Origin of the sequence: Duganella vulcania (assembly GCF_009857655.1) — a bacterium.
In the GTDB taxonomy this organism is placed as follows: Bacteria; Pseudomonadota; Gammaproteobacteria; order Burkholderiales; family Burkholderiaceae_D; genus Rugamonas; species Rugamonas vulcania.
The window spans coordinates 1-43,203 of record NZ_WWCX01000052.1 but is presented as its reverse complement, the minus strand read 5'-3'; the positions used below and the strand labels follow the sequence as shown (position 1 = coordinate 43,203).

At 64.3% G+C, this 43,203-nt stretch carries 39 protein-coding genes, 1 tRNA gene and 1 pseudogene; 27 read left to right on the top strand and 14 right to left on the bottom strand.

The window, feature by feature from the left end; genetic code table 11:
* Positions 1-435 (bottom strand): annotated as a pseudogene (locus GTP90_RS23050) (hypothetical protein); the annotation flags it as partial.
* Positions 436-483: 48 nt separating this feature from the next.
* Between GTP90_RS23050 and ybaK the strand changes: the two are divergent.
* From ybaK to GTP90_RS23020, 6 genes are all read left to right on the top strand, one after another.
* Positions 484-975 (top strand): Cys-tRNA(Pro) deacylase, encoded by a 492-nt coding sequence (gene ybaK / locus GTP90_RS23045; RefSeq protein WP_175048189.1) that lies wholly within the window; start codon positions 484-486, stop codon positions 973-975.
* A 59-nt stretch (positions 976-1,034) separates the two neighbouring features.
* Complete coding sequence (gene plsY, locus GTP90_RS23040) at positions 1,035-1,664, top strand: glycerol-3-phosphate 1-O-acyltransferase PlsY (RefSeq protein ID WP_161085735.1); 630 nt, start codon at positions 1,035-1,037, stop codon at positions 1,662-1,664.
* A gap of 77 nt (positions 1,665-1,741) precedes the next feature.
* Positions 1,742-2,392 (top strand): DsbA family oxidoreductase, encoded by a 651-nt coding sequence (locus GTP90_RS23035; protein ID WP_161085734.1) that lies wholly within the window; start codon positions 1,742-1,744, stop codon positions 2,390-2,392.
* Between the two features lie 132 nt (positions 2,393-2,524).
* Positions 2,525-3,577 (top strand): GGDEF domain-containing protein, encoded by a 1,053-nt coding sequence (locus GTP90_RS23030; protein ID WP_161085733.1) that lies wholly within the window; start codon positions 2,525-2,527, stop codon positions 3,575-3,577.
* Between the two features lie 24 nt (positions 3,578-3,601).
* Positions 3,602-3,892 carry a DUF427 domain-containing protein gene (locus tag GTP90_RS23025; protein WP_161085732.1) on the top strand — a complete coding sequence of 97 codons (291 nt, stop codon included), beginning with the start codon at positions 3,602-3,604 and terminating at the stop codon, positions 3,890-3,892.
* Between the two features lie 7 nt (positions 3,893-3,899).
* Positions 3,900-5,150, top strand: a complete 1,251-nt coding sequence (locus tag GTP90_RS23020) for a metal-dependent hydrolase (protein ID WP_161085731.1) — start codon at positions 3,900-3,902, stop codon at positions 5,148-5,150.
* On the opposite strand, the gene GTP90_RS23015 is transcribed toward GTP90_RS23020, so the two are convergent.
* A complete protein-coding gene (locus GTP90_RS23015; protein WP_161085730.1) occupies positions 5,147-6,007 on the bottom strand; it encodes an oxidoreductase in 861 nt (286 codons plus the stop codon). The two genes, GTP90_RS23020 and GTP90_RS23015, sit on opposite strands and share 4 nt — an antisense overlap.
* A 107-nt stretch (positions 6,008-6,114) precedes the next feature.
* Between GTP90_RS23015 and GTP90_RS23010 the strand changes: the two genes are divergently transcribed.
* Positions 6,115-7,041 carry a LysR family transcriptional regulator gene (locus GTP90_RS23010; protein ID WP_161085729.1) on the top strand — a complete coding sequence of 309 codons (927 nt, stop codon included), beginning with the start codon at positions 6,115-6,117 and terminating at the stop codon, positions 7,039-7,041.
* Positions 7,042-7,190: 149 nt separating this feature from the next.
* The gene (locus tag GTP90_RS23005; RefSeq protein ID WP_117011958.1) at positions 7,191-7,370 is read left to right on the top strand and encodes a hypothetical protein; all 180 of its coding nucleotides are present in this window, start codon (positions 7,191-7,193) and stop codon (positions 7,368-7,370) included.
* Here GTP90_RS23005 and tsaD read toward each other — a convergent pair.
* Positions 7,367-8,407, bottom strand: a complete 1,041-nt coding sequence (tsaD, locus tag GTP90_RS23000; protein ID WP_161085728.1) for a tRNA (adenosine(37)-N6)-threonylcarbamoyltransferase complex transferase subunit TsaD — start codon at positions 8,405-8,407, stop codon at positions 7,367-7,369. The genes GTP90_RS23005 and tsaD overlap by 4 nt on opposite strands.
* 186 nt (positions 8,408-8,593) lie before the next feature.
* Between tsaD and GTP90_RS22995 the strand changes: the two genes are divergently transcribed.
* Complete coding sequence (locus GTP90_RS22995; protein ID WP_161085727.1) at positions 8,594-8,893, top strand: Rieske (2Fe-2S) protein; 300 nt, start codon at positions 8,594-8,596, stop codon at positions 8,891-8,893.
* A gap of 1 nt (position 8,894) precedes the next feature.
* Here GTP90_RS22995 and GTP90_RS22990 read toward each other — a convergent pair whose 3' ends face one another.
* Complete coding sequence (locus GTP90_RS22990; RefSeq protein ID WP_161085726.1) at positions 8,895-9,953, bottom strand: 3-deoxy-7-phosphoheptulonate synthase; 1,059 nt, start codon at positions 9,951-9,953, stop codon at positions 8,895-8,897.
* Between the two features lie 74 nt (positions 9,954-10,027).
* Between GTP90_RS22990 and ybiB the strand changes: the two genes are divergently transcribed.
* From ybiB to GTP90_RS22955, 7 genes are all read left to right on the top strand, one after another.
* On the top strand, positions 10,028-11,020 hold the full coding sequence (gene ybiB / locus GTP90_RS22985; RefSeq protein ID WP_161085725.1) for a DNA-binding protein YbiB: 993 nt from the start codon (positions 10,028-10,030) through the stop codon (positions 11,018-11,020).
* 61 nt (positions 11,021-11,081) lie between these two features.
* Positions 11,082-12,290 carry a BaiN/RdsA family NAD(P)/FAD-dependent oxidoreductase gene (locus tag GTP90_RS22980; protein ID WP_161085724.1) on the top strand — a complete coding sequence of 403 codons (1,209 nt, stop codon included), beginning with the start codon at positions 11,082-11,084 and terminating at the stop codon, positions 12,288-12,290.
* Between the two features lie 194 nt (positions 12,291-12,484).
* On the top strand, positions 12,485-12,697 hold the full coding sequence (gene rpsU / locus GTP90_RS22975) for a 30S ribosomal protein S21 (protein WP_008451879.1): 213 nt from the start codon (positions 12,485-12,487) through the stop codon (positions 12,695-12,697).
* A gap of 127 nt (positions 12,698-12,824) precedes the next feature.
* Complete coding sequence (locus GTP90_RS22970) at positions 12,825-13,274, top strand: GatB/YqeY domain-containing protein (RefSeq protein WP_161085723.1); 450 nt, start codon at positions 12,825-12,827, stop codon at positions 13,272-13,274.
* Between the two features lie 92 nt (positions 13,275-13,366).
* On the top strand, positions 13,367-15,163 hold the full coding sequence (gene dnaG, locus GTP90_RS22965) for a DNA primase (RefSeq protein WP_161085722.1): 1,797 nt from the start codon (positions 13,367-13,369) through the stop codon (positions 15,161-15,163).
* Positions 15,164-15,608: 445 nt separating this feature from the next.
* Entirely contained in the window at positions 15,609-17,852 is a 2,244-nt protein-coding gene (gene rpoD / locus GTP90_RS22960) for an RNA polymerase sigma factor RpoD (RefSeq protein ID WP_161085721.1), read from the top strand.
* Between the two features lie 104 nt (positions 17,853-17,956).
* Positions 17,957-18,035: transfer RNA gene (locus tag GTP90_RS22955), tRNA-Ile, on the top strand.
* Positions 18,036-18,062: 27 nt separating this feature from the next.
* Here the strand turns inward: GTP90_RS22955 and GTP90_RS22950 are convergent.
* The 4 genes from GTP90_RS22950 to GTP90_RS22935 form a co-directional block, all read right to left on the bottom strand.
* Entirely contained in the window at positions 18,063-19,103 is a 1,041-nt protein-coding gene (locus GTP90_RS22950; RefSeq protein WP_161085720.1) for an SRPBCC domain-containing protein, read from the bottom strand.
* Positions 19,100-20,059 carry an acyl-CoA desaturase gene (locus GTP90_RS22945; protein WP_175048188.1) on the bottom strand — a complete coding sequence of 320 codons (960 nt, stop codon included), beginning with the start codon at positions 20,057-20,059 and terminating at the stop codon, positions 19,100-19,102. Before GTP90_RS22945 ends, GTP90_RS22950 begins: the two co-directional genes overlap by 4 nt.
* Positions 20,060-20,086: 27 nt before the next feature.
* Positions 20,087-20,401, bottom strand: coding sequence for a metalloregulator ArsR/SmtB family transcription factor (locus GTP90_RS22940; protein WP_161085718.1), 315 nt, complete (start codon positions 20,399-20,401; stop codon positions 20,087-20,089).
* Positions 20,402-20,550: 149 nt separating this feature from the next.
* Positions 20,551-21,150 (bottom strand): response regulator, encoded by a 600-nt coding sequence (locus GTP90_RS22935; protein ID WP_161085717.1) that lies wholly within the window; start codon positions 21,148-21,150, stop codon positions 20,551-20,553.
* 85 nt (positions 21,151-21,235) lie between these two features.
* On the opposite strand from GTP90_RS22935, the gene GTP90_RS22930 reads away from it, so the two are divergent.
* The 3 genes from GTP90_RS22930 (at position 21,236) to GTP90_RS22920 (ending at position 24,490) form a co-directional block, all read left to right on the top strand.
* The gene (locus GTP90_RS22930) at positions 21,236-23,038 is read left to right on the top strand and encodes a sensor histidine kinase (protein ID WP_161085716.1); all 1,803 of its coding nucleotides are present in this window, start codon (positions 21,236-21,238) and stop codon (positions 23,036-23,038) included.
* Between the two features lie 105 nt (positions 23,039-23,143).
* Positions 23,144-23,761, top strand: coding sequence for a PEP-CTERM sorting domain-containing protein (locus tag GTP90_RS22925; RefSeq protein WP_161085715.1), 618 nt, complete (start codon positions 23,144-23,146; stop codon positions 23,759-23,761).
* Between the two features lie 63 nt (positions 23,762-23,824).
* Entirely contained in the window at positions 23,825-24,490 is a 666-nt protein-coding gene (locus tag GTP90_RS22920) for a PEP-CTERM sorting domain-containing protein (RefSeq protein ID WP_161085714.1), read from the top strand.
* 92 nt (positions 24,491-24,582) lie between these two features.
* On the opposite strand, the gene GTP90_RS22915 is transcribed toward GTP90_RS22920, so the two are convergent.
* Positions 24,583-25,212, bottom strand: coding sequence for a hypothetical protein (locus tag GTP90_RS22915; RefSeq protein ID WP_161085713.1), 630 nt, complete (start codon positions 25,210-25,212; stop codon positions 24,583-24,585).
* Between the two features lie 54 nt (positions 25,213-25,266).
* A complete protein-coding gene (locus tag GTP90_RS22910; RefSeq protein ID WP_254452005.1) occupies positions 25,267-26,148 on the bottom strand; it encodes a helix-turn-helix domain-containing GNAT family N-acetyltransferase in 882 nt (293 codons plus the stop codon).
* Between the two features lie 104 nt (positions 26,149-26,252).
* On the opposite strand from GTP90_RS22910, the gene GTP90_RS22905 reads away from it, so the two are divergent.
* Entirely contained in the window at positions 26,253-26,615 is a 363-nt protein-coding gene (locus GTP90_RS22905; protein ID WP_117011947.1) for a DUF5710 domain-containing protein, read from the top strand.
* Positions 26,616-26,625: 10 nt separating this feature from the next.
* On the top strand, positions 26,626-27,705 hold the full coding sequence (locus GTP90_RS22900; RefSeq protein ID WP_161085712.1) for a class I SAM-dependent methyltransferase: 1,080 nt from the start codon (positions 26,626-26,628) through the stop codon (positions 27,703-27,705).
* On the opposite strand, the gene GTP90_RS22895 is transcribed toward GTP90_RS22900, so the two are convergent.
* Positions 27,702-28,586 (bottom strand): LysR family transcriptional regulator ArgP, encoded by an 885-nt coding sequence (locus GTP90_RS22895; RefSeq protein ID WP_161085711.1) that lies wholly within the window; start codon positions 28,584-28,586, stop codon positions 27,702-27,704. The two genes, GTP90_RS22900 and GTP90_RS22895, sit on opposite strands and share 4 nt — an antisense overlap.
* A gap of 88 nt (positions 28,587-28,674) precedes the next feature.
* Between GTP90_RS22895 and GTP90_RS22890 the strand changes: the two genes are divergently transcribed.
* Together GTP90_RS22890 and GTP90_RS22885 are read left to right on the top strand one after the other, a co-directional pair.
* A complete protein-coding gene (locus GTP90_RS22890) occupies positions 28,675-29,280 on the top strand; it encodes a LysE/ArgO family amino acid transporter (protein WP_161085710.1) in 606 nt (201 codons plus the stop codon).
* Between the two features lie 642 nt (positions 29,281-29,922).
* On the top strand, positions 29,923-31,827 hold the full coding sequence (locus GTP90_RS22885) for a putative bifunctional diguanylate cyclase/phosphodiesterase (RefSeq protein ID WP_254452004.1): 1,905 nt from the start codon (positions 29,923-29,925) through the stop codon (positions 31,825-31,827).
* On the opposite strand, the gene GTP90_RS22880 is transcribed toward GTP90_RS22885, so the two are convergent.
* Positions 31,820-32,143, bottom strand: coding sequence for a hypothetical protein (locus GTP90_RS22880; RefSeq protein ID WP_161085708.1), 324 nt, complete (start codon positions 32,141-32,143; stop codon positions 31,820-31,822). The genes GTP90_RS22885 and GTP90_RS22880 overlap by 8 nt on opposite strands.
* 177 nt (positions 32,144-32,320) lie before the next feature.
* Here GTP90_RS22880 and GTP90_RS22875 point away from each other — a divergent pair, with 177 nt between their 5' ends.
* The 3 genes from GTP90_RS22875 (at position 32,321) to GTP90_RS22865 (ending at position 38,065) form a co-directional block, all read left to right on the top strand.
* Positions 32,321-34,567 (top strand): TonB-dependent receptor family protein, encoded by a 2,247-nt coding sequence (locus GTP90_RS22875; RefSeq protein WP_161085707.1) that lies wholly within the window; start codon positions 32,321-32,323, stop codon positions 34,565-34,567.
* Complete coding sequence (locus GTP90_RS22870; protein ID WP_161085706.1) at positions 34,568-36,280, top strand: alkaline phosphatase family protein; 1,713 nt, start codon at positions 34,568-34,570, stop codon at positions 36,278-36,280.
* A 96-nt stretch (positions 36,281-36,376) separates the two neighbouring features.
* Entirely contained in the window at positions 36,377-38,065 is a 1,689-nt protein-coding gene (locus GTP90_RS22865) for a methyl-accepting chemotaxis protein (RefSeq protein ID WP_161085705.1), read from the top strand.
* 38 nt (positions 38,066-38,103) lie between these two features.
* On the opposite strand, the gene GTP90_RS22860 is transcribed toward GTP90_RS22865, so the two are convergent.
* Complete coding sequence (locus tag GTP90_RS22860) at positions 38,104-38,289, bottom strand: oxidoreductase-like domain-containing protein (RefSeq protein WP_371875114.1); 186 nt, start codon at positions 38,287-38,289, stop codon at positions 38,104-38,106.
* Positions 38,286-41,402: a ligand-binding sensor domain-containing diguanylate cyclase gene (locus GTP90_RS22855; RefSeq protein ID WP_161085704.1), complete on the bottom strand. Its 3,117-nt coding sequence runs from the start codon at positions 41,400-41,402 to the stop codon at positions 38,286-38,288. The genes GTP90_RS22860 and GTP90_RS22855 overlap by 4 nt, the downstream gene beginning before the upstream one ends.
* 311 nt (positions 41,403-41,713) lie before the next feature.
* On the opposite strand from GTP90_RS22855, the gene GTP90_RS22850 reads away from it, so the two are divergent.
* Positions 41,714-43,203: DEAD/DEAH box helicase (locus GTP90_RS22850; protein WP_161085703.1), on the top strand; the 1,490-nt coding region annotated here is incomplete at its 3' end.

The window sequence follows — 43,203 nt, the reverse complement described above, 5'->3', positions numbered from 1 at the left end:
CCGGCCGACATCAAGCTGACCGTGCTGAACGATGAATCGCTGAAGGTGCAAAGCCAGCTCGACAACGTGAAGGAAACCATCATCGAAGGCGCGGTATTCGGCGGCCGGCGCCGCCAGCGGCAGGCGCGACACCAGCGCCACCTGCGGCACCACGCGCGCGGCGCCGGTCAGCGGATCGGGCGCGGCCTCGAAGCCGGCCAGCGTGGCCTCGCGGTAGCGAACGCTGTGGGCCAGCACGTCGCGCAGCGCCGCCAGCGAGAAGATCTCCTGCAGGCCGATCACGTCGGCGTCCAGTTGGTCAAGCTGCTGCGCGGTCCACAGGACTTTCGCTTGGTACTGGTCCGGCGTCAGCGGCTCCAGATTGTCGTACAATTTCGCCCCAGGCTGGGAAAGATTGCAAACATTGAAAGTGGCAAAGCGAATTTCCTGCTGCATAATAAGAAACTCCCGATCGAACATTACTTCACAAGCAGCGTATCACGCATGGCTAAAAAAGAGCACATCTCCGAAACTCCCGCGACCCAAATGCTGCGCAAGCACAAGGTGGCCTTCAGCGAGCACCCCTACACCTACGAGGAGCACGGCGGCACCACGGTGTCGGCGCGCGAACTGGGCGTGGACGAACACCACGTGGTCAAGACCCTGGTCATGCAGGACGAGGCCGCCAAACCCTTGATTGTGCTGATGCACGGCGATTGCAAGGTCTCGACCAAGAACCTGGCGCGCGGCATCGGCTGCAAGTCCGTCGAGCCGTGCAAGCCGGAGGTGGCCACCCGCCACAGCGGCTACCAGATCGGCGGCACCTCGCCGTTCGGCACCCGCAAGGTGCTGCCGGTGTATGTCGAGGATAGCATCCTTGCGCTGGAAACGATTTATATCAATGGCGGCCGCAGGGGTTATCTGGTTGGCATCGCGCCGCAGGTGCTGGTCGACTTGTTGCAGGCCAGGCCGGTGCACTGCGCGCTGGCCGATTAAGCCTCGGCAGTGTATATTCAGCGGCCCCCAACGGGCGTATGACAACTTTTGAGGAAATAATGAATACAGTTTGGATGACCGTCGCCGCCTATCTGATCGGCTCGATCTCGTTTGCCGTCGTCATGAGCAAGTTGTTCGGCATCGCCGATCCCCGCACCTACGGTTCGAAAAACCCCGGCGCCACCAACGTGTTGCGCAGCGGCAACAAGGGCGCGGCCATCATGACCCTGGTCGGCGACGGCGCCAAGGGCTGGCTGGCGGTGTGGCTGGCGATGCGCTACCAGAACCAGTTGCAGATCGGCGACGCCACCATCGCGCTGGTGGCGATCGCGGTGTTCCTGGGCCACCTGTGGCCGGTATTCTTCCGTTTCGTCGGCGGCAAGGGCGTGGCGACCGCGCTGGGCGTGCTGCTGGGCCTGAATCCGTGGCTGGGCCTGGCCACGCTGGTGACCTGGCTGGCGGTGGCGTTCGCGTTCCGCTACTCGTCGCTGGCCGCGCTGGTGGCGGCGCTGTTCGCGCCGTTCTACTACGGCCTGCTGTTCGGCGTCGAGCCGCAACTGTTTGCCGTGTTCGTCATGAGCGCGCTGTTGGCTTTCCGTCACAGCAAGAATATTTCCAATTTGCTCGCAGGCAAGGAAAGCCGCATCGGCAGCAAGAGCAAAGACGCCGTCAAAGCCAAGAAAAAGTAAGGCCATCCCCGTCCCGGCGCTTGATTTCGCGCCGGGCGTCGCCATATGCTGAAGATTCTGTTTAGCAAAGGCACATCATGAGCACTCCCCTGAAAATCGATTTCGTCTCCGACGTTTCCTGCCCTTGGTGCGCCATCGGCCTCAAGTCGCTGGACCAGGCGCTGGCCAATATCGGCGACGAGGCGGCGGTGAGCCTGCACTTCCAGCCGTTCGAACTGAATCCCAAGATGGCCCCCGAAGGCCAGGACATCGGCGAGCACCTGGCTGAAAAATACGGCTCGACCGCCGCCCAGCAGGAACAGGCGCGCGAGATGATACGCGCGCGCGGCGCCGAAGTCGGCTTCGATTTCGCGATGGGCAAGCGCAGCCGCATCTACAACACCTTCGACGCGCACCGCCTGCTGCACTGGGCCGAGCTGGAGGGCAAGCAGAAGGAGCTGAAGGAAGCGCTGTTCGGCGCCTACTTCACCCAGGGCGAGGATCCGAGCTCGCACGAGGTGCTGCTGCGCGTGGCCGGCGAGGTGGGGCTGGACACCGATGCCGCCGCCGAGGTGCTGCGCACCAACCGCTACGCCGACGAGGTGCGCGAGCGCGAGCAGTTCTTCCAGCGCCACGGCATCAACTCGGTGCCGGCCGTGATCATCAACGAGCGCCACCTGATTTCGGGCGGGCAGCCGGCCGCCGTGTTTGAAAAGGCGCTGCGCGAGATCTTGGCGCAGACGGCCTAAAAAAATCGGCCCGGCGGGGGCAAGTGCTCCCGCCGTCCTTGTTTTGCGATAAACTGGCCGGGTAGCACCATAGCTCGGTCCCGCGTCACGCCGGGTGCCCAAAAAAAGATCGACGTCGCTACAGGGAGGCCTATGCTGGCCGCAGAAAAAGTACACACACTGTCCATCGCCCGTCCGCAGGCCGACCAGTTCCGCCTGGCCGCACTGCACCGTTACCACATCCTCGACACTCCCGCCTGCGAAGACTTCAGCTTCCTCACCGAGCTGGCCGCCAAGGTGTGCGAGGTGCCGTACGCCTTCATCTCGCTGGTGGACGCCGAGCGCGTCTGGATCAAGTCCTGCGCCGGCATGCAGCTGGGCGAGCTGCCGCGCGGCGAGAGCTACTGCTCGCTGGCGGTGCTGGGCGAAGCCGCCACCGAAATCCCCGACCTGACGCAGGACTTCCGCACCGCCCACATGCCGCTGACGGTCAACGCACCGTTCATGCGCATGTACAGCAGCGTGGCGCTGACCTCGTCGGACGGCTTCGCCATCGGCACGCTGTGCGTGATGGACACCAAGCCGGGCGGCCTGAGCGCCGGGCAGCACGCCACGCTGGTCAAGCTGGCGCGCCAGGTGATGGCGCTGATCGAACTGCGCGCCAACCAGAAGACGCTGGAGTCCGCCGTGCGCGAGCTGGAGCAGCTGGCCACCACCGACGAGCTGACCGGCCTGCACAACCGCCGCTCGCTGCTGCACCGCCTGAAGTTCGAGGCCGCGCGCGCCAAGCGCTTCCGCTCGCCGCTGTCGGCGGTGATGATAGACCTCGACCACTTCAAGCGCATCAACGACGAATACGGCCACGCGGTCGGCGACCAGGTGCTGGCCAGCGTCGGCCGCCTGCTGCGCGAGAGCGTGCGCGTGATCGACGTACCGGGCCGCTACGGCGGCGAGGAACTGTGCGTGATCCTGCCGAACACGCCGGTCGAAGGCGCCTGCAAACTCGCCGAAACCCTGCGCGCCAAGATCGAGGCGCAACTGCACTACGCCGGCCCGCGCCTGCTGCCGGTGACGGCCAGCCTGGGCGTGGGCTCGTTCGACCACATGGGCATCGCCGACGCGGAAAGCCTGCTGCGCCAGGCCGACGACTCGCTGTACCGCGCCAAGCACGCCGGCCGCAACCGCGTCGAATGCGGCCCCACCTGACAATCACACCGAAAGGAAGTCTCCATGCCCACCGCCACCTGGAACGGCGTCGTCATCGCGCAGGCGAAGGACGACGAGGTTGAAATCGTCGAGAACAACGTCTACTTCCCGCCGTCCAGCGTCAAGCGGGAATACCTGCAGCCCAGCGCGCACACCACGCGCTGCCCGTGGAAGGGCCTGGCCAGCTACTACAGCCTGAACGTCAACGGCAAGGTCAACGAGAACGCCGCCTGGTACTACCCCGAGCCGTCCGAGAAGGCCGCGCAGATCAAGGACCACGTGGCGTTCTGGCGCGGCGTGGACGTGCAGCGCTAAGAGGTACATGGACAATCTCACCCACAGCATCATCGGCTTCGGCGTTGGAGAACTGGTGCACCGCAGCCTGCCCGTCGAGGCGGATGCGCCGTCGCAGCGGGTGCGGCACCGGCTGTTGCTGGTGTCCTGCGCGCTGGCCAGTAATTTTCCCGATCTCGACCTGGTGCTGAACAAGCTGCTGCCCGATCCGCTGGGCTATCTGCTCAATCATCGCGGCCATACGCACACGGCTTTGCTGTTGTTGCCGCAGGCTTTGCTGCTGGCGGCGCTGCTGTGGTTATGCTGGCCGTCGGCGCGGGTCCTGTTGAAGGCCAGCCGGCCGGCGCGCCTCGGCCTGGCCTTGAGCGTGGGCCTCGGCTTCGCGCTGCACCTGGTGATGGACTTCACCAATTCGTATGGCATCCATCCTTGGTATCCGTTCACCGGCCGCTGGTTCTACGGCGACATGGTGTTCATCGTCGAGCCCTTGTTCTGGGTGGCGATCGGCGTGCCGATGGCGTTGATCATGCGCTGGCGTTCGCTGCGCATGCTCGGCCTGGCCTGTCTGTTCGCGGCGCTGGTGGTGTTCGCCGCCAAGGGCTATCTGGGCTGGACGTCGTTCGCGGCGCTGCTGGCGATTGCATGCGCCTGCGGCGCGGCGCAGTGGCGCGCCGGCGCGCAAGGCCGGGCGGGCCTGGTGCTGGCGCTGGCCGTCTGCGCCGGTTTCATCGCGGTGCAGGGCGTGGCTTCGCATTATGGGCGCGAGCAGATCAGCGCCGCGCTGCTGAAGGCCGATCCCGGCGTGCGCGTGATGGATGTGGCGATGACCGCGTTTCCGTCGCAGCCTTGGTGCTGGTCGTACGCCAGCCTGGAAGCCAATGAGAAGCAGGGCTACTACCGCCTGCGGCGCGGCGTGGCCAGCCTGGCGCCGACGTGGCTGGCGCCGATGGCTTGTCCGGCGGGCTTGGTCGGATCGCCGGCCACGGTGCTGGCCTTGTCGCCGGGCGTGCAGCAATTCGGCACCGTGTTGGCCAGCCTGCCGGCGCTGCGCATGCTGAAGGCCGAGAACTGTCAAGTCGACGCCTGGCTGCGCTTCGCGCGCATGCCGGCGCTGATGCTGTCGACCGGCGAGTTGGCCGACTACCGCTTCGCCACCACGCCGCGCGGGAACTTCACCACGCTGCATGCCACGCAGGCCGTGCAGTGTCCCGAGGGCGTGCCGGCGTGGGGCTATCCGCGCGAGGACTTGCTGTCGCTGCACCCGCCGGGCAAGCTTTAAGCCGCTTTTTGCAGCGTATCGAAATCGGTCGATACCGCCAGCTCCAGCCACTGCGCCATCTCGGCTTCAACCGACAGGTTCTTGGCGCGCACGCGTTGCACCGTGTCCGAGCCCAGTTGCAGGCGCACCGGCGGCTGCGCGCTGTCGGCCAGTTGCAGCAGGGCGCCGGCCAGCTTGGCCGGATCGCCCGGCTGCTGGTGATTGACGCCGGCCGCGAACTCGCGCATCGCGCCGACAGTGGCCGCATAGGCATCGATGCGGTCATGCGTGGTGGCCAGCGACGAGGCGTCGAGGAAGTCGGTGCGGAAGAAGCCCGGCTCCACCACCGTCACATGGATGCCCAGCGGCGCCAATTCCGTCGCCAGCGCCTCGCTCAAGCCCTCGACCGCGAACTTGGTCGAGCTGTACAAGCCCCAGCCGGGAAACGCCGTGTAGCCGCCCACCGACGAGATGTTAATCACGTGGCCGCTGCCTTGCTTGCGCAGCGCCGGCAGCGCGGCGCGGGTGACGTTGAGCAGGCCGAAGACGTTGGTGTCGTACAGCGCGCGCACTTCCTCGGCGTTGGCTTCCTCCACCGCGCCCAGCAGGCCGTAGCCGGCGTTGTTGACCAGCACGTCGATGCGGCCGAAGCGCGCCAGCGCCTGCTGGACCGCGGTGACGGCTTGCGCCTCCAACCTGACGTCCAGCCGCAGCGCCAGCAGGTTGGGATGGTCGCCCAGCGCGGCGGTCACGGTGCGCGGATCGCGGGCGGTGGCGACCACGAAGTCGCCGCGCGCCAGCGCCTGTTGCGCCGTCAGCACGCCGAAGCCGCGCGAGGCGCCGGTGATGAACCATACTTTTTGTGCAGTGCCAGTCATGATCGTTTCCTTTGGATGGGTGAGTTGATAGCGTGCAGTGTAGGCGGGGGCGACCTGCTACACTAGCCATGGCAAAGCTGTTTGATTATCATCTTTTGGTTGTAAATATGGATAAAGCCCGAGTCCTCAGTTTGTTCATCGCCGTGGTGCGCGCCAAGAGCTTCAGCCAGGCGGCCGTGGATGCCGGCCTGACGCCGCAAGCGGTCAGCAAGGCGGTGCGGCAGCTGGAGGTGCACCTGGGCGTGCGCCTGTTCCACCGCACCACGCGCAGCCTGAGCCTGACGGAGGAGGGCGCCCGCCTGTTCGAGCTGGCCAACCCCGGCCTGCGCCTGCTGGACGAGGCGCTGGACCAGATCCAGAACAGCCGCCTGGAAGTCGACGGCCTGATCCGCATGGTGGCGCCGATGTCGATCGGCACCACGGTCATCATCCCGCTGCTGCCGGAGTTCCAGCGGCGCCATCCCGGCGCGCATTTCGACGTGCAGCTGGACGACCATTTCACCGACCTGGTGGAGAACAAGATCGACGTCGGCTTTCGCGCCGGCAGCCCGCCCGAGCGCAACCTGGTGTCGCGCAAGCTGGGCGAGATCCTGCTGCTGCCCTGCGCCACGCCCGGCTATCTGGCCGAGCACGGCACGCCGCAGACGGTGGACGAGCTGCGGGAGCACCGCTGCACCGGTTTCCGCCGTCCCAGCACCGGCCGTTTGATGCCCTGGGAGTTGCAGGTGGATGGCGCGACGGTCTATCAGGAAATGCCGGCGGTGGCCAGCTTTAACACCGTGGAAGGGGAGTTGACGGCGGTGCGCAGCGGCCTGGGCATCGGGCAGCTGCCGGTGTTCATGATCGAGGCCGAGCTGGCCAGCGGCGCGCTGGTGCCGCTGCTGCCGCACACGGCCACCTCCAACAGCGGCGTGTTCATGTACTACCAGCAGCGCACCCTGATGCCGCTGCGGGTGCGGCACTTCATCGACTTCATCGCGGAACGGGTGCCGCAATTGCTGGCGGCGCAGGGGCGCGCGCTGAAACCCGCCTAGCCGGCCACTTGCCCAGCCGTATCGTGTCGTATGTTTGCCACAAAAAGGCCTAGAATCAAGTCGTATAGTCTACTTTTGACTTAGATGGTTGGCACGACAATTGCATTGCCCTCCAGAAAGGAACATGATCGACACACATGGAGGCTGTTATGAATACCGCAACTGAAAATAAATCAAACAACACAGTGGCCCACGAATCGTCGTCGGATGAACATCGCCTGCGTAGCGAGCGCATCGCCGCGCGCGGCGTGCACCTGGGCCAGGGCAAGCTGAAATACCTGCTGGCGCTGGCCGGCCTGGCCGTGCTGGCCTCGGTGGCGTTTGCCTAGACGACCTTGATGTCGTCCAGCGGCCAGCGCGGGCGCACGTTGAACGAGTAATCCTTTTTTGCCGCGTCCGGGTTGATCATCAAGCGCATGGCCCCGGCGAAGGCGATCATCGCGCCGTTGTCCGTGCAGAATTCCAGTTCGGGATAGTAGACCTTGAACTTCTTCTTGGCCGCCGCCGCGTTCAGCGACTCCCGCAGCTGCGAGTTGGCGCCCACGCCACCCGCGATCACCAACCGCTTCAGGCCGGTGTGCTTGAGCGCGGACACGCACTTCGCGGTCAGCACGTCGACGATGGCGTCAACGAAGCCGCGCGCGATGTCGGCCTTGTCCTGCTCGCAGATATTCGCGATGACTTTTTCCTCGTGGTTCTTCACCACCGTCAGCACCGCCGTCTTCAGGCCGGAGAAGCTGAAATTGAAATCCTTGGTATGCAGCATGGGGCGCGGCAGTTTGTAGGCGGTCGGATCGCCGAACTCGGCCAGGCGCGAAATCGCCGGCCCGCCCGGATAGCCCAGGCCCAGCAGCTTGGCCGACTTGTCGAAGGCTTCGCCGGCCGCGTCGTCCAGCGTTTCGCCCAGCAGCGTGTACTGGCCGACGCCGTCCACCCGCATCAGCTGGGTGTGGCCGCCCGAGACCAGTAGCGCGATGAAGGGGAACTCCGGCGGCTGCGACGCCAGCAGCGGCGACAGCAGATGGCCTTCCAGGTGGTGCACGCCCAGCACCGGCTTGTCCAGCGCCAGGCCCAGGCTGCACGCCACGGACGAGCCTACCAGCAGCGCGCCGGCCAGGCCGGGGCCTTGCGTGTAGGCGATGGCGTCGATGTCGGCCAGCGTCTTGCCGGCGCCTTCCAGGGTCTGCGTCAGCAGCGGAATGGCGCGGCGGATGTGGTCGCGCGAGGCCAGTTCCGGCACCACGCCGCCGTACTCCTCATGCATCGCCACCTGCGAATACAGGGCGTGGGACAGCAGGCCGTGTTGCGTGTCGTACAGCGCAAGGCCGGTTTCGTCACAGGAGGATTCGACGCCGAGAACGATCATGGAGGGAGCACAAATGAAAAGAGGAATCCGCCATTGTAATGGAAAGTGCGTGCAAGCATGCACCACGGCGGCTCCGGGCCGCACTGGCGGAGTGCGGAATTTTGCCATTCGGTCAGGAGTTGGCGCGGTTTTCGTGGCACCGCTTTTGCTTAGACAACCGGGGTGAGTTGACTAGGGAGGCGGGCGATGTCTGGACGATGGAAACTGATTTGCAAACTCAAGGATGTGCCCGTCACCGGCGCGCGCCTGGTGCCACGCGGCCTGGCCTGGCAGGATTTGCCGGGGGTGGCGCTGTTCCGTATCGGCGAGGAAGAGGTGCAGGCGGTGCTGGAGTCGGACGAGCCGGAGCCGCGCCGCTACTCCGTCAAGGTGGAGGACTGCAGGGTGTATCTGGACCTGGATGAGCTGAGCGCCCCGGCCAGCCAGGCCGAGGCGGCGCTGGCGGGGGCGTTCGGCGTGGCCACCAGGGTGATGGCCTTCGGCTAGCTTATGGACGTTGCTTCAGCTGCTTGTGCGCATCGCGCAGCATCTGTTCGGTGGTTTCCCAGTCGATGCAGCCGTCTGTGACCGAGCAGCCGTACTTCAGCTGGGTCAGGTCGGCCGGAATCTTCTGGTTGCCGCCGACGATGTTGGACTCGATCATCACGCCCACCAGCGACTGGTTGCCCTGCACGATCTGGTGGATGACATCGGCCATCACCAGCGGTTGCAGCTCAGGCTTCTTGTAGCTGTTCGCGTGCGAGCAATCCACCACCAGGTTGGCCGGCAGCTTGGCCTTGGCCAGCGCCTGCTCGGCGATCGCGATCGACACCGAGTCGTAGTTCGGACGGCCGTCGCCGCCGCGCAGCACCACATGGCCGTAGCCGTTGCCGCGCGTGCGCACGATCGCCACGTTGCCCTGCGCGTTGATGCCCAGGAAGGAGTGCGGATGCGCCGACGACAGGATGGCGTTGATGGCGATGCTGATGTCGCCGTCGGTGCCGTTCTTGAAGCCGACCGGGGTCGACAGGCCGGACGACATCTCTCGGTGGGTCTGCGATTCGGTGGTGCGGGCGCCGATGGCGGTCCAGGCGATCAGGTCGCCCAGGTATTGCGGCGAGATCGGGTCGAGCGCCTCGGTGGCGGTCGGCAGGCCCAGCTCGCACACGTCCAGCAGGAACTGGCGCGCCTTCTCCATGCCGACGTTGACGCGGAAGGAGTCGTCCATGTCCGGGTCGTTGATATAGCCCTTCCAGCCGGTGGTGGTGCGGGGCTTTTCGAAATACACGCGCATCACCAGCAGCATGGTGTCGGCCACTTCGGCCTGCAGGGCCTTCAGGCGGCGTGCGTAGTCCAGGCCGGCCACCGGGTCGTGGATCGAGCAGGGGCCGACTACCACGAACAGGCGCTTGTCCTTGCGGTCGATGATGTTGCGCAGGGCCTCGCGGCCCTTCATCACGGTGTCCGAGGCGCTGTCGGTCAGCGGCAGCTTGCTGTGCAAGGCTTCCGGCGACGGCATCGGCGCGAACGAGGTGACGTTGATGTTTTCGATATCTGGGGAGATCATGATTCTCTACGTATATTTATTGCGGGGGAGGGATAGTGTAGCCGAAATGCGGCGGACTGGTTTAAGCTGACGTTATGACCACACCAACCATCATTGAACCATTCCCGGCCGCACGTTTCATCAAAGAAATAGGCCGCGGCAAAAACGGCGCCCGCAGCATGACCCGCGACGACGCCCACGACCTGTACGCCGCCATGCTGGACGGCCGCGTTTCCGAACTGGAGCTGGGCGGCATTTTGCTGGCCATGCGCATCAAGGGCGAATCGGTGGAGGAGATCGCCGGCTTCCTCGACGCGACCGAGGCTTCCTTTGAACCGCTCAGCGCGCCGCCGGGCCAGTTCGCGCCGGTGTGCGTCCCGACCTACAACGGCGCCCGCAAGATGGCCAACCTGACGCCGCTGCTGGCTTTGCTCCTGGCGCGCGAGGGCGTGCCGGTGCTGGTGCATGGCGTGGCGCACGACGCCGGCCGGGTCGCCACGGCCGAGGTGTTCGAGGCGCTGGGCGTGCCGGCCGCGCGCCATCGCGCCGAGGCAGAAGAGGCCATGTCGCAGGGGCATCCGGCCTTCATCACCATCGACGTGCTGGCGCCCAAGCTGGCCTATCTGCTGTCGCTGCGGCGCCGGCTGGGCGTGCGCAACTCCACCCACACGCTGGTCAAGATCATGCAGCCGTTCGCCGGACCGGCGCTGCGGCTGGTGTCGTACACGCACCCCGAGTACCTGGAAATGCTGGGCGAATACTTCACCACGGCGGCCCTGCCGGAGCGCGGCGACGCCTTCCTGATGCGCGGCACCGAGGGCGAGACCGTGGCCAACGCCAACAAGGCGCAGCAGATCGACTGGTTCCACGGCGGCCTGCGCACGACGCTGGTGCCCAAGCAGACACTGGTGGGCGAACTGCCGCTGCTGCCGGAGGACAAGGGCGCGGCCACCACGGCGGCCTGGATCCGCTCGGTGCTGGACGGCGAGGTGCCGGTGCCGCCGTCGATCGTCGAGCAGGTGGCGCAGTGCCTGCTGGTGTCGCGCACGCTGCAGTCGCGCCAGCGGGTGAGCGAGCCGATCGAGTAAGCAAGCAGATGAGCAAGCGGAGCCTTCAAGTACAATACGCCTTTGGACGATTGGATTTGATATGGCAAAGTTTGATGTAGCGGTAATCGGCGCGGGCGCGGCCGGCATGATGTGCGCGGCCACGGCGGCCCAGCGCGGCAAGCGCGTGGTGCTGATCGACCACGCCACCAAGCTGGCCGAGAAAATCCGCATCTCCGGCGGCGGCCGCTGCAACTTCACCAACATCAGCGCCGGCCCGGCCAACTTCCTGTCCGAGAATCCGCACTTCTGCAAGAGCGCGCTGTCGCGCTACACCCCCGCCGACTTCGTCGCGCTGGTGAAGAAGCACCGCATCGGCTACCACGAGAAACATCGCGGCCAGCTGTTCTGCGACGACTCCGCCGAACAGATCATCGACATGCTCAAGGATGAATGCTCGGCCGGCGACGTGCACTGGCGCATGCCGTGCAAGGTCGCCAGCCTGGCGCAGGCGGACGAGGGCGGCTTCGTCTTGCGCACCGACAGCGGCGACATCGAGGCCGACAGCGTGGTGATCGCCACCGGCGGCCTGTCGATCGCCAAGATCGGCGCGACCGACTTCGGCTACCGCATCGCCGAGCAGTTCGGCCTGCGCATGGTCGAGCCGCGCCCGGCGCTGGTGCCGCTGACCTTCGACCCGCAGCAGTGGGCGCCGTTCGTGGAAATGGCCGGCATCGCGCTGGAGGTGGACGTGGAAACCGGTTCCTTCAAGGGCCGCAACCCGACCGGCGGCCGCTTCCGCGAAGACTTGCTGTTCACCCATCGCGGCCTGTCCGGCCCGGCGATCCTGCAGATTTCCTCGTACTGGACGCCGGGCACGCCCATCGTCATCAACCTGATTCCCGAGCTGGACCTGGCTGCCACGCTGATCGAAGGCAAGGGCACGATCAAGAAACAGCTGGGCAATGTGCTGTCGCAATGGCTGCCGGCGCGCCTGGCCGAGGGGCTGCTGCTGGCGCACGGCCTGGCGCCGGACGCCCGCCTGGCCGACCTGCCGGACGCGCAACTGCGCAAGCTGGGCGCGGCCATCAACCAGTGGACCATCACGCCCAACGGTTCCGAAGGCTACAAGAAGGCCGAAGTCACGCGCGGCGGCGTCGACACCCGTGAGCTGTCGCAGCAGAGCATGATGGCCAATAAAGTGCCGGGCCTGTACTTCATCGGCGAGGCGGTGGACGTCACCGGGTGGCTGGGCGGCTACAACTTCCAGTGGGCGTGGGCTTCAGGTGTGGCGGCGGGGCAGGCGGTCTGATATACTGGCGGTCCCTGGAAGTTAGTGGCGTCCCGCAATCGTTGAAGTTGTAGAAAGATTGCACCATACGCCGCGTTGTTTTTGCAGTGAAAGCCTTACGGTTGGCCGTTCAGATGGCCAGGCGTCTTCCATTTTCTCGCAAAAGCTGCTATAGTCTCTTTCTCCCTATAACCTCAAACGGTTTGAATTTTTACATGACCACTATTCGCCTTAAAGAAAACGAGCCGTTCGAAGTCGCAATGCGTCGCTTCAAACGCACCATCGAAAAAACCGGTCTGCTGACCGAACTGCGCGCACGCGAGTTCTACGAAAAGCCAACGGCTGAGCGTAAGCGCAAGCTGGCAGCTGCAGTGAAGCGTCACTACAAGCGCATCCGCAGCCAGCAACTGCCGAAAAAACTCTTCTAAGACTGCTCTTGCAGATTCAACCCGGCAGTATGGCGCTCACGCCTCGGGTTGCTTAAGAGATACCCGCCCCGGTTCGCCGCGGCGGGTTTTCGCATTTTTACTCCTATAATTTTTTGAGAGAAACTCCATGGGCTTGAGAGAACAAATCACCGAAGACATGAAAACCGCCATGCGCGCCAAGGAAGCCGGTCGCCTGGCGACCATCCGCCTGATCCTGGCGGAAATCAAGCGCAAGGAAGTGGATGAGCGCATCGAAGTCAACGACGACCAGACCGTGGCCATCGTGGAAAAAATGATCAAGCAGCGCAAGGATTCGATCACCCAGTTCGAAGCCGGCGGCCGCGCCGACCTGGCCGACATTGAAAAAGCCGAACTGGCGGTGCTGACCGCCTACATGCCTGCCGGCCTGTCCGACGAGGAAGTGGCCGCCGAAGTGGCCGCCGCCGTGGCCGCCTCGGGCGCCGCCGGTCCGCAGGACATGGGCAAGGTCATGGCCATCGTCAAGCCCAAGCTGGCTGGCCGTGCCGACATGACCGTGGTGTCCGCGCTGGTCAAGAAGGCGCTGGCTCCGGCCTGAGGCCTGTTGTTCCCGCCGCCGTCGCTTGATCCGCGTCAAAACCGGATCGGCGCGGCGGTATAGCCTGAACCATAACAAGACCGTATAGCCCTGTGATCCCACAATCCTTTATTTCCGATTTGCTGAACCGGGTCGACATCGTCGACGTGGTCGGACGTTACGTGCAGCTGAAAAAAGGCGGCGCGAATTTCATGGGCCTGTGCCCGTTCCACAATGAAAAATCGCCCAGTTTCACGGTCAGCCCGACCAAGCAGTTTTACCACTGCTTCGGCTGCGGCGCCCACGGCACCTCGATCGGTTTCCTGATCGAATATTCCGGCATGGGCTTTGTCGATGCCGTCAAAGAGCTGGCGCAAAACGTCGGCATGGTGGTGCCCGAGCAGGACGACAAGATACCGCCGGCCCAGCGCGCGCAAATGGCCGCGCAGAGCCTGGCCCTGACCGAGGCGATGACGCGCGCCAGCGATTTTTACCGCGCCCAGCTGCGCGGCGCCACCGACGCCATCGCCTACCTGAAGAACCGCGGCCTGACCGGCGAAATCGCCGCCCGCTTCGGCCTCGGCTACGCGCCGGCCGGCTGGGACAATCTGCGCTCCATCTTCCCCGACTACGAGGCGGTGGCGCTGGCCGAGGCCGGCCTGGTGATCGACAAGGTGGACGAGGACGGCGGCAACCGCAAACGCTACGACCGCTTCCGCGAGCGTGTGATGTTTCCGATTAAAAACACCAAGGGCCAGGTCATCGCCTTTGGCGGCCGGGTGCTGGACCACGGCGAACCGAAGTACTTGAATTCTCCCGAAACGCCTTTATTTTCAAAGGGATTCGAACTGTATGGCTTGTTCGAAGCGCGCCAGGCGATCCGCGATGCGGGTTATGTGCTGGTGACGGAGGGATATATGGACGTGGTGGCATTGGCGCAGATGGGTTTCCCGCAAGCCGTGGCAACGCTGGGCACCGCCTGCACCACCCATCACGTACAGAAATTGTTGCGTCAAACCGACACGGTGATCTTCAGTTTCGACGGCGACAAGGCCGGCCGCCGCGCCGCGCGGCGCGCGCTGGAAGCCTGTCTGCCGCACGTGACGGACAACAAGACCATCAAGTTCCTGTTCCTGCCCACCGAGCACGATCCGGACAGCTACGTCCGCGCCCACGGCAAGGAAGCGTTCGAGCAAGAGATTCACGAGGCCATGCCGCTGTCGCAGTTCCTGGTTAAGGAAGCGGTCGGCGAGCATGATTTGCAGAGCCCGGAAGGCCGCGCGCGCGCCCAGTTCGACGCCAAGCCGATGTTGCAGTCGATGACGCCGACAGCGCTGCGCCTGCAGATCGTGCGCGGCCTGGCGCAGCTGACGCAGACCACGCCGTCCGAGATCGAGGTGCTGTTCGAGCTGGCCAAGCCGGTGGCCGTGGCGCGCCAGGCGCCGCCGCGCACCGGGCGGCCGGTGCCGGTCGGGCTGGAGTTGCAGATCGTACGGCTGCTGGTGGCGCATCCGCCGCTGGCGCTGGATATCGACGCCTCCGCGTTGGCGGCGTTCAATTATTTCGGCGCCGAGCCGGCCGAACGGCTGGCGCAGCTGGTGGCGTCGGCCCAGGCGCTGGGCCCGAACGGCAGTTTCGCCGCTTTTGCCCAGCACCTGAAGTCGCAGGGCGACGAGTACGACGGCATCATCGGCGAGATCGTCAAGGAGCCGGAATCGGATTACGACGCGGTGCGCCTGTTCCTGCGCGGCGCGATCCGCCAGGTGAAGAACGACGCGCTGAAACAGGAGTTGAGTCAGTTGTTCGCGGCCGGCCTGTCGTCCGACGAGATCGGCGTACGCTACCGGGAGCTGACCGCGCAGCAGGATCAATTGCTGCGCGAAGCGCAGGCAGAGTTGGCGAACAGATAATGTTGCAAGTCGTTTTGTATAGTAATGTTTCTGTCATTGTTGCAGCGGGCCGAAGTGGGGTTCTGCCCTCTGGAAAATGAAAAGTGACGTGCTATAATAAAACGCTAAGTGTTGTATGTTTTGGCATCGTTTTTCAGTTCAGAGTGTGTTTGTTTTCAGTCAGTTAGGCTCTTGATCGACATGGGATGACGGGTGTCGGCGGCCAGGGCCAGCTTGGGTTGATCCAACCCGGTCATGGTTTCTCGCCCCCACGCGCGTGTCCGATGCAGTAGAATTTCCGCCAAGAGAGGGTGGAATTCTGTTGAGGTCGATCGGCCCGACCAGGTGTAAGTAAGTCGTAGTATTGTCGGACTTGTGCAGTCGGCATGTCCGAAGACGTAGGCCCGCAAGGGCCGCAAGAAACTTTATCCTAAATAAGCAAGTCGTTGTGTAATCGAAAGCGCCTGTGCCAATCAAGAAACCTGAATCCAAAGCGGCTGCAAAGCCGAGCAAAGTGACCGCAAAATCCGCTAAAACGGCGGACAAATCGGAAACGCGTGTCGCCAGCAACCCGCCGGCGGTCAGCCAGACCACCGACGCGGCCGCGCTTGCTGCCATCGATACTTCGGGCTACGTGCTGCCATCGGTCAAAGTGCCGGGCCGGCGCGGCCGCAAGCCGAAGGAATTCCAGCCTGAAAACGACGAAGTCGCCGCGCTGAACGCGGTCGAACGCGCCGAACTGAAGGCGGTCGACAAGGCCAAGGCCAAGGACCGCAAGGCCAAGGAAAAGGCGCTGCTGAAGGACGCTTTCTCGTCGGACACGGAAGCCACCGAGGAAGAACTCGAACGCCGCCGCCAGAAGCTCAAGACCCTGATCAAGTTCGGCAAGGAACGTGGCTTCCTCACGTACGCCGAGATCAACGACCACCTGCCGGAAAATATCGTCGATCCCGAAGCGATCGAAGGCATCATCGGCACCTTCAACGACATGGGCATCGCCGTCTACGAGCACGCGCCGGACGCCGAGACCCTGCTGCTGTCGGACAACGTCGCCACCGTCACCAGCGACGACGAAGCCGAAGCGGCCGCCGAAGCGGCGCTGTCGACCGTCGACTCCGATTTCGGCCGCACCACCGACCCGGTGCGCATGTACATGCGCGAGATGGGCTCGGTCGAACTGCTGACCCGCGAAGGCGAAATCGAGATCGCCAAGCGCATCGAAGACGGCCTCAAGGACATGATCCAGGCCATTTCCGCCTGCCCGGTGACGATCGCCGAGATCATCGCCGCCTCCGACCGCATCCGCGCCGATGAAATCAAGATCGACGAAATCGTCGACGGCCTGGTCGACGAGAACGAGGAAGTGGCCGCGCCGGTAGCGCCGCCAGCCCCGGCCGAAGAGGACGAGGAAGAAGAGGAAGAGGAAGAAGAGGAAGAAGAGGAAGAGGAAGAAGCGAGCGCCTCGGGCGCCGCCGGTTTCTCGGCCGAACAGCTAGAAGCGTTGAAAAACGCCGCGCTGGAAAAATTCGACGTCATCTCCCTGCAATTCGACAAGATGCGCCGCGCCTTCGAGAAGGAAGGCTACAACTCCAAGGCCTACGTCAAGGCGCAGGAAGCGATCTCGTTCGAGCTGCTGGGCATCCGCTTCACCGCCAAGGTGGTCGAGAAGCTGTGCGACACCCTGCGCGGCCAGGTCGACGAAGTGCGCCATATCGAGAAGCAGATCCTGGACGTGGCCGTGAACAAGTGCGGCATGCCGCGCGCCCACTTCATCAAAGTCTTCCCGGGCAACGAAACCAACCTGGAATGGGTGGACGGCGAAGTGGCCGCAGGGCACGCGTACAGCGCCATCCTGGGCCGCAACATCCCGACCATCAAGGAACTGCAGCAGCGCCTGATCGACCTGCAAGCGCGCGTGGTGCTGCCGCTGCCGGATCTGCGCAACATCAACCGCCAGATGGCGGCCGGTGAAATGAAGGCGCGCAAGGCCAAGCGCGAGATGACCGAGGCCAACTTGCGCCTGGTGATCTCGATCGCCAAGAAATACACCAACCGTGGTTTGCAATTCCTCGACCTGATCCAGGAAGGCAACATCGGCCTGATGAAGGCGGTGGACAAGTTCGAATACCGCCGCGGCTACAAGTTCTCGACGTATGCGACGTGGTGGATCCGCCAAGCCATCACCCGCTCGATCGCCGACCAGGCGCGCACCATCCGTATTCCGGTGCACATGATCGAAACCATCAACAAGATGAACCGGATTTCCCGCCAGATTCTGCAGGAAACCGGCGCCGAGCCGGACCCGGCGACGCTCGCCATCAAGATGGAGATGCCCGAGGACAAGATCCGCAAGATCATGAAGATCGCCAAGGAACCGATTTCGATGGAGACGCCGATCGGCGACGACGACGATTCGCACCTGGGCGACTTCATCGAGGACAACAACACGCTGGCGCCGTCGGATGCCGCGCTGCACGCCTCGATGCGCGGCGTGGTCAAGGATGTGCTGGACTCGCTGACCCCGCGCGAAGCTAAGGTGCTGCGCATGCGTTTCGGTATCGAAATGTCGACCGACCACACCTTGGAAGAGGTGGGCAAGCAGTTCGACGTGACGCGCGAGCGTATCCGCCAGATCGAAGCCAAGGCACTGCGCAAGCTGCGCCACCCATCGCGTTCGGACAAGCTGAAAAGCTTCTTAGAAGGCAACTAAGACTTGACTAGTGGCCGCGCTAGCCCTTATCCTCGCGAGTTCGTTTTAAAAACGACAGCGCGTAGGAGGGGCCGGCAAGGCTCCCAGCGCAAAGCAAGACTACTGGGCCTCTAGCTCATGCTTGGTTAGAGCAGCGGACTCATAATCCGTTGGTGCCGTGTTCGACTCACGGGAGGCCCACCAGAATTTTTATGTAGTGAAATCAAGCCCCTACGAGAAATCGTTGGGGTTTTTTTTCGTCGGGAGTTCCGGCCGCCCGGGGCCGCTCAGAGCTCGTGTCGAGCGCCCGGCATAGAACCCTAGAATGACTTCCTCGAAGTTGCCAATCAGCCCGCTAGCCAAGTGTTTTGCGTACCAATTGAATCGCGTGCTGACGCGGTAGTGCATCCGGGCTGTAAGCGCGGTCGAATGGGGGCCAGTTGGCGCTAATACATATTCTGTATCGATGACATCGAAATATTCGCCACCGATTTTCACGTGATCGTCCAATGCGCCCGGCGGAAAGGAATCGTCGCTGAAGTGATAGGTCCATCTGACATAGCGGTTCGTCTCCCACTGCGTCGCATGCTGGGTGAAATGTATTCCTTTGCCCATACGGACATCGCGCACTAGGCCCTCAGGCGTGACCCGGGTAACGCCGGAGACCGGCATCGGAACTCCAATACGGTACATCCACGCCTGGCCGACCTCCGCTTTTTCGATGTCCCGAGTGTCATGCAACTCACGCCAGACCGTTGGGGCGTCGGCGTTGATGACGACGGTGCGCTCAATTGATCCGACATAGGGTTCACCAGCGTGGTCCGGCAGCAGTGCCGCGAGTAGCAAGGGCATCATTGAGAAGCTGTACACCACTGGCTTTTTGGGCCAGTTGGTGCCACGGCAGATCGCGCCCATGAGCACCCCGCCAAGCGCACCATACACGGCGAACAAGGGCAGGACCAGGATTGCACAGATCAGGCCTTCGATCAGGATCGCCATGGTCGCCATCACGAACAGGACATTTGCGAGCATGCCTGCGAACAGATAGTAACGCCAGCTTCGGCGCTCGGAGAGTTCGGCAACATAGACCGTGACGGCGCCGACAGCGAGCGGTGCAAAACCGATAAAGGCGGGGTGCATTGCGTTCCAGGGATAGCCAGGGCTGCCCCAGAATATCAGGCGTAGCAAGACGCCGCATAGCGCCCCGGCGACCACGGGCCACCATTTGGAAAATGGAAGTCGCCGCACAGGTTCTTTATCCGAATAAATCATATTCTCTCCAGGGCGGTTGGTTGGGCCGGGGCGGGCGAAGCTGGATTGTCGATCGCCCGTACTTCGGGCCGGGCGGGAAGGTCGGCCGGCAATTTGAGATCCCAGGCCAGGCCAGCCCATTGCATGCACTGCAGGGTCCACCATCCCGGGTCCCATTCACCATCAGCAAGCCCAAGGCGTGCCGATCCCGGATAGGCATGATGGTTGTTGTGCCAGCATTCGCCCATGGTCATGAGCGACGTCAGGTGGATGTTGCGACCTTGCACCGCCGCGCCCGCGACTTCATAGTTCATGCCGCCATGGTTGTGGGCGAAGTAGCCGATCAACCAGTGGCCCAGTACGCCGGCCGTCACGCGCGCGCAAACGCCCCAGAATACGAATCCCCAGCCACCCCACCAATACAGCAGCAGCGCAAGCGGCACTTGCTGAAGCATCCATGTGCGTTCAAGGAAGAGGTAGAAACGGTCGTCGGCAATGCGGGATTCAAGTTCGATATGTGGCGGCGAGATCAGGCGTAGCTCGCAATTCAGTTGCCACCAGGCGTCGGTCCATATACCGCGGCCATGACGGAGGTAGTCGTGGCATGTCGGCAGGCGTTGCGCATAGTCGCGCAGTTCGTGCTGGCGCAATAGACCAAGCGGCCCGGCCAGTCCCACTTGCACACCGAGGTAGACCAGCAGGTATTCAAGCCACGGTGGGCATTGGTAACTATTGTGGATCAGTTTCCGGTGGCTACCGAGCGAGTGCCCCAGAAGCAAGACAGCCCCGGTCGAGCCGACGAAGACGCCGAATGCTCCGGCACTAAACTGGGCCGCACCGCCGATGACAGCGGCGCATGCCATCGAAATGAACCAGAGGGATTTGACCGGCGCGTACCTGACCTCGCCGTCAATCACGCTGTTATTGTCCGCGCAGCGCGCGCGGTGCCCCCGGAGACTCGCAGCCCGTTCTGTCATGGTCACTCTCCGCAAATTGAAAAACTATTAAGTGCTACGCTTTTTGAGTGCGCGCGACTCGCGTTTCAGCGGCCTGGCCACGGGGCAGACTTCGAAGGCATAGCCGGTCAAGGTATTGACCAGGCTATCTCGGTTGATCTGGTAGTAGACAAATTGCCCCTCTCGTTCGCGTGTGACGAGGCCGGCGTTTTCAAGGATCGATAAATGGCGCGAGATTGCCGGCGCGCTCATGGAAAAGCGTTGGGCGAGATCGGAGGTAGACAGCCGGGTTTCCGATAGGTACGCCAGGATTTGCCTGCGCGGGCCGGAGGCGAGAGCTTCAAAGACGAGGTCGAGGAGCATTTCGATTAACCTATTAACGAATTTGTTAATAGGTTAATCCTCGTTTTTGTGAATGTCAACAGGGCGCCGACTCAATACTGCCCCACCGTGCCGATCGAAAAATGACCCAGGGCGGGGCGCTGTGTTTTGTCCTGGTCGGTCAATGTCGATCAGACCAGCTTGAGTTCGCGTACCTTGTGGATCAGCTGCACCACATTGTGCACCTGCAGCTTGCGCATGACGTTTTCCCGATGCTTGTCGACGGTCTTGGCCGACAGGTTGAGCTGGGCCGCGACGTCGGCGCCGGCGTAGCCCTGATAAATCAATTGCACCGTCTGCAGTTCGCGTGCCGTCAACACCTCGGTGCAGGTGGCGATCTGCTGCTGCACCGCTACGCTCACCACCGTCTTGCCATTCATCACCTGCGCGATGCAGTGCAATAACTCGGTGCTGGAGCAGTCCTTGAGCAACACCGCGTCCGCCCGGGCATCGCGCAGCTGCTTGAGCACGATGCCCGACTGGGTGCCGGTCAGCGCGATCACCTTCAGCTTCGGATAGCGCTGCTTGCAATACCCCAGCATCGCCGACGACTCGCCGCCCGGCATGTGATAGTCGAGTATCAGCAAATCGATGGCCTGCTGCCGCAGCGCGGGTTGCACCTCCTCGAGGCTGGCGGCCTCGGCCACCACTCGCATGCCCGGTTGACTCTGCAATAGCAATTTCAGCCCTTGCCGGAAAATGGCGTGATCGTCGGCCAGCAGGATATCCATAAAGATGACTATCAGAAACGGTGATAGAATAATGATAACATCTCGGGAGGCGTCATTGTTGGCTAGATTTTTCGCATCGGTCTGGGTGGCGTTGCTGCTGTGCTGTTGCGCCGGCCATGCGCAGGCCCAAGGATGTTCCGAGTCGCCGGATGGCCAGACCGCCCTGCATGCATGCGTGCACGCCCTGCCGGACGCGGCCGCGGCGCAAGTCATGGCGGCCGCCGGGCTGCCCGCGGTGCCTGGCGGCCAGTGGTACCGCATCGATTTGTCCACTGCTGGCGGCAAGCGTTTGCTCGACATCGGCATCCCCGACGCCTACCGGGTGCGGGTTTTCCAGCAGCAGGGCGGACAACTGCGCAGCGCGCTGGACCTCGACGCGGCCAGCACCTACACCGATCGCCCGGTTCAGCATCGCCATCTGATGGCGCCGTTGTCGTTGGCGCCCGGCGCGGCGACGGTCTATGTCTATTATCACAGCCACGGCAAGTTGCTGATGTCGGCCCACCTGTGGCATCCCGACCAGCTCAATGCCAGCGATACCGAAGCGCATCTGTTCAGTGGCCTGGTGATCGGCATCATGCTGGCGATGGTGCCGGTTGCCGTGCTCGGACTGGGCGGCCAGCGCGCGTTTGGCTACCGTATGTATGGCGCCATTGTGCTGACGAACATACTCTTCGTCGGCCAGGTCGAGGGATATAATTTCGCCTTCCTGTGGCCCAACGCGCCAGTGTGGAATATGCTGGCGCCCGGTGTGCTGGGCGGGCTGTCGCTGATGGCGCATATCGGTTTTGCCATGGATTTCCTGCAGATGCGCGCGCGCATGCCGCAGCTCCACCGCTGGCACAGACTGATGCTCGTGGTCTGCGGATTGACGATCATCGCGCATGTGATTTACGAGCTCGATACACTGCTGACCATACAGATGCTCGCCTATTCGGGATTCGGTTGCGCGGTCGCCGTCATCGGCGTGCACCGGCGCATCGAAGCAGCGCGCTTCTATTTGTTGGGCACATCGATCTTGTTGGCCACGCCGCTGCTGCTGTTTATCTTTGTCATCTTGGGCTTGGACGCGGTGCCGCTGGTTCCCGTGCTGTCCTTTCCGAAATTCGCCGGCCTTGGCGAAACGCTGCTGTTCGGCGCGGCCGTCGTCAGCCAGCTCAAGAAGTTCAACGCCCGCCAAGCTGACAGTCGCCTGGCCGAGGCCGCGCAACTGCTGCAGGCGGAACAGGCCAAGCTGGCGGCCCTGGAGCAAGCCAACGAGCGTCTGCTGCGCCTGGCATCGGCTAGCCATGACATCGCCCAACCGCTGGCTTCGCTGCGGCTGGCGTTCAGCGCGCTGGCGCCGGTGGAAGGTCCCGTTGCCGAACATATCGACACCACGCTGGCCTACGCTCAGTCGCTGCTCAAGGACCTTATCGAGCAGGCGCGGCAGGACCAACGCCTGCCGGAACCGATCGTGCTCACCGCCATGTTCGGCCAGCTGGGGCAAGCCTTCCAGGCGCAGGCGAACGTCAAGGGCTTGCGCCTGTCCGTGCGCCCCAGCGACGCGCGGGTGACCGGCTCGTCGCTGCTGCTGTACCGCATTCTGGCCAATCTGCTGGCCAACGCCGTGCACCACACGCCCAGCGGGCGCATCGTGCTCGGCGCGCGGCGTCGTCCCGGCGGCATTGAAATCCAGCTGTTCGACACCGGGCCAGGCATCCCCGCGCCCGCGCGCGAACGGCTGATGCAGCCGTTTGAGCAAGGTGGCCATAGCGAAGGTTTCGGTCTCGGCCTGTTCATCGTCAAAAACCTCTGCCAGCAATGCGGCTATGCGCTACGCATCGCGTCCACGCCGGGACGGGGTAGTTGTTTCGCAGTTTTCATCCCCTCAACGTTGATGTGTTGATAAAAATACGGTGATTTCCGTATTTCCCCGCTGACCGGCGGTGACTACAGTGGCTGGACCGATGGCGCGCAACGCTATCTCACATCAACCACTGGGGAAACCGCCATGAAAACTTCCATCAAAACCACGCTGTCCGCGTTGGCAGCCGCCGTCGGCTGCAGCGCGCCGCTGGCTTATGCCGACACCATCACCTTCGACAACGCCGACCTGACCAGCGTCGCCGTGCGCCCGACCATTTTCACGACACAAGGCTTCGTATTCACCTCGCTCGATTTTGAATTGGTCGGCGGCGGTGTCGCGCCTTACAGCAACGGCACCAATGTGCTGAAGTTCGCGCCGCACGACATCGTCTCGGGGAGCGAAACCAACGCCGTCACCTTCCGCCGCCAGGACGCCGGGCTATTCAACCTCAACAGCCTGGAGTTCTCGCCGGGCGACTACGCGGGCAATGACGTCAGGATGGGCATCAAGGGCGTGTTTGCCAACGGCTCGACCGTCTCCGGATTTGTGCAGGCCCATAACGGCGGCGGTCTGACGCCGGTCGACTTCGAAGGCTGGACCAATCTGGCGTCGGTGGTCCTCACCGGCAATCTGCTGAGCCAAAGCTACGTCCAGGTGGACAACATCAATGTGACGGCCGTGCCGGAGCCGGCAAGCTACGCGATGCTGTTCGCCGGCCTGGGCTTGCTCGGCCTCGTGGGGCGGCGCGCCAGGCGCGCATGAATTTATCACCGTCGACGTCCGGACTGGCGTCCCAACCTGCTGTTCCAACCTAGGGGATTTAACATGAACTGCCACAAAAAATTGAACTCCATCGGCGCCGCGCTGCTGCTGGCCGCCGCGACCCTGCCAGCCATGGCCAGCACGCCGCTGGCCGGGCGCGACCAGCTCTTCCACGCTGTTGCGGCCACCGATCCGAATGCCACCTATCTGTATGACGCCGACTACAACATCACCTGGCTGCGCAGCACCACCGGCGCCAATGTGATGACCTTCGACCTCGCCAACAGCTGGGCCAGTCTCAACTGGGGCGGCTTGACCGGATGGCATTTGCCGACCGCGGGCAGCGTCTATGATCCCGGCCTCTATCCCAGTACGGTCAAGGGGATAGGTTCCGAGGCGGCCCATCTGTACTATGACGTACTGGGCGATCAACCAGGCCTGGACCATGCCGGCAATCCGCAGACGATCGTGCGTAACGCCGGTCCGTTTGGCGGCGCCGACGGCGTTCCGGCGATGATCTGGCTGTCCGGTACCCATGCCACGAACTCGGACTACGCCTACGCCTTCAGCTTCTTCGCCGGCATCAATGCCGAAGGGCCCAAGAGCGGACTGATCGGTGCCATGGCCGTGCGGAACGGCGACGTGTTGGCGGTGCCGGAGCCTGAAACCTACGCCATGCTGTTGGGTGGCCTGGGGCTGGTGGGGCTGGTGGCGCGCAAGCGCCGCTGATCAGCGCTTGCGCCGCCGCCCGCTGGCCGATGGTGGCCTGCGCCGGCGCGGCTGCGGCGCAGGTGTCGCCGGCGGATGTTTGCCGGTACGGCTCAGCCTTTGTCGGCAGACTCCACCGATCGCACATCCAGCATCGCGATCACCAGGTCCGCCTCGGTCAGCAGCGCCTTGACCGGGAAGCCATCCTCCAGCGCCACCACGGCGCCGCCGGCAATCTTCTCGTTGCCGGTGGGGGAGTTCGGCATGAAGGCGAATTGCGGGAACTTGCTTTGACCGTGCTGCGCGATGTCGCGCAGCGTGCGCGGGGCGGCACGCAACAGGCCGTTGCGCACGTGGCGCTGGCGCTCTTCGTTGCGCTCTTTCAGCAGCGCCGTCAGGCGTTCGATTTCCTTGTGCAGGCGGTCGGACTCGGCTTGCAGGTTGCGCAGGTCTTCGTCGCTGAGCGCGTCTTCCCATTGCGTCAGCTTCAGCAGGCCGCGTTTGTGCAGCGCCTGCCGTTGCAGGTCGAGGTCGACCGTGGACAGGCGCGTTTGATGCGCTTCCAGAGCCTGCTGTTCCTGCACATCGCCGTTGGCGCGGTGCCATTTGTCGCCGAAGTCGAACACCAGCCCGTCGAAGTAGAAATACATCGGCAGGCCTTGTTCGAGCACTTGACGGGTGGTCTGGTTCCAACGGCTGGCCAGTTCGGCCAGCGTCAGGGTGATAGGTTCGATGATGGGCATTGTTGTCGCGAGTGGAATTCAATCCGGGATTTTCTCACAGACGACACCGCGCCATCACTTTATCCGCTTGCGCATGAAGATGGTCGCTTGCGGGTTGTCGTTGTAGCGTGCGCAGCGCTCGTAGCCCAGCTGCTCGTACAGCCGGATCGCCGCGTGCAGGTCGTCCTTGGTGTCGAGGTAGACGGCGTCGTAGCCGGCCTGCGCGGCGTGGCTCTCCAGCGCCTGCATCAGCGCCTCGGCCAGGCCGCGCCGGCGGAAACGGTCGGCCACGTACAGGCGCTTGCACTCGGTCGCGCCGGCCACTTCCTGCAGCGGACGCATGGCCACGCAGGCGGCCGCCTCGCCGTCCACATAGGCGATCCACATCGCCGAGCTGGTGTCGTTGAGGAAGGCGCGGATGGCGTCGTCGTCATCGCGCAGCACGACGTTGATGACGTCGAAATATTCATGCAGCAGATGGCGGGCGTCGTCCAGTTCGGCTGCGGTGGCGCGGACCACGCGCGTGGCCGGCGTCGACAGGATGTGCTGCACCTTGCGCATCGCGTCCAGCAATTCCGCGCGCTGCGTTTCGCCCAGCTGCCCCAGCATGCGCACCGTTTCGGCCGAGGCGCGACGGTTGATGTCGGCAATGACCGCCTGGCCGGCGTCGGTCAGGCTCAGCAGGGTGGCGCGCTTGTCCTGCGCCGACCGTTCACCGTGGACCAGGCCGCGCTCGCCGAGGGAGCGCAGCAGGCGGCTCATGTAGCCGGCGTCCAGGTCCAGCTTGGTGCGCAGGTGGTTGGCGGTGCAGCCGGGATTCATCGACAGTTCATACATGATGCGGCCTTCGCTGAGCGAATAGTCGGTGTCCAGGTAGCGCCCGCGCAGCAGGCCCAGGTGCACCGTGTAGTAGCGGTTGAATTGCCGCACAATGTCGGCCTGCTGTTGCATATCCATTAAATCCTCCAGATGCTTGCTTTTGGCAACTATATGCGTGAAGGGCGGTGCAGTCAACCGGGCGTGCATGTAAAATGACTGCTTCCATTAGCGGAGTAGCGACAATGATGTTTTTAAAAGTTCCGTTTGCGGAAAAAGACGAAGCCAAGGCGCTGGGCGCGCGCTGGAATGGCGAGCGCAAATCCTGGTACGTGCCCGACGGTAAGCCGACCGAGCCGTTCGAGCGCTGGCTGGCGCCAGGCGGGGCAGATTTCGTGCCGGCCAAGGCGTCGGTGGCGCCGAAAGCCAAGCCGCTGTCGGTCGATTCCTATGTGGGCAAGTCGGTGGTGGGCAAGTTCTATCAGGAACTGCCGCACGACTGCAATCCGTTCGAGGCTTGCCCGGTCTGCGCGCCGGTGCTGGCCAGCTCGGGCTGGCAGGCGGCGCACGATGGCGTCGACCAGATGCTGGCCACCCTGCGCGCCTGATCCACGGCCCATGCGGAGCGCGCCGGCATTTCGTACCCACGAGACGGCGGCGTTGCCGGTCGCCGGTTTCAGGCATCCGGCCGATCTGTTCGAGGCCTTGTTCCAGAGCATACAGGGCGGCGAAAAGCATGTGCGCCCGCCGCTGGAATTGACGCCCGGTTCTCCTTTCCTTCCGTTTATCGAAATCGGCTACGCGCTGCGGGCCTGCGTGGAGGACAAGTCGCGCCGCGACTATCTGCTGCAGCGCTTGCTTCCGCACCGTGGCGCGATCATCGGCACCTTGCCGGCGAGCTTGCTGCCGCATGGCATGTTGCCGCGTGCCGCGCCGCCGCCCGATTTTCGTCCGTTGGAACAGATCAGCGACGCCGAACTGCGCGCCTGGCTGGTGGAGGACGGCGGCTTGATCTACGGCGAGCTCCAGCGCTTCGAACTGGAGAATTACTTCGATGCGATCGCCCCGCTCATCCGTCCCGGCGGCGTGATGGTCGATCTGGGCAGCGGCTTGGGCAAGGTGGTGATGTCGGCGGCGCTGGCGTTTCCGTTCCAGCGCTGTATCGGCGTGGAGCTGATGGGCTACCGGCACGCCCTGGCGGTGCGGCGCCTCGACGCTTTGCTGGCGTTGGCGCGCCACGGGCTGGCCGCGCTGCCCACGCCGCTGGCGCCCGACACCCCGCTGCAATTGCCGTTTGGCGGCGAGGCCAGCGGCCGGCACCTGCTCGACCTGCCTTCGCGCATCGCCTTCATCGAGGCGGACCTGTTCAAGGTCGATGTGCGCGGCGCCAGCCTGGTGTTCATGTACAGCACATGTTTCGGTCCGCTGATGGGCGCCATCGGCGAAAAGCTGGCGCGTGAGCTGCAGGAAGGCGCGCTGGTCAGTACCACCACGTATCCCTTGAACCATCCGGCGTTCAAATTACTGGGCCAATTCCCGGCCGGCACGGTGGCCTGGACTTCGGTCATGCTTTACCAGCGCACCGGCGCCTTGCAGGCCTTGGGTCCGGCCGAGCCGTCCGTCAGCTACGAACCGGACCCGGCCGAGTGGGAGGAACGCGTCCGGCGGGAATTGGCGGCGCTGGATAACAGGCCTTAAAGCAGCCATTTGCGCGCAGTTGAGATCACATTGTCCGACAATGCGCGCGTAAAGGCCGTTTGAATGTCCCACATGTGCCAGATCAGCGGCACGTCCAGATAATCGCCGGGCGTCAGCTCCACCAGCGTTCCCGCCCTCAATTGCTGTTCGCACTGCAATATCGGCAGCATGCCGTAGCCGAAGCCCGCCTCGACAAACCGTACAAACCCGTCCGAACTGGCGAAGGAATGATGGGGATAGCGGCCGGTGTAGCCGGTGCGGCGGGCGATGTAGCGTTCCTGCAGCGCATCCTTGCGGTCGAAATTCAGCGCGGGCGCCTGTTGCACGGCGGCTGCGGTCATGCCGTCCGGGAACCAGCGCCGGGCAAACGCCGGGCTGGCCACGCAGAGATAACGCATGGCGCCCAGCGGCGTTGATGTCGTCCCGGCAACTTGCGCCGATTCGCTGGTCACGCAGCCGAATACCCGGCCTTCCCGCAACATCGTCAGGGTATGGTCCTGGTCGTCCAGCCGGATGTGGAGCAGGCATTCGCCGCTGCTCATCAGCGGCGTCACGGCTTCCTGCACCCAGGTCGCGGCGCTGTCGGCGTTGACGGCGATGGCGATTTCCGGCCGCGCCTCGCCGGAATCCGGCCGGTGCAGCAGCACCGCTTCCAGCAGCCGGACTTGCCGGTAGTGGGCGATCAGCCGCTGGCCGGCCTCGGTGGGCGAGGGCGGTTGGCTGCGGACGATCAGCAACTCGCCGGCGCTGTTTTCCAGCATGCGGATGCGCTGCGAAACGGCCGATTGGGTGATGGAAAGCGCAACGGCCGCCTTGTCGAAACTGCCATAGTCGATAACGGCGTCCAACGCCGCCAGGCCGCGATAGTCAACTTGCCTCATTAGCGCCTCTAATATTTGGTCAGTAATATTAATTATACTTATCCACCCCGGGAGTTTAAGCTGTCCTCATTGTTTTGGGGAGAAAAATATGGAAATGACGGCTTTTTTAAAAGGCATGGGCCTTGGCGGCAGTTTGATTGTTGCTATCGGCTCGCAAAACGCCTACCTGTTAAAACAGGCGCTGAAACGCGAATTTGTTTTAACCTGTATTGCTATCTGTGTTATCTGCGACATTGTTCTGATAGGAATGGGCGTGGCTGGCATGGGGAAATTAATCGTCGAAGCGCCGGCATTGCTTTTCTGGATAAAAATCGCTGGCGCGGGATTTCTTTTCTGGTACGGCTTGCGCGCGGCGCGGTCGGCTTTTAATCCCGGCGCAATGGAAGCCGGCGAAAATAATCCCGCCGGCGACCGCCGCGCCGTGATTGCCGCCATGCTGGCGTTCAGCCTGTTGAATCCCCATGTTTATCTGGATACCGTCGTGCTGCTTGGATCAATAGGCGGGCAGCAGCCGGGCAATGGGCCCCTGTATTTCGCGCTGGGGGCCATGCTTGCCTCATTCGTGTGGTTTAGCAGCCTCGGTTTGGGCGCCCGCTATTTAACGCCGATATTCGCCAAGCCGCGCGCCTGGCAGATATTGGATGGCGTGATTGCGATGGTCATGTGGGCCTTGGCTATTTCCCTGTTTGTTTGACACGCGCCCCCGGCGGTCACTCAGGTCAAGCTGGAAGCTGGCAGGTACATGCCAATTTCTGGCATAAAAAACAGGGTTGCGCGCCGTTTTCCGGGCGAAGATGGGGGTTGTGCTAATAGGCAACACTTCGGCCGGCCTGCGATACCGTCTACGCAGCCGTTCGGCTTACAATGGAGATAGTCACCTCCAAACAGCGCCACAGGATTCCGGGCCAGATGACGGCCGATATATATGAGCACGGACCTCAGTAATTACGCCCACCTCTCCGCAGTAGCGGCGGCCTTTGCTGCCGACGCTATTCTGTGCACATTGCTTATTTTCCTCTGGCTGATGCAGCGCAAGGAAAAGCACGCCTTATTCTGGGGATTGGGGCAGCTGTCGGTAATGATCGGAATTATCACCTGGTTTATCGGCGACCGGGTTTTATCTGAATCGGTACGCATCCCGCTTTGCGCCGCTTTGCTTAGCGGAAGCATGATTGGTTATTGGAGCGGTACCAAATACTTTCTCGGGGAATTACGTCGATATCAAATACCCTGGATACTTCCCGTTGGAATATTAATTGCTGGAATATGTTATGCCGCTTGGCTGAAAGACCCGGCGATAATCCCGCCTGGCAGCGCCGCCATATTGGGCGTGGTAATGTTCTGGTGCGGGCAGCGCCTGATCAAGCATAAAAACCGCTATCGCCTGCTGGGAATTACGCTGATTTTGCGCGGCGCTTTTAATGTCCTGAGTGCGGTGACCCTGAGCCCCGAGTTATATCTGATCTGGTTTACCGGCACGACCGTCCTTAAAACCCTGAGCATGCTGGGCTTGATTTACGCGGTGCAGGATGAAATCCAACAACGTTACGCCCGCACCATCGACAGCCTGAGCAACGGCTTCCTGATCCGCGACCGGCGCGGCTATGTCATGGTGGCCAACGAACGCTGCGCCCGCTTGCTGGGTTTTAATGGCCCCGCCGACCTGATCGGCCGCCACGTTTCCGAACTGCTCCCCGGCCTCACCCGGGAAATGGCCGATCAGTATTTCAGCCGCTTCCTGGCGCCCGGCGTGCAATATCCCACCGTCGACAGGGCAACCATAACATTGCACAATGGCAATAATTTGCCGGTTGAGATGCTGGGCTCGCCGTACGAAGAGCGTGGCCGTTTGTACTGTCTGGTCCAGCTGCTGGACGTCAGCGAGCGCCAAAAGAAGGACGATTTGCTGTACCAGGCGGCGCGCATCGATCCTGTCACCGGCTATTTCAACCGCCACGCGCTGTCCAAGCGGCTGGAGGAGGAGGTCGCCAACGCGGCGTTCTCGGACGGCGAGTGCGCCGTGCTGTTCATCGACCTGGACAAGTTCAAGCGCGTCAACGATTCCTTCGGCCATGCCGCCGGCGATGAATTGCTGCGCCAGTTCGCACGCCGGCTGCACGGCATCCTCCGTCCGCAGGACGTGCTGGCCCGTTTCGGCGGCGACGAGTTCATCGTCGTCCTGCCCGGCCTGCCACGGGACCGCAGCGAGCAAATGGCCAGCGACTGCGCGGCCGCCATCATCGCCACCATGGCCGACAGCTTCAACCTGTCGCATCATGTGATCGGCGTATCGGCCAGCGTCGGCATCGCCTGCTATCCCTTGCACGGCGGCGACTGCGATACGCTGATACGCAACGCCGACATCGCCATGTACGAAGCCAAGAAGGCCGGGCGCGGCGAGCTGCGCTTCTTCAACGACGCCATGAACGCCGCCGCCAAGGATGCGCTGGTGATCGACGGCGCCTTGCGCGGCGCCATCGAGGCCGGCGAATTCCGCCTGGTCTACCAGGCCATCACCAATTCCCACACCGGCAAACTGACCAAGGTGGAGGCGCTGCTGCGCTGGGACAGCGCCTTGCTGGGCCAGGTGCCGCCGGACCGTTTCATACCAGTCGCCGAAGATAGCGGCATGATCGTCGAACTTGGCACCTGGGTGCTGAACCAGGCCTGCCGTCAGGTGGCGCAGTGGAAATCCGGCGCGCTGGAGGAAATCACCATCAGCATCAACGTCTCGGCCTGGCAGCTGGCCGATCCGGCCTTTGTCGGCTTGGTGCGGCAGGCGCTGGCCAGCAACGGCCTGGCCGCGCGCCAGCTGGAGCTGGAGTTGACCGAGCGGGTTTTAATTGACGATGGCGGCCAGGTGCAGGCGGTATTGGCACAGTTGCGCGCACTGGGCGTCAGCATCTCGCTGGACGACTTCGGCACCGGCTACTCGTCGCTCAGCTACCTGACCCAGTTCCACCTGAACACGCTGAAGATAGACCGCGCCTTCGTCATGGATATCGAGCACAGCGAGCGCAGCAACAGCCTGGTGCACGCCATCATCGCCATGGGCCACAGCCTGGGCCTGCAACTGGTGGCGGAGGGCGTGGAAACCGCCGGCCAGGCGGCCATCCTGGAAAAGATGGGTTGCCACTATCTGCAGGGCTACCATATTTCCCGGCCGATCCCTCCGGAGGAACTGCTGCTTTTTGCATGCGGCCTGCTCGCCAGGCCGCACGCCGATAACTTCGCTATTTAGCGCCCGGAGCGGGAAGCTTTTGCGCCGCCTCCGCGGTGGTCAGGATCCAGATGCGGTCGATCCTGCCTTCGCCGTCCACCGTGTAGTTGACCACGATGTCGCTGCCGCGCAGCGCGGCCGGCATCTCGATCAGGTTGTCCTGGTTGAAGATGCGCGCGGCCGGCGACAGGCGGCGCGTGGCGCCGTCGATGCCCACCTCCGGGAAATAGCCGGGCGTCATCTTTCCGCGCTGCGCGTTGGCCGGAAAGGTCCGCTCGGCCGCCCACGCCGGCAAGGCCAGCCAAGCTGCCGCCAGCAATACATACCATCGCCGCATGGACACCTCCACAAAGGACAAGAGCTTCCAGCTTACCTCAAGTCCGCCTGGCTGTTTGTTGCCATGTCACCAAGCCGTCACATTCCCGTCATCGCTGCGTCACATGCAGTTCCTACAATCTTGCGAGTTTAGTTCCAAGCCTAGTCCACACTAACCAGCAAGAAAGAAGAACAAATCATGCAACAGCGCTTCCCTTTGAAACCATTGTGCCTGGTGGTCCTGCAAGCCCTTGCTTGCCACGCTTACGCCGCCGCCGACGCGGCCGATGCCGCCGCCGACAGCTCGGTGGCCGGCGCCATCGTCGGTCCTGTGCAAACGGTGGAAATCACCGGCCGTGGCCAGTCGCGCCAGGTGCAGAACATCAACAAGGCCGACCTGGCCGAAGCGCTGCCGGGCACCAGCCCGCTCAAGGTGCTGGAAAAACTGCCAGGCGTGAACTTCCAGTCCGCCGATCCGTTCGGCGCCTACGAGTGGTCGACCCGCTTCAGCGTGCGCGGCTTCAACCAGAACCAGCTGGGCTTCACGCTGGACGGCGTGCCGCTGGGCGACATGAGCTACGGTAACAACAACGGCTTGCACATCAGCCGCGCCATCTCCTCGGAAAACGTCGGCAACGTCACCGTATCGCAAGGCGCCGGCGCGGTCGGCACCGCCTCGACCAGCAACCTGGGCGGCACCGTGCAATTCTTCACGCTGAACCCGAGCGACACGCGCGGCCTGACCTTCGCGCAAACCTTCGGCAGCGATTCGACCTCGCGCACCTTCGCCCGCGTCGATACCGGCCTGATCAACAACGCCGTCAAGGCCTACATCAGCGGCACCCGCCAGCGCACCGACAAGACCAAGGGCGAGGGCGGCCAGGACCAGGATCAGCTGAACTCGAAGTTCGTGTTCAACTTCGGCGAGAACAGCCTGACCGGCTTCCTCAACTATTCCGACCGCCGCGAAGTCGACTACCAGGACGTGTCGCTGGAAATGGTACGCCGCCTGGGCTACGGCTGGGACAACTACCAGTCCGACTGGCAGCGCGCGCTGGACGCCGCCCGCAACAAGTTCACCGGCGGCGTCAACAGCCAGGACGATGCCTACTACTCGGCAGGCGGCCTGCGCAAGGACACCATCGGCGGCCTGACGCTGGCGCTGAACTTCGGCCCGTCGGTCGAACTGAAGACCACCATCTACCACCACGACAACGACGGCCAGGGCCACTGGTACACGCCGTACGTGGCGACCGACGCCGCCAACCCGATCTCGCTGCGCACCACCGAGTACTCGATCGGCCGCGACGGCGTCACCAGCGACCTGACCTGGGAACTGGGCAGCCACACCATCACCGCCGGCCTGTGGGGCGAGCGCAGCAACCACAACGTCAGCCGCAACTACTACAAGGTGACCGGCCCGGCCGACACCATGTTCTTCCTGGCCAATCCGTTCCGCACCGACTTCAAGCAGAACTTCGTCACCACCACCTCGCAGTACTACGTGGCCGACACCATCAGCGCCATGGACGGCAAGCTGAAGTTCAACGCCGGCTTCAAGGCGATGGACGTGGACATCAAGGCCACCAACATCATCGGCACCCGCGCCGCCGGCGAGCTCGACGCCGAGAAGAAATTCCTGCCGCAGGCCGGCGTCAACTACGCGATCAGCGCCGACGACGAAGTGTTTGCCTCGGCCTCGAAAAACATGCGCGCGTTCCAGCCGGGCGTGAGCGGTCCGTTCTCGCAGACCCAGGCCGCGTACAACGCCGGCATCGCCAAGCTCAAGCCTGAGACCTCGGTCAACATCGACCTCGGCTACCGCTTCAAGCGCGCCGACATCCAGGGTTCGGTGGCGGTGTACAACGCCCGCTTCGACGACCGCCAGCTGAGCGTGGCCACCTGCGCCGGCATCGTCGGTTGCCCGTCGACCTTCGTCAACGTCGGCAAGGTCGACACCAAGGGCCTGGAAGCGATCGCCGTGTGGAAGCTGAACCGCGAAATCAGCTGGTTCAACTCGTACACCTTCAACGATTCCAAGTACAAATCGGACTACACCGACAACAACAAGCTGGTCGCCGTCAGCGGCAAGCAGGTGGTTGACGCGCCGCGTTCGCTGTTCAACACCGAAGCGTCGTATGAGAGCGGCACCTGGTTCGCGCGCGTCGGCGGCAAGTACACCGGCAAGCGCTACTACACCTACCTGAACGACGCCTCGGTGCCATCGTTCTGGCTGGCCAATCTGTCGGCCGGCTACAAGCTGAAGTCGATGGGCATGCTGAAGGACCTGTCGCTGCAAGTGAACGTGACCAACCTGTTCGACAAGCAGTACATCGGCTCGATCGGCACCAACGGCTTCCAGGCCAGCGACGTCAACGGCACCGCGCAAACGCTGCTGACCGGCGCGCCGCGCCAGGTGTTCGTCACGCTGAACGGCAAGCTGTAAATGGCCCGTCCCCTGCTGGCGCTGGTCTGCGGTGCGTTGATGTCTTCGGCCGCCGCAGCGGCCAGCGGGGCGGCGTCCACGCCGATCCAGCACGTGATCGTGCTGGTCGGCGAGAACCGCACTTTCGACAACCTGTACGGCGTCTACCAGCCGCGCAAGGGCCAGACGGTGGCCAACCTGTTGTCGAAGAAAATCGTCAACAAGGACGGCACGCCCGGCCCGCGCTTCGCGGACGCGGCGCAGAAGCTGGGCCTGTCCAGCGGCGCCTACACGCCGACGCCGGACTTCAACGGCGTCTACGGCACCTTGCCGCAGCCGTGGGCCGGCGGCGCCTTTGGCCAGCGGCAGGACGTGCCCGACGCGCGCTTCCCGTCCAACCTGCCCAACGGCCCGTTCCAGATCACCCACCACGTCGGCTACGGCGCCCACACCGGCGACCCGACCCACCGCTTCTTCCAGATGTGGCAGCAGGTCGACGGCGGCAAGAACGATATGTTTGTCTGGGTGGCCGACCAGACCGGTCCCGGCCCCAGCAATCCTGCGCCGCTCGCGCCCGGCAAGACCGGGCAGGGCGCGGTGGCCATGGGCTTCTACAACATGGCGCGCGGCGACGCCCCGCTGTTCAAGAAGCTGGCCGACCAGTACGCGCTGGCCGACAACTACCACCAGCCCGTCATGGGCGGCACCACCGTCAACTACTTCGCGCTGGCCACGGCCGATGTCGGCTACTACACGGAGGCCGGCGCGGCCGCCGTGCCGCCGGCCAAACAGATCGAGAACCCCGACGCCCAGCCCGGCACCAACAACTGGTACACCGAGGACGGCTATCGCGGTGGCACCTATGTCAATTGTTCCGATCCGGCCCAGCCCGGTGTGGCGGGTATCCGACAGCTGCTGTCGCAACTGCCATACCCGGCTTTCAACGACGGCAACTGCGCGCCCGGCCACTACTACATGGTCAACAATCTCGACCCCGCGTTCAGCCCGATGGGCGATCCGCTGCCGCTGGGCCCGGACAAATTCCTGCTGCCGCCGCAGCCGATGCCGCACATCGGCGACGCCATGACGGCCGGCGGCGTGTCGTGGAAGTGGTATAGCGGCGGCCGCAACGACGGCAAGAAAGTCGACAAGGAATACTGCGGCATGTGCGACACGCCGACCTTCTTCAGCTCGACGATGAACGGCCCGGACAAGGAAAAATTGGTCGACCTGATGCAGTTCTACGTCGACGTCAAGGATGCCGCGAGCTTCCCGTCGGTGGCCGTGATCGCCCCGTACGACAGCATCTCCGGCCATCCCGGCTACGCCATGGAAACCAGCTTCGACGAGCTGGTGGCCGGCGTGCTGGAGCGGGTGCAGGCCAACCCGGCGCTGTGGAAGAACACCGTGGTGCTGGTCACCTTCGACGAGGGCGGCGGCTACTACGATTCCGGCTACGTGCAGGCGATCGACTTCTTTGGCGACGGCACGCGCATCCCGCTGCTGGCCATTTCGCCGTGGGCGAAAAAGGGCGTGGTCGACCACACGTATTACGACCACGCCTCGATCGCCAAGTTCATCGAGCGCAACTGGTCGCTGCCGCCGCTGTCGGCGCGCAGCCGCGACAACCTGCCCAACCCGGTGCACGACAAGGCCACGCCCTACGTGCCGCGCAACCGCCCGGCCATCGGCGACCTGATGAACCTGTTCGACTTCAGCGCGGCCCGTCCTTGAGTTGTTGCTTTGGGAACACATTTTCCGTCCCGTGCTGGTCGCGGGGCCGACATCGTTGCATACTGGATAGCCCGAGTCAGCGATGAGGAGAATGTAATGAAATGGTTTTATGACTTGAGAATAGCTACCAAGCTCATCGTGGCGTTCAGCGCGGTGTTGCTGCTGACCTTGGTGATGGGCGTGTGTACCATCCTGTCGATGGGCCAGGTCAACCAGGCGTCCACCGACCTGGCGCAGAACTGGATGCCCAGCGTGCGCGCGGTGCTGGAGTTGCGCGGCGACGTCGGCGACTATCGCCGCTGGGAGCTGGCGCACCTGCTCAACGAAGATCCCAAGGGCATGGCCGGCTATGAAAAGCGCATGGACGAGACCTTGGCCACGCTCAAGGCCCACCGCCAGGCCTACGAGAAGGTGATCAACGCCGGCGAGGAAAAAACGCTGGCCGCTGAATTCGACAAGAGCCTGGCCGCGTTCATGATCGAACACGAGAAAATGATGACGCTGTCGCGCGCCAACCAGAAGGTGGAGGCGCGCGCCGTGGCCAGCGCCAACTCGGCCAAGCTGCTGGGCGAATTGACCGCCACCGTCAACAAGCTGGTCAAGCTGAACTCGGACGGCGGCGAGGCGGCCAGCGCGGCCGCCAGCGCCACCTTCAGCAGCGCGCGCTGGACCGCCATCGTGCTGCTGGTGCTGAACATTGTCATCGGCATGGCGCTGGCCGTGTGGGTGGCGCGCATCGTGGCCACGCCGTTGCAGGAGGCGGTGGCGCTGGCGCGCGACGTCGCCGGCGGCGACCTGACCCGCAGCATCGCCGTCACCTCGGCCTGCGAGACGGGCCAGCTGATGCAGGCGCTGCAGGACATGACCGGCAACCTGCAGCAGCTGGTCAGCCAGGTGCGCAGCGGCACCGACACCATCGCCACCGCGTCCAGCGAGATCGCCAGCGGCAACCAGGACCTGTCGGCGCGCACCGAGGAGCAGGCCAGCTCGCTGGAGGAGACGGCCTCGTCGATGGAAGAGCTGACCAGCACCGTCAAGCAGAACGCCGACAACGCGCGCCAGGCCAACCAGCTGGCGCAGTCGGCCTCCGGCATCGCGGTCAAGGGCGGCGACGTGGTGGGCCAGGTGGTCGGCACCATGGCCTCGATCAACGAATCGTCGCGCAAGATTGTCGACATCATCGCCGTCATCGACGGCATCGCGTTCCAGACCAACATCCTGGCCTTGAACGCGGCGGTGGAGGCGGCCCGCGCCGGCGAGCAGGGACGCGGCTTCGCGGTGGTGGCCTCCGAGGTGCGCAACCTGGCGCAGCGCTCGGCCGCCGCGGCCAAGGACATCAAGCAGCTGATCGGCGATTCGGTCGAGAAGGTGGAGACCGGCTCGCAGCTGGTCGACCAGGCCGGCAAGACGATGACGGAGATCGTCGCCAGCATCACCCGCGTGACCGACATCATGGCCGAGATCACCTCGGCCAGCGTGGAGCAGAGCCACGGCATCGAGCAGGTCAACACCGCCATCCTGCAGATGGACCAGGTGACGCAGCAGAACGCGGCGCTGGTGGAGCAGGCCGCGGCGGCGGCCGAGTCGATGCAGGACCAGGCCGGCAAGCTGAGCGAGGTGGTGAGCGTGTTCAAGCTGCTGGAGACCAGCGCGCCGGCGATGCGTGCGGCGCCGCGCCGCAAGCAGGTGGCGGTGGCGCCGCGTGCGGTGCCGGCGGCGGCGCGCAAGCCGGCCTTGAAGCAGGCAGCCAAGACCGCCACCAGCGATGAGTGGGAGACGTTCTAACGTCGTTCCCGCCTGCGAGGGAATGACGACGTTGGCGGCTAGCCCTCGCCGTGCCGTTCGCGCCAGGCCTTGAGCGCGGCGCGATAGCGCTCCAGCTCGTCCTGGTACATGTCCTCGACGCAAAACGTGCAGCCGCTGTGGCAGCAATCGCCCGGCGCGGGCGGCTGTGGCGGCTGCGGCATCGGATCATCTGCCGGCGCCTGGTCCCGGTTCGCGTCCATCATGCCGGCGGCATGGCCAGCAGCGCCATGTTGCGTCCCTTTTCCTTGGCGCGGTACAGCGCCCGGTCGGCCATCTGCACCAGCAGCTCGGGCGAGCTGTCCTCGGTCGGCCGCATCACCGCCACGCCGATGCTGATGGTCAGCATGCCGAACGGCGACTGTTCGTGCGGCAGCTGTCTGCGCGCCAGCTCGGCGCAGATTTCCTCGGCCACGCCGAACGCATCGGCCGCGTCGGTGGCGGCCGCCAGCAGCGCGAACTCCTCGCCGCCGTAGCGCGCCACCAGGTCGGTGGTGCGGCGCCCGTGCGCGGTGATCAGCTCGGCCACGGTGCGTAGCGCCGAGTCGCCGGCCAGGTGGCCGTAGTGGTCGTTGTACTTCTTGAAGTAGTCCACGTCCAGCATCGACAGCGCCACCGTCTGGCCGGTGCGCGCCGCGCGCCGCCATTCGGCTTCCAGCGCCAGGTCGAAGCCGCGCCGGTTGCTCACCCCGGTCAGGCCGTCGGTGGTGCTGAGCGCGGCCAGCTTGCGGTTCGATTCCTCCAGCTCGCGCGTGCGCGCGGCCACCAGCTGCTTGAGCTCGGCCTGGTGGCGGGTCAGGCGGGCGATGCGGATCTTGTAGGCCAGCATCAGCGAGCCCAGCACCAGCGCGGCGGCGCCGGCGCGGAACCACCAGCGCTGCCAGAACGGCGGCGTGATGGTGATGGCCAGGGTGGCCGGCTCCGGATTCCACACGCCCAGGTGGTTGGCGGCCTTGACCCGGAACACGTAGTGGCCGGGATTGAGGTTGGTGTAGCTGGCGCTGCGGTGGGCGGCGTCGGTGTGTACCCAGTCGCGGTCGAAGCCCTGCAGCTGGTAGGCGTAGCGGTTCTCGGCCGGCTCGGTGTAGTGCAGCGCGGCGAACTCCAGCGAGAACACCGAGGCCTGCGACGACAAGGTCAGCGCGGTGGGCGAGGTGACCGGGCCCTCGGCCTTGACGTTCTCGCCCGGCTTGCCGTCCTGCAGCGAGTGGTTGAACACGGTGATGTCGGTGATCGCCACCTGCGGCGGCACCGAGCTGGTGCGCACGGCCGATGGCGTCACCGCCGTCATGCCGTGCACGCCGCCGAAGTACAGCACGCCGTTCTGGCCCATGGACGAGGAGTTGACCGTGTAGCCCTCGGTCAGCCCGTCCGACGGGCTGAAGTGGCTGACCTGGCCGCTGGCCGGATCAAGCCGGTACAGGCCGGCGATGGTGCTGCACCAGATCTTGCCGTCGAGGTCGTGCTCGATGGCGAGGATCTTGGGCGCGCGCATGGCGGCCGCATAGGACTTGAAGCTGAGCTTGCCGTCCGCGCCGAACACCACCAGGTCCAGGCCCTTGCTGGTGCCGACCCAGATGCGGCCCTGCGCGTCCTCGTGCAGGCTGGCGATGTTGTCGTCGCTCAGGCTGTTGCGGTCGGCGCTGGCGTGGCGGTAGTGGCGGAACTTGCCGGTGGCCGGGTCCAGCAGGTCGAGCCCGCCGCCGTTCCATTCCGAGCCGGCCCACACGCGGCCGGCGCGGTCCTCCAGCACCGCCGAGGTGCCGTTGACGCTGCGCGTGCTCGGGTCCTGCGGATCGTTGTAGTAGATCTTGCGGGCGTCGGTCTTGATCTCGTAGCGGATCAGGCTGTTGCCGGTGGCCAGCCACAGCACGCCGCCGGCGCCGGGCGCGATGGCGTTGATGTAGTCGCTGGCGGTGTTGCCGAAGTGGATCACCTGGAACGGGCTGTCCGGCGTGTCCAGCCGGTTCAGGCCGTTGGACGTGCCCAGCCACAGCGGGCCCTTGCCGTCGTCGTCCTGGTACATGCTGTAGACGATGGAGTGGCTCAGCATGCCGGGCTTCTTGTCGTCCGCGTGGTAGGTCTTGACGACGGTGCTGGTGGCCGGATCGTACAGGCTCATGCCGACGTTCCCGCCCAGCCACATGCGCCCGCCCGGCGCGCGGGCCAGGCTCAGCAGCGCGTTGCTGGCCGGCGCCGACCGGCTGTCGATGCGGAACGGCACGTGTCGGGTGAAGCCCTCGCTCGACAGGTTGGCCAGGCTGATGCCGTCGGTGAAGGAGGCGATCCACAGCATGCCGCCGCGGTCCTGCATCACCGCGCGCAGGTTGTCGCCGGGCAGGCTGTAGGGATCGTCGGCCGCGTGCACGAACTGGTCGAACTCGCCGCTGGCCTCGTTCCAGCGCAGCAGGCCGGCCGACAGCGTGGTGCACCACAGCGTGCCCTTGTTGTCGAGGTTGAAGTTGGTGATGCGGCTGTACGGCGAGGCGATGGCCTGGCGGGTGTCCCAGTCGCGCTTGCCGTCCCAGCGGATCACGCCCGATTCGGTGCCGATCCACAGCATGCCGTTGCGGTCGAACTGCAGCGCGCGCACGATGTTCACGCGCGCGTCCGGCTTGGGCGACGGGTCGACCTGGTGGTGGCGGAAGGTGGTGGCGCCCGGCGCCAGGTAGTCCAGCCCGCCCGGCCAGGTGCCGATCCACACGCCGCCCTGCGCGTCCAGCGCCAGCGCGTTCAGGTCGTTGCTGGCCAGGCTGGCCGGATCGGCGTCGTCGTGCGCGTAGACGGTGAACTTGCCGGTGTTGGGATCGAAGTGCTGCAGGCCGCCCCAGCTGCCCACCCACATGCCGTTCTTGCCGTCGGAAATGATGTTCTTGATGATGCGGTGGTTTTTGGGCGCCTTGCCGGCCGGCGCGAACAGCGTGAAGTCGTTGCTCTCCGGGTTGAAGCGCGCCAGCCCGTTCTGCGTGCCGGCCCAGATGCGGCCCTGGCGGTCCTCGTAGATGGCCGAGACGCGGTCATGCGGCAGGCTGTGCGGGTCGGACGGGTTGTTGGTGTACTTGACCGCCTGGTAGCCGTTGTAGCGGTACAGGCCGTTGGTGTGGGTGCCGACCCAGACGAAGCCCTTGCGGTCCTGCAGCAGCGACAGCATCGACGGCTCATCGCCGCCCAGCGGCCCCAGCTTCTTGAAGCGCAGCGACGGCGCCGGCGCCGCGCCGGCGTCGGCGGGCGGCAGCCAGGCCAGCAGGAAACTCAGTATCAGCAGACAGGACAGCAATAGGGAAGGGCGGCGGCGCAGGACCGGCGGAAGCACGTGCATGGTGGTGGGATATCCGGTGGCGTAACGGGTTGCGCGGGCGGAGCTGCGCACGAATGTAAACGATATTCTGATCAGATTGGCTATTATACATACCATTGATGCAAGGGTTTTAATATAAAAGCCGGTGGTTTTTAGCGCAGTTGCCGGAAATTAGGGTATAGTTTACGGCGCTCATTGTATCCTGCTAAGCGCGCGCCGCCCCGCCGGTCCTTCCGCACTTCCTCCAAGTCGTACACCAAGCCCGGGCCGGCAGCGCAGATCTGTTAATTGAAGAAAGCTTGGCTGTCCGCCGCAGGGCCGCCGCACACATTATGTCCGAAACCGAGATCACCACCCCGACCGTTATTGAGTCCGCCGCTCCGCAAGCCGCTGCCGACGCCGTGGCCGCCGCTGCGCCCGCCGTCGAAGCCGCGCCGGCCGCCGCCGCTGTCGAAGCCGCTCCTGCTGTCGAAGCCGCTCCTGCTGTCGAAGCCGCTCCTGCTGTCGCAGCCGCGCCCGCTGCCGAGGCCGCGCCAGCCGCCGCCGAACCCGACCAGGTCCGCTTCGCCGACTTCGGCCTGTCGCCGGCCATCCTGCGCGCGCTGACCGACCAGGGCTATGTCCACCCGACGCCGATCCAGGCCCAGGCCATCCCCGTGCTGCTGCAGGGGCGCGACGTCATGGGCGCGGCCCAGACCGGCACCGGCAAGACCGCCGGCTTCGCGCTGCCGATCATCCAGATGCTGCTGGCCCACGCCAGCGCCAGCACCTCGCCGGCGCGCCATCCGGTGCGCGCGCTGATCCTGACGCCGACCCGCGAACTGGCGGTGCAGGTGGCCGAGAACGTCAAGGCCTACGCCCAGCACACGCCGCTGCGCTCGACCGTGGTGTTCGGCGGCATGGACATGAAGGGCCAGACCGTGGTGCTGAAGGCCGGCGTCGAGATCGTCATCGCCACGCCGGGCCGCCTGCTGGACCACGTGGAACAGAAGAACATCAGCCTGGGCCAGGTGCAGATGCTGGTCATGGACGAGGCCGACCGCATGTTGGACATGGGCTTCCTGCCCGACCTGCAGCGCATCATCAACCTGCTGCCGGCCAAGCGCCAGAACCTGATGTTCTCGGCCACGTTCTCGCCGGAGATCAAGAAGCTGGCCAACACCTTCCTCACCAACCCGGTGACGATCGAGGTGGCGCGCAGCAACCAGACCGCCGACAAGGTCACCCAGGTGGTCTACAAGGTGCCGGAAAACCAGAAGCACGCACTGACCGCGCATCTGCTGCGCCAGCGCGAGCTCAAGCAGGTGATCATCTTCTCCAACACCAAGATCGGCGCCTCGCGCCTGGCCAAGGGGCTGGAGCAGGAGGGCATGAAGGCGGTCGCCATCCACGGCGACAAGACCCAGCAGGAACGCATGGCCGCGCTGGAATCGTTCAAGAAGGGCGAGATCGACATCCTGGTCGCCACCGACGTCGCCGCGCGCGGCCTCGACATCACCGACCTGCCGTGCGTGATCAACTACGACCTGCCGTACAACGCCGAGGATTATGTGCACCGCATCGGCCGCACCGGCCGCGCCGGCGCCTCCGGCGACGCGCTGTCGATCTACTCGGACAAGGATGAACGCCTGCTGGCCGACATCGAAAAACTGATCAAGCAGACCATCCGCCGCGGCGAGCTGACCGGCTTCAACCCGGCCCCGAGCTATGGCGGCGACGAGCGCGGCGAACGCCGTCCGCGCCGCGACGAGGGCGGCCGTGGCGCGCCGTCGTCGTTCTCGTCCTCGTCGTCCTCCAGCGGCCGTGGCGACCGCGGCGAGCG

Bases quoted from the DNA above. Each gene is read 5' to 3' on its own strand.
- ybaK (WP_175048189.1), top strand. From the start codon at position 484: ATGGCTAAAAAAGAGCACATCTCCGAAACTCCCGCGACCCAAATGCTG.
- plsY (WP_161085735.1), top strand. From the start codon at position 1,035: ATGAATACAGTTTGGATGACCGTCGCCGCCTATCTGATCGGCTCGATC.
- GTP90_RS23035 (WP_161085734.1), top strand. From the start codon at position 1,742: ATGAGCACTCCCCTGAAAATCGATTTCGTCTCCGACGTTTCCTGCCCT.
- GTP90_RS23030 (WP_161085733.1), top strand. From the start codon at position 2,525: ATGCTGGCCGCAGAAAAAGTACACACACTGTCCATCGCCCGTCCGCAG.
- GTP90_RS23025 (WP_161085732.1), top strand. From the start codon at position 3,602: ATGCCCACCGCCACCTGGAACGGCGTCGTCATCGCGCAGGCGAAGGAC.
- GTP90_RS23020 (WP_161085731.1), top strand. From the start codon at position 3,900: ATGGACAATCTCACCCACAGCATCATCGGCTTCGGCGTTGGAGAACTG.
- GTP90_RS23015 (WP_161085730.1), bottom strand. From the start codon at position 6,007: ATGACTGGCACTGCACAAAAAGTATGGTTCATCACCGGCGCCTCGCGC.
- GTP90_RS23010 (WP_161085729.1), top strand. From the start codon at position 6,115: ATGGATAAAGCCCGAGTCCTCAGTTTGTTCATCGCCGTGGTGCGCGCC.
- GTP90_RS23005 (WP_117011958.1), top strand. From the start codon at position 7,191: ATGAATACCGCAACTGAAAATAAATCAAACAACACAGTGGCCCACGAA.
- tsaD (WP_161085728.1), bottom strand. From the start codon at position 8,407: ATGATCGTTCTCGGCGTCGAATCCTCCTGTGACGAAACCGGCCTTGCG.
- GTP90_RS22995 (WP_161085727.1), top strand. From the start codon at position 8,594: ATGTCTGGACGATGGAAACTGATTTGCAAACTCAAGGATGTGCCCGTC.
- GTP90_RS22990 (WP_161085726.1), bottom strand. From the start codon at position 9,953: ATGATCTCCCCAGATATCGAAAACATCAACGTCACCTCGTTCGCGCCG.
- ybiB (WP_161085725.1), top strand. From the start codon at position 10,028: ATGACCACACCAACCATCATTGAACCATTCCCGGCCGCACGTTTCATC.
- GTP90_RS22980 (WP_161085724.1), top strand. From the start codon at position 11,082: ATGGCAAAGTTTGATGTAGCGGTAATCGGCGCGGGCGCGGCCGGCATG.
- rpsU (WP_008451879.1), top strand. From the start codon at position 12,485: ATGACCACTATTCGCCTTAAAGAAAACGAGCCGTTCGAAGTCGCAATG.
- GTP90_RS22970 (WP_161085723.1), top strand. From the start codon at position 12,825: ATGGGCTTGAGAGAACAAATCACCGAAGACATGAAAACCGCCATGCGC.
- GTP90_RS22950 (WP_161085720.1), bottom strand. From the start codon at position 19,103: ATGATTTATTCGGATAAAGAACCTGTGCGGCGACTTCCATTTTCCAAA.
- GTP90_RS22945 (WP_175048188.1), bottom strand. From the start codon at position 20,059: ATGACAGAACGGGCTGCGAGTCTCCGGGGGCACCGCGCGCGCTGCGCG.
- GTP90_RS22940 (WP_161085718.1), bottom strand. From the start codon at position 20,401: ATGCTCCTCGACCTCGTCTTTGAAGCTCTCGCCTCCGGCCCGCGCAGG.
- GTP90_RS22935 (WP_161085717.1), bottom strand. From the start codon at position 21,150: ATGGATATCCTGCTGGCCGACGATCACGCCATTTTCCGGCAAGGGCTG.
- GTP90_RS22925 (WP_161085715.1), top strand. From the start codon at position 23,144: ATGAAAACTTCCATCAAAACCACGCTGTCCGCGTTGGCAGCCGCCGTC.
- GTP90_RS22920 (WP_161085714.1), top strand. From the start codon at position 23,825: ATGAACTGCCACAAAAAATTGAACTCCATCGGCGCCGCGCTGCTGCTG.
- GTP90_RS22915 (WP_161085713.1), bottom strand. From the start codon at position 25,212: ATGCCCATCATCGAACCTATCACCCTGACGCTGGCCGAACTGGCCAGC.
- GTP90_RS22910 (WP_254452005.1), bottom strand. From the start codon at position 26,148: ATGGATATGCAACAGCAGGCCGACATTGTGCGGCAATTCAACCGCTAC.
- GTP90_RS22905 (WP_117011947.1), top strand. From the start codon at position 26,253: ATGATGTTTTTAAAAGTTCCGTTTGCGGAAAAAGACGAAGCCAAGGCG.
- GTP90_RS22900 (WP_161085712.1), top strand. From the start codon at position 26,626: ATGCGGAGCGCGCCGGCATTTCGTACCCACGAGACGGCGGCGTTGCCG.
- GTP90_RS22895 (WP_161085711.1), bottom strand. From the start codon at position 28,586: ATGAGGCAAGTTGACTATCGCGGCCTGGCGGCGTTGGACGCCGTTATC.
- GTP90_RS22890 (WP_161085710.1), top strand. From the start codon at position 28,675: ATGGAAATGACGGCTTTTTTAAAAGGCATGGGCCTTGGCGGCAGTTTG.
- GTP90_RS22885 (WP_254452004.1), top strand. From the start codon at position 29,923: ATGTTCTGGTGCGGGCAGCGCCTGATCAAGCATAAAAACCGCTATCGC.
- GTP90_RS22880 (WP_161085708.1), bottom strand. From the start codon at position 32,143: ATGCGGCGATGGTATGTATTGCTGGCGGCAGCTTGGCTGGCCTTGCCG.
- GTP90_RS22875 (WP_161085707.1), top strand. From the start codon at position 32,321: ATGCAACAGCGCTTCCCTTTGAAACCATTGTGCCTGGTGGTCCTGCAA.
- GTP90_RS22870 (WP_161085706.1), top strand. From the start codon at position 34,568: ATGGCCCGTCCCCTGCTGGCGCTGGTCTGCGGTGCGTTGATGTCTTCG.
- GTP90_RS22865 (WP_161085705.1), top strand. From the start codon at position 36,377: ATGAAATGGTTTTATGACTTGAGAATAGCTACCAAGCTCATCGTGGCG.
- GTP90_RS22860 (WP_371875114.1), bottom strand. From the start codon at position 38,289: ATGATGGACGCGAACCGGGACCAGGCGCCGGCAGATGATCCGATGCCG.
- GTP90_RS22855 (WP_161085704.1), bottom strand. From the start codon at position 41,402: ATGCACGTGCTTCCGCCGGTCCTGCGCCGCCGCCCTTCCCTATTGCTG.